This is a genomic window from Mycobacterium szulgai, assembly GCF_002116635.1.
Lineage (GTDB): Bacteria > Actinomycetota > Actinomycetes > Mycobacteriales > Mycobacteriaceae > Mycobacterium > Mycobacterium szulgai.
The window spans coordinates 1-57671 of sequence record NZ_LQPW01000145.1; the positions used below are offsets into that span (position 1 = coordinate 1).

Annotated in this window: 37 protein-coding genes (1 of these 37 running past the window's edge); 16 read left to right on the forward strand and 21 right to left on the reverse strand. The window is 66.3% G+C overall.

Translation table 11 applies throughout. The features are described 5' to 3' along the window. Positions 1–1469, reverse strand: a 1469-nt coding sequence (locus AWC27_RS20975) for a PE family protein (RefSeq protein WP_085672256.1), incomplete at its 3' end; no start/stop codon positions are given. A gap of 246 nt (positions 1470–1715) precedes the next feature. Between AWC27_RS20975 and AWC27_RS20980 the strand changes: the two genes are divergently transcribed. Continuing rightward, positions 1716–3383: a PE family protein gene (locus tag AWC27_RS20980; protein WP_085672257.1), complete on the forward strand. Its 1668-nt coding sequence runs from the start codon at positions 1716–1718 to the stop codon at positions 3381–3383. Here the strand turns inward: AWC27_RS20980 and AWC27_RS20985 are convergent. The 9 genes from AWC27_RS20985 to AWC27_RS21025 all read right to left on the reverse strand — a co-directional run bounded on the left by AWC27_RS20985 (position 3336) and on the right by AWC27_RS21025 (position 13177). Continuing rightward, complete coding sequence (locus tag AWC27_RS20985) at positions 3336–4664, reverse strand: adenylate/guanylate cyclase domain-containing protein (RefSeq protein WP_085672258.1); 1329 nt, start codon at positions 4662–4664, stop codon at positions 3336–3338. The genes AWC27_RS20980 and AWC27_RS20985 overlap by 48 nt on opposite strands. 49 nt (positions 4665–4713) lie before the next feature. Beyond that, positions 4714–5916 (reverse strand): vWA domain-containing protein, encoded by a 1203-nt coding sequence (locus AWC27_RS20990; protein WP_085672300.1) that lies wholly within the window; start codon positions 5914–5916, stop codon positions 4714–4716. Further along, complete coding sequence (locus tag AWC27_RS20995; protein WP_085672259.1) at positions 5913–6542, reverse strand: SRPBCC family protein; 630 nt, start codon at positions 6540–6542, stop codon at positions 5913–5915. Before AWC27_RS20995 ends, AWC27_RS20990 begins: the two co-directional genes overlap by 4 nt. A 13-nt stretch (positions 6543–6555) precedes the next feature. After that, positions 6556–7431, reverse strand: coding sequence for an AAA family ATPase (locus AWC27_RS21000; RefSeq protein ID WP_085672260.1), 876 nt, complete (start codon positions 7429–7431; stop codon positions 6556–6558). Further along, on the reverse strand, positions 7428–8168 hold the full coding sequence (locus AWC27_RS21005; protein ID WP_085672301.1) for an XdhC family protein: 741 nt from the start codon (positions 8166–8168) through the stop codon (positions 7428–7430). The genes AWC27_RS21000 and AWC27_RS21005 overlap by 4 nt, the downstream gene beginning before the upstream one ends. Before the next feature lie 32 nt (positions 8169–8200). Next, positions 8201–10600, reverse strand: a complete 2400-nt coding sequence (locus AWC27_RS21010; protein ID WP_085672302.1) for an aerobic carbon-monoxide dehydrogenase large subunit — start codon at positions 10598–10600, stop codon at positions 8201–8203. Then, positions 10597–11079, reverse strand: a complete 483-nt coding sequence (locus tag AWC27_RS21015; protein WP_085672261.1) for a (2Fe-2S)-binding protein — start codon at positions 11077–11079, stop codon at positions 10597–10599. Before AWC27_RS21015 ends, AWC27_RS21010 begins: the two co-directional genes overlap by 4 nt. Before the next feature lie 2 nt (positions 11080–11081). Then, positions 11082–11972, reverse strand: coding sequence for an FAD binding domain-containing protein (locus AWC27_RS21020; RefSeq protein ID WP_085672262.1), 891 nt, complete (start codon positions 11970–11972; stop codon positions 11082–11084). A 71-nt stretch (positions 11973–12043) separates the two neighbouring features. Next, positions 12044–13177 (reverse strand): XdhC family protein, encoded by a 1134-nt coding sequence (locus AWC27_RS21025; protein ID WP_169726827.1) that lies wholly within the window; start codon positions 13175–13177, stop codon positions 12044–12046. Between the two features lie 34 nt (positions 13178–13211). Between AWC27_RS21025 and AWC27_RS21030 the strand changes: the two genes are divergently transcribed. Together AWC27_RS21030 and AWC27_RS21035 are read left to right on the forward strand one after the other, a co-directional pair. After that, positions 13212–14177 (forward strand): LysR family transcriptional regulator, encoded by a 966-nt coding sequence (locus AWC27_RS21030; RefSeq protein WP_085672263.1) that lies wholly within the window; start codon positions 13212–13214, stop codon positions 14175–14177. A 17-nt stretch (positions 14178–14194) separates the two neighbouring features. Further along, complete coding sequence (locus AWC27_RS21035) at positions 14195–14413, forward strand: dodecin family protein (protein ID WP_085672264.1); 219 nt, start codon at positions 14195–14197, stop codon at positions 14411–14413. Between the two features lie 177 nt (positions 14414–14590). Here AWC27_RS21035 and AWC27_RS21040 read toward each other — a convergent pair whose 3' ends face one another. The 5 genes from AWC27_RS21040 to ttfA form a co-directional block, all read right to left on the reverse strand. Next, complete coding sequence (locus AWC27_RS21040) at positions 14591–15244, reverse strand: TrmH family RNA methyltransferase (protein WP_085672265.1); 654 nt, start codon at positions 15242–15244, stop codon at positions 14591–14593. After that, entirely contained in the window at positions 15241–16137 is an 897-nt protein-coding gene (locus tag AWC27_RS21045; RefSeq protein WP_085672266.1) for a hypothetical protein, read from the reverse strand. Before AWC27_RS21045 ends, AWC27_RS21040 begins: the two co-directional genes overlap by 4 nt. 5 nt (positions 16138–16142) lie before the next feature. Continuing rightward, on the reverse strand, positions 16143–16682 hold the full coding sequence (gene pyrE, locus AWC27_RS21050) for an orotate phosphoribosyltransferase (RefSeq protein WP_083113633.1): 540 nt from the start codon (positions 16680–16682) through the stop codon (positions 16143–16145). Beyond that, positions 16669–17442, reverse strand: a complete 774-nt coding sequence (locus AWC27_RS21055) for an SDR family NAD(P)-dependent oxidoreductase (RefSeq protein WP_085672267.1) — start codon at positions 17440–17442, stop codon at positions 16669–16671. The genes pyrE and AWC27_RS21055 overlap by 14 nt, the downstream gene beginning before the upstream one ends. Before the next feature lie 64 nt (positions 17443–17506). After that, a complete protein-coding gene (gene ttfA, locus AWC27_RS21060; RefSeq protein ID WP_083113601.1) occupies positions 17507–18370 on the reverse strand; it encodes a trehalose monomycolate transport factor TtfA in 864 nt (287 codons plus the stop codon). Positions 18371–18595: 225 nt separating this feature from the next. Between ttfA and AWC27_RS31285 the strand changes: the two genes are divergently transcribed. The 3 genes from AWC27_RS31285 to AWC27_RS21075 are packed head-to-tail and all read left to right on the forward strand — an operon-like array spanning position 18596 to position 22802. Next, a complete protein-coding gene (locus tag AWC27_RS31285; protein WP_211281679.1) occupies positions 18596–21505 on the forward strand; it encodes a PE family protein in 2910 nt (969 codons plus the stop codon). A gap of 35 nt (positions 21506–21540) precedes the next feature. Next, complete coding sequence (locus tag AWC27_RS21070) at positions 21541–21978, forward strand: DsrE family protein (protein ID WP_211281270.1); 438 nt, start codon at positions 21541–21543, stop codon at positions 21976–21978. A 35-nt stretch (positions 21979–22013) separates the two neighbouring features. Then, positions 22014–22802 carry an enoyl-CoA hydratase/isomerase family protein gene (locus tag AWC27_RS21075; RefSeq protein WP_245847364.1) on the forward strand — a complete coding sequence of 263 codons (789 nt, stop codon included), beginning with the start codon at positions 22014–22016 and terminating at the stop codon, positions 22800–22802. Here the strand turns inward: AWC27_RS21075 and clpB are convergent. Then, positions 22768–25326, reverse strand: a complete 2559-nt coding sequence (gene clpB / locus AWC27_RS21080; RefSeq protein ID WP_083113598.1) for an ATP-dependent chaperone ClpB — start codon at positions 25324–25326, stop codon at positions 22768–22770. The genes AWC27_RS21075 and clpB overlap by 35 nt on opposite strands. A 272-nt stretch (positions 25327–25598) precedes the next feature. Here clpB and AWC27_RS21085 point away from each other — a divergent pair, with 272 nt between their 5' ends. The 3 genes from AWC27_RS21085 to AWC27_RS21095 are packed head-to-tail and all read left to right on the forward strand — an operon-like array spanning position 25599 to position 30710. After that, positions 25599–26246, forward strand: coding sequence for a GAP family protein (locus AWC27_RS21085; RefSeq protein ID WP_245847365.1), 648 nt, complete (start codon positions 25599–25601; stop codon positions 26244–26246). A 9-nt stretch (positions 26247–26255) separates the two neighbouring features. Beyond that, positions 26256–27416, forward strand: a complete 1161-nt coding sequence (locus tag AWC27_RS21090; RefSeq protein ID WP_083113597.1) for an FAD-binding oxidoreductase — start codon at positions 26256–26258, stop codon at positions 27414–27416. Between the two features lie 24 nt (positions 27417–27440). Continuing rightward, complete coding sequence (locus AWC27_RS21095) at positions 27441–30710, forward strand: helix-turn-helix transcriptional regulator (protein ID WP_085672305.1); 3270 nt, start codon at positions 27441–27443, stop codon at positions 30708–30710. A 3-nt stretch (positions 30711–30713) separates the two neighbouring features. On the opposite strand, the gene AWC27_RS31290 is transcribed toward AWC27_RS21095, so the two are convergent. Beyond that, positions 30714–30881: a hypothetical protein gene (locus AWC27_RS31290; RefSeq protein ID WP_169726828.1), complete on the reverse strand. Its 168-nt coding sequence runs from the start codon at positions 30879–30881 to the stop codon at positions 30714–30716. A gap of 182 nt (positions 30882–31063) precedes the next feature. Here AWC27_RS31290 and AWC27_RS21105 point away from each other — a divergent pair, with 182 nt between their 5' ends. The 3 genes from AWC27_RS21105 (at position 31064) to AWC27_RS21115 (ending at position 50052) form a co-directional block, all read left to right on the forward strand. Then, positions 31064–31957: an aldose 1-epimerase gene (locus AWC27_RS21105; RefSeq protein WP_085672270.1), complete on the forward strand. Its 894-nt coding sequence runs from the start codon at positions 31064–31066 to the stop codon at positions 31955–31957. 105 nt (positions 31958–32062) lie between these two features. Next, entirely contained in the window at positions 32063–39361 is a 7299-nt protein-coding gene (locus AWC27_RS21110; protein WP_085672271.1) for a PPE family protein, read from the forward strand. A gap of 134 nt (positions 39362–39495) precedes the next feature. After that, complete coding sequence (locus AWC27_RS21115; RefSeq protein ID WP_085672272.1) at positions 39496–50052, forward strand: PPE family protein; 10557 nt, start codon at positions 39496–39498, stop codon at positions 50050–50052. 122 nt (positions 50053–50174) lie between these two features. On the opposite strand, the gene AWC27_RS21120 is transcribed toward AWC27_RS21115, so the two are convergent. Genes AWC27_RS21120 through dnaK form a run of 4 tightly spaced genes read right to left on the reverse strand, consistent with a single transcriptional unit; the run spans position 50175 to position 54302 of the window. Further along, the gene (locus tag AWC27_RS21120) at positions 50175–50555 is read right to left on the reverse strand and encodes a heat shock protein transcriptional repressor HspR (RefSeq protein ID WP_085672273.1); all 381 of its coding nucleotides are present in this window, start codon (positions 50553–50555) and stop codon (positions 50175–50177) included. Further along, a complete protein-coding gene (dnaJ, locus tag AWC27_RS21125; protein WP_085672274.1) occupies positions 50555–51727 on the reverse strand; it encodes a molecular chaperone DnaJ in 1173 nt (390 codons plus the stop codon). The genes AWC27_RS21120 and dnaJ overlap by 1 nt, the downstream gene beginning before the upstream one ends. Positions 51728–51780: 53 nt before the next feature. Beyond that, positions 51781–52437: a nucleotide exchange factor GrpE gene (gene grpE / locus AWC27_RS21130; RefSeq protein WP_085672275.1), complete on the reverse strand. Its 657-nt coding sequence runs from the start codon at positions 52435–52437 to the stop codon at positions 51781–51783. Continuing rightward, positions 52434–54302, reverse strand: coding sequence for a molecular chaperone DnaK (dnaK, locus tag AWC27_RS21135; RefSeq protein ID WP_085672276.1), 1869 nt, complete (start codon positions 54300–54302; stop codon positions 52434–52436). Before dnaK ends, grpE begins: the two co-directional genes overlap by 4 nt. Positions 54303–54509: 207 nt before the next feature. Here dnaK and AWC27_RS21140 point away from each other — a divergent pair, with 207 nt between their 5' ends. The 4 genes from AWC27_RS21140 to AWC27_RS21155 form a co-directional block, all read left to right on the forward strand. Next, positions 54510–55127 (forward strand): TetR/AcrR family transcriptional regulator, encoded by a 618-nt coding sequence (locus AWC27_RS21140; protein ID WP_085672277.1) that lies wholly within the window; start codon positions 54510–54512, stop codon positions 55125–55127. Continuing rightward, positions 55124–55786, forward strand: coding sequence for an enoyl-CoA hydratase-related protein (locus AWC27_RS21145; RefSeq protein WP_085672278.1), 663 nt, complete (start codon positions 55124–55126; stop codon positions 55784–55786). The genes AWC27_RS21140 and AWC27_RS21145 overlap by 4 nt, the downstream gene beginning before the upstream one ends. A 46-nt stretch (positions 55787–55832) precedes the next feature. Next, positions 55833–57287 carry an amino acid permease gene (locus AWC27_RS21150; RefSeq protein ID WP_085672279.1) on the forward strand — a complete coding sequence of 485 codons (1455 nt, stop codon included), beginning with the start codon at positions 55833–55835 and terminating at the stop codon, positions 57285–57287. An 85-nt stretch (positions 57288–57372) separates the two neighbouring features. Then, positions 57373–57671: the 5' portion of a PadR family transcriptional regulator gene (locus AWC27_RS21155; protein WP_085672280.1), read on the forward strand. Its footprint extends 241 nt past the window's final position; the window shows 299 of its 540 coding nt (coding positions 1–299); its start codon is at positions 57373–57375; the stop codon falls past the right edge of the window.

Sequence of the window (57671 nt, forward strand, 5' to 3'; positions counted from 1 at the left end):
GCCCCACCGGTCCCGCCGGCACCGCCGGCTCCCCCGCCGCCGCCGAGGCCACCCGCCAAACCGGCAGTGCCCGTGCCGCCGGCGCCGCCCGCGCCCCCTGCGCCGCCGGCGCCGCCATTCATGAACAGCCCACCTGCGCCGCCGATACCGCCATTGCCGCCTGGGCCCGCGGCGCCGCCGCCCGCGCTTCCGGCGGCACCGACGCCGCCGGCACCGCCCACGCCTCCGGTGCCCACCAGCCATCCGGCGTCGCCGCCGTTTCCGCCGGCACCACCGCCGATGCCGCCCGCCCCGCCGCTACCGCCAGTCCCCCACAGCAACCCTGCATCGGCACCGTTTCCGCCATGGCCGCCGACGCCGCCGCCGATGGAGCCGCCGCCGGCGCCACCGGCAGCCCCGGCTCCGAACAAGAAGCCACTGTTGCCGCCGCCACCACCATTGCCCCCGCTGGCGCCGTTGCTATCGGCGTACCCGCCAGCACCGCCGGTACCGCCGGGTCCGCCCAGCCACCCGCCGTTACCCCCGGCCGCGCCGTTGCCACCGTCGCCGCCGTTGCCTATTCCGCCCGCACCGCCGGTACCACCGGCGCCGAGGAAAAACCCGCTGTTGCCTCCCACGCCACCACTGCCGGCGTTGCCGCCGTTGAGCCCGCTGCCGCCCGCCCCGCCGGTGCCGCCGTTGCCGGACAGCCAGCCGGCGTGACCGCCGGCGCCGCCGGTGCCGTTGTTAGCGCCGCCGTTCCCGCCGGTACCGCCGTCGCCGACGAGCAGCGCCGCGGTACCGCCGACGCCGCCGTGGCCGGCGCCCGAGCCCCCCACCCCGCCGGCGCCACCGGAGCCGAACACCAGCCCGCCGTTGCCGCCGGCACCGCCGTTGGATGCGCTGCCGCCGGCGCCCCCGCCGCCGCCGTTGCCGTAGAGCCAGCCGCCGTTACCGCCGAAGCCGCCGACGGTTCCGGCACCACCGGCACCTCCGCGGCCGCCGTTGCCGATCAGACCGGCACTTCCACCATTGCCGCCGGGCTGTCCCGCAGCACCGGCCGCGCCGTTGCCGCCGTTGCCGTACAGCAGGCCACCATCGCCGCCGTTGTCACCGGGACCAGCCCCATTGGCTCCGTTACCGATCAGCGGCCGCCCCACCAGAAACTCGGTGGGCGCATTGATGAGGTTCAGCAGGTTCTGCTCGGCGTTGGTCGACTCGGCCGCAAGATAGGAGCCCGCGCCGGCGTTCAGGGTGAGCACGAACTGCCGATGAAGCGCCGCCACCTGCGTGCTCATCGCCTGATACTGCTGGCCGTGGACCCCGAACAACGCCGCGATCTGCCCTGACACTTCATCTCCGGCCGCGGCCACAAGCTGCGTGGTCGAGGCCGCCGCCGCCGCATTGGCCGCACTAAGACTCGAGCCGATCCCGGCCAAGTCGCCAGCGGCGGCCATCACCCACTCCGGCGAGATCAGCACAAATGACATGAGGCAGCTCCCGCCATCGAACGACTGCGCAAATCACCGGCACCAAGTAGTCGGTAGGCCGGAATCCTATTGCCGAAATACCCGCCGCGTCCGGCGAATCGCCAGTCCCGCAGTCTTATTGGCAATTCCCGAGCCAGGCCCGGACACGCTCGCACAAATCCCGGACAACCTGATGTATGTCCCTCTACGCTGACCACCACCGTTGTCGGGCCGTCGGCACTCTGGCCGCCGGGAAGGATGGGGTCAATGGCGTATGTGATCGCCGAGCCGCAGCTTTTGTGGTCGGCAGCGGCCGAAATCGAGGGAATAGGCTCGGCAATCAGCGCCGCCAACGCCGCCGCGACCGGTCCGACCTCGGGCCTTTTGGCGGCCGCCGGTGACGAGGTTTCGGCGGCTATCGCAAATCTATTCGGGGCATACGGCCGGCAGTACCAGGCCGTCGTCGCGCAATTCGAGGCGTTTCACACTCAGTTCCAGCAGACGCTGGCCGCGGCGGGAAACGCCTATGTGCAAACTGAGGCCGCAATTTCCACCGGCCTGCAAGATTTGCCAGGAGCGCCCAGCGCATCCGGCGCGGCACCGAACGCGGCCTCTATTCCGCCGTTCTCGGCAAACCTGACCAGTTTGTTCGTCGGCCCCACCGGCGTGCCGATACCGTCATTGGGATACGTGCTGTCGGCTAACAAGCTATTCGTCCGCTCGCTCGATTTACTGTCCCTGCACAGTCTTTACACGCCGGAAGAGTTATATCCACTCACCGGAGTCAAGAGTTTGGTTCTCAACAGGTCACTGGACGAGGGCCTGACCATTCTTGACAATGCGATCAGAGACCAATTGCGGATCCCGGGCAATACCGTCACGGTTTTCGGCTACTCGCAGAGCGCCATGATCGCGTCGCTGGAAATGCGCCATCTCGCGAGCCTGGGTCCGAGCGCACCGACCGCGGACCAACTCAACTTCGTGCTGGTCGGCAACGAAATGAACCCCAACGGCGGCATGCTCGCACGTTTCCCGGGCCTGAACATCGCCAGCCTGGGGCTGACCTTCTTGGGCGCCACACCGTCAGACACGATCTACCCGACCGCCATTTATACGCAGGAATACGATGGGTTCGCCGATTTCCCGCGCTATCCGCTCAATGTCATTTCCGACCTCAACGCACTCATGGGCATCCCCTTCGTGCACACGAAATACTTGGACCTCACCGTCGAACAAGTCAATAACGCCATTCCACTGCATACTTCTCGGGGTTATTCCGGCGTCACCAATTACTACGTCATTCACACGGACAACCTGCCACTACTGGCACCACTGCGCGCACTACCCGTGATCGGCGAACCGCTGGCCGATCTAATCCAGCCGAACCTGAGGGTAATCGTCAATCTGGGCTACGGCGACCCCAACTTCGGTTATTCGACCAGCCCCGCAGATGTGCCCACGCCATTCGGGTTGTTCCCGGACGTCAGGGCGGACACCGTGTTGAACGCTTTGGGCGCCGGCACCCAACAGGGAATTCACGACTTCACGGCCGACCTGCCGACAGTATTCTCCAAGCCGATCGTCTTCCCGCCGTTCGAGATACCGTCGATTGTTCCCGGCCCGGTACCCCCGCCGCCGCCCCCGCTCAGCCTTACACCGACGCATATTGCGAACACCATCGCCTCGATTGTCTCGACCAATTACGCGGTGCTTCTCCCGACCGCGGACATAGGTCTTTCCCTACTCACCACTATGCCCGCCTATAACGCGGACCTGTTCGTGGGCCAACTCATGCAGGGCAATCTCATCAATGCGATCGGTTATCCCATTGCCGCCGACGTCGGTTTGCTCACGATCGGCGCCACGGTCGAATTCCTCACCCTGGCATCAGCGGCCAGCGACACCATCCAGGACATTCAGCGACTCATTCCCTGACGTTCGCTCGCCGACCAGGAACCAGGTGTGCAGCACACCTTTGCCCTTCACCTCGATGTCGCCGCGTTCCTCGAAAACGAAATCGCCGCGCAGCCGCTCGTACACCTCAGGGGGAACCTGGATGCGGCCCGGCACGCTCGTCGACTCCATGCGGGAGGCGACGTTGACGGCGTCACCCCACACGTCGTAGAAGAACCGCGATGTGCCGACCACACCGGCCACCACCGGGCCGACGCCCACCCCGATGCGGATCGGCACCCCTTTGCCGCTCTGATCGGTGAGGCGGGCGGCCGCCTCACCGAGGTCCAGTGCGAAGCGCGCGAGCGCCTTGAGATGGCCGGCCCGGGGCTGGGGCACACCGCTGACCACCATGTAGGAGTCGCCGGTGGTCTTCACCTTTTCCATGCCGTGGTGTTCGACCAGCAGATCGAATTCGCTGTAGACGCGGTTGAGGAACACCACCAGATCGGCGGGCGTGGTTTGACTCGCCCGTTCGGTGTATCCGGCGATGTCGGCGAACAGGACCGAAGCGTCGTCGTATTTGTCGGCGATGATCGTCGACGAGGGGTTCTTGAGCCGGGCCGCGACGGACGTGGGCAAGATATTGCCGAGCAGCGACTCCGAGCGCTCGTACTCCAGCTCGATGGCCTCCTTGGCCCCTTGAATCTCGCGCAGGGCATACCAGACGGTCGTCACGATCATCAAGCTTGCGCACATCGCCGAGATCGCGAAGCCGACGTTGGTGGCCCATTCCGGCTGCTCGGCGGTACTCACCGGTTCGATGACGTTGATCGTGATGACCAGCCCGGCGGCGACGACCACCACCGCACAGGCCAGCACGATGTGCTCGGTGCCCAGCACCAGCACGGCCACCAGCGCCGACATCAGGAAGAAGAACGCGATCCCGGTGTGCGTCCCGATCCACGCGCCCACCACCGCCATCAGCGCCAGCGCGGTACCCACCAGCGTCACCGGAGCCACCAGCTCGCCGAACCGGTGCAGCAGCGGAATCAGCGCGAATATCACCGCCGCCAGCCCATTGAGCAGCGCAACCGGCAGCAAGTGGGTGGTAATCAGCTCGATCGTGCCGAAGCTGGCGCTGACGAAGGCCGCGGTCCAGGTGGCGATGTTGAGGACCCGACGGCGCCGGCTGAGGCTGCACGCATGCTGGCGGTCGCGGTCGAAGATCGCCGACTTCAAGCGCAGCAGTGGGCCACTGAACGTCCGGCTGATCCACTCTTCTGCCAGCTCCGAGGATGCGGCATCGGCGTCGGCTGCCACACGGGAAGCCTATCGGACAAGAAGGCGGCAGTAGCAAACTTTCATCGGCCTAGTCGCGGTGGGCCAGCGCCAGCAGCAGCTGGTGCAGGCCGGCCAGCGAGTGGGCGGGCAGGAACAGATCGCAATAGGGCAACGCGGCTGCCATGGAACCGGCCAGCGGCTGGAAGTCGCGGTGCGCCGCACGGGGGTTGAGCCAGATCAGCATTTCGGCGCGGCGACGCAGCCTGGCCAGCGCGCGGTCGAGCACTTCGGGCGGATCGCTGTCCCAGCCGTCGGAGGCAACGATCACCACCGCGCCACGCACTGCGCTGCCGTGTCCCGACGAGGTGGGCGCCAGCAGCGCCGCGATGCTGCGGCCGATGAACGTGCCGCCGTACCGGTCGGTCACCTTGGCGTTGGCCCGCTCCAGGGCCACCTCGGCGGACCGGTGCGACAGTACCGGCGTGAGCCTGGTCAGCGACGTTGAAAATGCGAAGACCTCCGGACGCATGCCGGCCTGGCGCAGCGCCGCCGCGCGCATCAGATGCAGGTAGATCGCCGCATATGGCTGCATCGAGCGGCTGACGTCGCAGACCAAAACCACACGCCGGGGCCGGCGGCGCCGCCGGGTTCGCGCCAGCACCACCGCTTCCCACGCGGTGGAACGCGACGCGTTCATGGTTTTGCGCAGGTCGATGCGCTTGCCGTGCGGGCTGGACTCCATGCGCAGGCTGCGCCGTTGCGGCCAGTGCTGTATAGAGGCCTCGAGCCAGGTGCCGAGCAGCCGCAAATCGTCGGGATCGAATTGGTCGAACGGTTCGTCGGCAAGGGCGGCGATGCGGCTGGGCAGGAAATCGGGCAGCTGGATGGCCGCGTGGGAGATGCTCTCGGACGCGGTAACGGTTCGGGTGGCCCAGGGCACGGTCTGGGCGCCGGCGCCGGACGACGTACTGGATTCGCGGTGCACGGTGCCGGTCGCGGGAGTCTTCGGGCCGGGTAATGGCAGTGCCGTCGTCGGGTCGTGTTCCAGGCTGCCGAACACCGCGCCGAACACCGCATCGAAGGCGCCGAGGTCCTCCATCCGGTTGACCAACGTCAACCGGGCCGCCCAGTACAGCGCCGATCGGGTCTGCGGTACCAGACGCCCCAGCGCCTGCACGAAAAGCCCCGCGCCACTTGCCGATACCAACACCCCAGCGCCGCGCAGCCGCACCACCAGCGCGGCGGCGAACGCCGCCAGATCGACACCCCGCAGCAGCGCCGGCGTGCTCACGAGCGCCGGCGCGCGATCCAAATCAGCACTAAGAGGACAAGCACCGCCGCCGCCACGGCCCCGTACTTCTTGAGCTGATCGCCACCGGCGAGTTCCAGCAAATCGATAGGCTCCGGCTGCGCCGCCGAGGCGGCCACTGCCGCGGCGTCCGGGCTCGGTTGCCCCTCCGCAGGCGCCGCGCTCTGGGCCTTGAGTTCGGCTTCCAGCGACTCCACGAACTGGCCCAGCAACTTCTCCGACACCTGCTGCAGCATGCCGCTGCCGAATTGGGCGAGCTTGCCGACGATTTTGAGATCGGTGTCGACGGTAACGCGGGTGCTGTCGCCGGCCGCGTGCAACTGCGCGGTGACCGTCGCCGCCGCATTGCCGGTACCCCGCGCCTCCTTGCCCTTGCCGTCGATGACCGCGCGATGCTGCTCGCGATCCTGCTCCACGAACCGCACCTTGCCGCTGAACTCGCTGGTGACCGGGCCGACCTTGACCTTGACCTTGCCCAGGTACTCGTCACCCTCGTGGCCGGTCAGCTGCGCGCCGGGCATCAAGGGAATCACCTGCTCCAGGTCGCACAGCACGTCCCAGGCCTGCTCGATCGGCGCGCTGACGGTGAACTGGTTGGCGATCTTCATCCTTGAAGTCCTCTCATGTGCTGTATGCGACGAAGGCGTCGCGAATCAGATTACGGTCGTCGGGTGTCTTGGCCAGCGCCCCCAGGGTGGCTAATGCGGCCGGGGCCGACTCGTCCACGAGGTCCGCGACGCCAAGCGACACCAGCGCAGCGACCCAGTCGATGGTCTCGGCCACGCCGGGCGGCTTGTCCAGATCCAATTGGCGTGCGCTGGCTACGAATTGGGTGGCGTGCTCGATCAACGGCGCGGACGCGCCGGGCACCGTGCGCCGGACGACCGCGGCCGCCCGCACCGGCTCCGGGTAGTCGATCCAGTGGTAGAGGCAGCGTCGGCGCAGTGCGTCGTGCAGGTCACGGCTGCGGTTGGACGTCAGCACCGCGATCGGGGGGCGCTCGGCCACGAAGGTGCCCAGTTCGGGGACGGTGACCGCGGATTCGCCGAGGAACTCCAGCAGCAATGCCTCGAATTCGTCGTCGGCCCGGTCTATTTCGTCGATCAATAACACCGGCGGCACCGCGCCGCGGTAGCGCACGCATTGCAGGATGGGCCGGTCGACCAGGTATTTCTCGGTGTAGAGATCGGCTTCGTCAATGGCGGCTCCCTGTGCCTCCGCCAACCGGATCGACAGCAGCTGACGCTGGTAGTTCCAGTCATAAAGCGCCTCGTTGGCGGTCAGCCCTTCATAACACTGCAACCGCACCAGCGTGGTATTCAGCACTGCGGCAAGGGTTTTCGCTGCCGTTGTCTTACCCACGCCGGGCTCGCCCTCCAGCAGCAGCGGCCGGCCGAGCGTCGTCGCCAGATAAATGGCCGACGCGGTCCCGGTGTCGAGCAGATAATCCCGGGCATCGAATCGGGCGGCGACGTCGTCGGGATTGGTGAACGTCATCTGCCGCCATTGCAGCGCAGGGCGGCTATCAGTTCCGCAGCGATCGACACCGCGATCTCGGCCGGCGTCTTGGCGCCGATGTCCAATCCGACCGGTGTGTGGATACGGGCCCGCTCGGCGTCGGTGAGCTCGAGCCCGCTCAGAATCGACGCGCCGCGAACCTTGCTGGCCACCAGACCGATGTAGCCCACGCCGTTGTCCAGCGCGGCGCGGATGAGTTCGGCCTCTGGGCCACCGTGACTGGCGATCACCGCGGCCGTCGGCGAGCCGTCAGCCGGATCGCTGTCCCGGCTGACGTCATAACCCAGCACGTCGCACAGTTGCGCCAACGCGTCGGCGATCGGTGTGCTCCCGTAGATCCGGACCAAGGGCGCCGGCAGCTGCGGGGTCAAGAAGATCTCCAGCGATCCGCCCGACAGGCAGGGGTTGACCACCACACACGCGCCGGGCGCTTCCGGAAAGTGCACGTCACCGTCGGGAAGCACGCGCAGCAGCACACTCTCGCCGGCCTGCAGCGCGCCCAGTGCTGCCTTGCGGACCGAGTTCTGTGCGCAGTGGCCACCGACGAAGCCCTCAATGGTGCCGTCCGGCAACAGAATTGCCTCATCGCCGGGACGGGACGAGGTGGGCTGTTGGGCGCGTACCACCGTCGCGTGCACAAACGGTGTGCGCGCGGCCAGGAGCTGCTGTGCCCGTTCACCTATCGTGCTCGCCTTGATGGCGCCACTCCTCCTCATCGCTCGTTCCTCGCTCTGCATTGTCGCGGCGCCTAAATCGGCGGCCTCGCTCTACCCTGCATGGCCTCCCACACCCGCGACGGCGTCAGCGGCATATCGGCGTGCCGAACCCCGTACGGCGCCAACGCATCCACCACCGCGTTCACCACCGCGGGCGGCGAACCCACCGTGGCCGATTCGCCGATGCCCTTGGCCCCGATGGGATGATGCGGCGACGGCGTCACGGTGTGCCCAGTCTCCAGGTGCGGCACCTCGAGTGCGGTGGGGATCAGGTAATCCATCAGCGAGCCGCCCAGGCAGTTGCCCTCTTCGTCGAAGGCGATCATCTCCATCAACGCCATGCCGATGCCGTCGACGATGCCGCCGTGCACCTGGCCCTCGATGATCATCGGATTGATCCGGGTGCCGCAGTCGTCGACGGCAAGAAAGCGCCGCACCTTGACCACCCCGGTGCCCGGATCCACGTCCACCACACAGAAATACGCGCCGTACGGGTAGGTGAGATTCGACGGGTTGTAACAGATCTGGGCGTCCAGCCCACCCTCGATGCCTTCGGGCAGATCACCGGCGCCGTGCGCGCGCATCGCGATGTCCTGAATCGTCACCGACGCCGACGGGTCACCCTTGACGTGGAAAGATCCCTTCTCCCACTCCAAGTCGGCGACCGACACTTCCAGCATGCCCGACGCGATGATCCTGGCCTTGTCGCGGATCTTGCGCGCCACCAGCGCCGCGGCCGCACCCGACACCGGCGTGGACCGGCTGCCGTAGGTACCCAACCCGAACGGCGTCTGGTCGGTGTCGCCGTGCACCACGTCGATATCGTCGGGCGGGATGCCCAGCTCTTCGGCGACGATCTGGGCGAACGTCGTCTCGTGGCCCTGGCCCTGCGTCTGAACCGAAAGCCGCACCACGGCTTTGCCCGTCGGGTGCACCCGCAGCTCGCAGCCGTCAGCCATGCCAAGACCAAGGATGTCCATGTCCTTGCGTGGACCTGCGCCCACGGCCTCGGTGAAGAACGCCATCCCGATGCCCATCAACTCGCCGCGCTCCCGCTTGGCGGCCTGCTCGGCACGCAACGCGTCATAGCCGATCATGCCCATCGCCTTGCGCATGGTGGTCTCGTAGTCACCCGAGTCGTACGTCCAGCCGGTCTTGCTCTGGTAGGGGAATTGCTCGGGCCTCAACAGGTTTCGCAGCCGCAGCTCGGCTGGGTCCATCTTCAGGTCGAAGGCCAGGCAATCCACCAGGCGCTCAACGAGATACACGGCCTCGGTGATCCGGAACGAGCACGCATACGCCACACCGCCGGGCGCCTTGTTGGTGTAGACGGCGGTCATGTGGCAGTAGGCGGCCTCGATGTCGTAGCTGCCGGTGAACACCCCGAAGAAACCGGCCGGGTACTTGACCGGCGCCGCGGTGCCGTTGAACGCGCCGTGGTCGGCCAGCACGTTGGTCCGGATCGCCAGGATCTTGCCCTCGTTCGTGGCGGCGATCTCGCCGACCATGATGTAGTCGCGGGCAAACCCCGTTGAGGTCAGGTTCTCGCTGCGGTCCTCCATCCATTTCACCGGCTTGCCCAGCAGCAGCGAGCCGACGATGGCGCACACATAGCCGGGGTAGATCGGCACCTTGTTGCCGAAACCGCCGCCGATGTCGGGCGAGATCACCTGAATCTTGTGCTCGGGCAGGCCCGCCACCAACGCGTACAGCGTGCGGTGTGCGTGCGGCGCCTGAGAGGTGGACCACAGCGTCAGCTTTCCGGTGACCGGGTCCAAATCGGCTACTGCACCACAGGTTTCCATCGGCGCCGGGTGCACGCGGGGGTAGACGATCTCCTGCTTGACGACGACGTCGGCCTTCGCGAACGCCGCCTCGGTGGCGGCCGCGTCGCCCGTCTGCCAGTCGAAACAATGGTTGTCGGTCTTACCGTCCAGGTCGGTACGGATGACCGGAGCCGACGGGTCCAGCGCCCTGCGCACATCGATGACGGGATCCAGCGGGTCGTACTCGACGTCGATCAACTCCAGGGCGTCGCGCGCCGAATAGCGGTCCTCGGCAACGACGAACGCCACCTCCTGGCCCTGGAAGCGCACCTTGTCGGTGGCCAGCACGGCCTGTACGTCGTTGGACAGCGTCGGCATCCAGGCCAGGCCCTTCTCGGCCAGCGCGGCACCGGTCACCACCAGCTTGACCTTCGGATGTGCTTGCGCGGCAGTAACATCGACGCTGACGATGCGGGCGTGCGCGTACGGCGAACGCAGGATCGCCAAATGCAGCATGCCGGGCAGTGTCACATCGTCGACGTAGCGGCCGCGGCCACGGATGAATCGGGGGTCCTCCTTGCGCAACATCCGGCCATAGCCACACGGCTTCTGGTCGTTGTCGGCGGTGTCCTCGGGTGAGGGGGGTTTTGACTCGATGGTCGTCATGAGGTGGCCGCCTCCGTCTCGGCGTGCTGCGCGGCCCATTGGATGGACCGAACGATGGTGGTGTATCCGGTACACCGGCAGATCTGACCGGAGATGGCCTCCCGGATGGTCTCCTCGTCGGGATCGGGGTCGCGGTCCAGCAGGGCGCGCGCGGTGATCATCATTCCCGGTGTGCAGAAACCACATTGCAGCCCGTGGCAACGCATGAACCCCTCCTGCACCGGATCCAGGGTCCCGTCCGGCGCGGCGAGCCCTTCGACGGTGCGCACGCTGTGGCCGGACGCCATCACGGCCAGCATGGTGCACGACTTCACCGGCACCCCGTCCACGTCGACCACGCATGTTCCGCAGTTGCTGGTGTCGCATCCCCAGTGAGTTCCAGTGAGCCGCAACTGATCCCGCAAGAAGTGCACCAACAGCATCCGCGGTTCGACTTCGGCGCTCACCTGTTCGCCGTTTACGGTCATGTTGATTTCCACAGTTAGTTCCCTTCCGGCTCAGGGATATTGCGCACTCGCTCCACCGCGGCGCGCAGCGTGCGGATGGTCAGCTCACACGCCAGATGGCGCTTGTATTCGGCAGTGCCGCGAATGTCGGCCGCCGGATCGCAGGCTTCCGCCGCAAGGCGGCCCGCTTCGGCGAAGGTTTCCTCGGTAACGGGCCGGCCGACCAGCCATGCGGACAGCTCGGCCAGCGCGCCCGCATCGGGATTCACCGCGGTCAGCCCGACACGGCCGGCGGCTATCGAACCGTTGTCCAGCGTGACGCATGACCCCGCCGCCGTCACCGCCCAGTCCCCCACCCGGCGTTCCACCTTGGCATATGCGCTGGAAGTCTTGTGCCGCAATGGAATTCGCACTTCGATCAGCATTTCGTTGGGCGACACCGCGGTCTCGTACGGGCCGACCAGGAAGTCGTCGATGCCGACTTCCCGCTCGCCGGACGGACCCCGCACCAGGCACGTCGCCCCCAACACCAGGCACACCGTCGACAGGTCCTCGGCCGGGTCGGCCTGGCACAGCGAGCCGCCCAGAGTGCCGCGGTTACGCACCACCGGGTCGGCGATCACCCGTTCGGCATCGCGGAAGATCGGGCACACCGCGGCCAGCGTGTCCGACTCGAGAATCTCGCGGTGCCGCGTCATGGCGCCTATTCGCACCAGCGTCGGATCGGTGATCACGTATCCCAGTTCCGGGGCCAGGTCGTTGATATCGACGAGGTACTCGGGGTTGGCGATACGCAGCTTCATCATCGGCAGCAGGCTGTGTCCGCCGGCGACGATGCGTGCCGTCTCGCCCAATCGATCCAGCAGTCCGATGGCGTGGTCGACGCTGGTTGCGCGTTCGTACTCGAAGGGGCCAGGTACTTGCATGCGGCTCAGTGTCTGCCGCTATCCGACACGGGTCAATATCGAGTTAAGTGATCCTTTAACTCGTCTGACCACTAGGCCTCTACCTGCGCGTCATGGTGGATGCGGCCGCCGATTTCGGCCAGCGGCCGGCCGCGGCCACCCCACCGCCGGGCGATGATGTCGGCGGCGATCGACACCGCCGTCTCCTCTGGGGTGCGGGCGCCGAGGTCCAGTCCGATCGGGCTGGACAGCCGGCTCAACTCGGCCTCGGTGAGGCCCACCGCCCGTAGCCGGTCCATCCGGTCATCGTGGGTTTGACGCGATCCCATCGCACCCACGTAGCCGACCCGCGGCAGCCGCAACGCCACCTCGAGCAGCGGCACGTCGAACTTCGGATCGTGGGTCAGCACGCAGATCACCGTGCGCTCGTCGATGGCGCCCGCCGCCGCCTGCGCCGCCAGGTAGCGGTGCGGCCACTCGACGACAACCTCGTCGGCGGTCGGGAAGCGCACCGAGGTCGCGAACACCGCCCGCGCATCGCACACCGTCACCCGGTAACCGAGGAAAGAGCCCTGCCGGGTAATCGCAGCGGCGAAGTCGATGGCACCGAACACCAGCATCCGCGGGCGCGGCGCGTGACTGGACACGAAGACCTCCATGCCGTCGCCGCGGCGCTGCCCGTCGGGACCGTACTCGAGGATCTCGTTGCGCCCCAGCGCCAGCAGACCCCGCGCGTCGTCGATGACCGCCGCGTCGGCGCGCGCCGACCCCAGAGACCCGACCGCGCTGTCCGGCCGCACCACCAGCCGGCGGCCAATCCACTGTGCATCGGGGTGGGCGATCACGGTCGCGACGGCCACCGGCCGGTGGGCCTCGATGTCGGCGGCCACCTCGCCCAATTCGGGAAACGTTGCCCGGGAGATGGACTCGACGAACACATCGATGATGCCGCCGCAGGTCAGGCCGACGGCAAACGCGTCGTCGTCGCTGACGCCATACCGTTCCAACTGCGGCGCCCCGGCCCGAGCCACCTCCATGGCGAGCTCGTAGACGGCACCCTCGACGCACCCGCCGGACACCGATCCGCTCACCGAGCCGTCCGGTGCCACCACCATCGAGGCGCCCGGCGGCCGTGGCGCCGACCGCATCGTCCGCACCACCGTGCCCACGCCCGCGGTGGCACCGGTGCGCCAGATCGACATCAGCTCGGCAAGCACGTCGCGCACCCTCCCAAATTAGGCCGCGAAGTAGGCTCAGACCATGACTCCGGCTCAACTTCGGGCCTATTCAGCGGTGGTGCGGTTGGGCTCGGTCCGGGCCGCCGCCGCGGAACTGGGCGTTTCCGACGCCGGAGTCTCGATGCATGTGGCGGCGTTACGCAAGGAACTCGACGACCAATTGTTCACCAGGACCGGTGCCGGCCTGGCGTTCACGCCTGGCGGGCTGCGGCTGGCCAGCCGTGCGGTGGAAATCCTGGGGCTGCAACAGCAAACCGCGATCGAGGTGACCGAGGCCGCGCACGGGCGCCGGTTGTTGCGGATCGCGGCGTCCAGCACCTTCGCCGAGCACGCCGCGCCCGGCTTGATCGAGCTGTTCTCGTCGCGGGCCGACGACCTGTCCGTCGAGTTGAGCGTGCATCCGACCAGCCAATTCCGTGAGCTGATCTGCTCGCGTGCCGTCGACATCGCCATCGGCCCGGCCAGCGAGAGTTCCTCGGGGGCCGACGGCTCCATCTTCGTGCGGCCCTTTCTGAAGTATCAGATCATCACCGTGGTTGCGCCCAATAGCCCACTGGCCGTGGGCATTCCGACGCCGGGACTTTTGCGGCAGCAACAGTGGATGCTAGGCCCGTCGGCCGGCAGCGTGGACGGCGAGATCGCAACCATGTTGCGCGACTTGGCAATTCCGGAGGCACAGCAGCGGATCTTCCAAAGCGACGCCGCCGCCCTGGAGGAGGTCATGCGGGTTGGCGGCGCCACGCTGACGATCGGCTTCGCCGTCGCCAAGGACCTGGCCGCCCGGCGGCTGATCCACGTGACCGGTTCGGGACTGGACAAGGCCGGCGAGTGGTGTGCGGTGACGTTGGCGCCATCGGCGCGTCAGCCCGCCGTCTCCGAGCTGGTCCGCTTCATCACCACACCCAGGTGCATCCAGGCGATGATCCGCGGCAGTGGGGTCGGCGTGACCAGGTTCCGCCCAAAGGTTCACGTCACGCTGTGGAGTTAGCTATACGCTTTACCCCCATGAGCGTCTACAAGGTGATCGACATCATCGGGACCAGCCCCACCTCGTGGGAGGCGGCCGCGGCCGAAGCCGTAATGCGGGCGCGCGACAGCGTCGACGACATCCGGGTGGCCCGAGTCATCGAGCAGGACATGGCCGTGGACAACGAGGGCAAGATCACCTACCGCATCAAGCTGGAGGTCTCCTTCAAGATGCGCCCGGTCAAACCGCGCGACTAGTTCGCTGTACGGGAGTCGGCCAAACGCCTCCGGGCGGTCATGCTGAGCCCGTTGAGTGTGCGCTCAGGGCTTCGAGCGTGAACCCTGGGCTTTCATCGTGAAACCCGGGTGGTGGTTTCGCCTTCTGGCCGCCCTGCGTGCACACGCGAAGCCACAGGCGCACACTCGGCTAGAGATTCACCACGCCCGAGACAGATCCGCGTGCTGCCGGATCCAGGCATGCATCGCGATCCCGGCCGCAACGCCGGCATTGATGCTGCGCGTCGAGCCGAACTGGGCGATCGACACCGTCAGCGCCGCGCCCGCGCGGGTGTCATCGGTGATGCCGGGCCCCTCCTGACCGAACACCAGCAAGCAGTCGCGCGGTAACGCCGTCTCCTCCAGCCGTGCGGCACCGGGCACATTGTCCACCGCGACCACCGTCAAACCCGCCCGCGCCGCGAAGTCCAGTAGCTCGGCGGTGTTGTCGTGGTGGCACAGCCGCTGATAGCGATCGGTCACCATGGCGCCGCGCCGGTTCCAGCGTCGCCGCCCCACTATGTGCACGGTGTCCACGGCGAAGGCGTTGGCGGTGCGCACCACCGAGCCGATGTTGGCGTCGTGGCCGAAGTTCTCGATCGCCACGTGCAGGGCATGGCGGCGCCCGTCGATATCGGCGACGATCGCCTCTCGCGTCCAGTATCGATAGGCGTCCACGACATTGCGAGTATCCCCGTCGCGCAACAGGATTGGGTCATACCGCGGGTCGTCCGGCGGCTTCCCCGGCCACGGTCCGACACCGCCGGCCGGTGCACCCCACTCGGTGGGGCCGGGCTCACCGCTCGAACTCATTGGGTGGTCCACACCGCGGCGTGGGTGCCCACGATCGCCACCGTCGCATACAGCAGCGCCTCGTTGATCTCGCCCTGCGTGCACAGCGAGGCGTTGAACTGCACCGCATCTCGCGACGCCTCGGGCAGCACCAGCACCGAGGATCCGTAGGCGGAGCAGGCCGGGTTCAGCCCGCGGCCGGGCAGCGTCGGCGCGGCCAGCAGCATCATCGGCCCGCCGCGCTTGGCGGAATCGTCGCGATACCGCCCGGCCAACGCGTCGGCCTCCAGCCCCAGCAGCATGTAGCCGCTGCCGGTGAACGCCACCGGATCGCCCAGTTGCGCCTTGGTCAGCGGTGTTCCATCGGCCCGCCACGCCGAAATGCTGGTGGTCTTGACCACCAGTCCGGTGTCGTTCTGGTTGGTGGGCAGCAGCCCCACCGGGAAAGCGGCCGGGTAGGCGGCGGCGGTGTCGGCGATCCGGTCCCGCGGCGAATAGGTGTACACGCCGCGGACCGCGCTGCGGTCTTTGAGCGGGCCCATGCAGACGCTGCCGGTGAGCCGGTCGGGCGGCGCCGACAGCGGCTTGTCGACCTTGACCACGTGCGTCATCGCATCGCCGCAACTGCCGAGCCCGTCGGACTCCAGCGGGTGCGCCAGCGCGCCGTACAGGCCATAGCGAATGTCCTCGGCCTTGGCGTGCGGCGCGCGCGGATCGGTGGGCGACGCGTCGATGTCGATCAGCACATAGTCGCCATCCCAGCGCAGGTTCGATACCGACATGTTCCAGCCCAGCACCGCCACCGATTCGCCGACCCGGACATTCGCGGCGCCGTAAACAGAGCCGGGACGATTCGAACCAGAGCAGCCCGCCAGGCAGACCGCCACCAGCGCCAGCGCCAGCAGCACACGCACGCGGCCTAGCCCAACCCCAGCTCGGCCAGGCCCAGCACGCTGCGGTAGGGCAGGCCTTCGGCCTCGATGGCCTCGGCGGCGCCGGTCGCACGGTCCACCACGGTGGCCACCCCGACGACCTCACCACCGGCCTCGCGCACGGCGTGTACCGCCGTCAGCGCCGAACCGCCCGTCGTGCTGGTGTCCTCGACCACCAGCACGCGCCGGCCGGAAACGTCGCTGCCCTCGATAAGTCGTTGCATACCATGGGTTTTCACCGACTTGCGCACCACGAACGCGTCGATCGGCCGTCCCGGAGCGTGCATGATCGCGGTGGCCACCGGATCGGCGCCCAGCGTCAGCCCGCCGACGAGCGCGTAGTCCCAGTCTTCGGTGAGTTCGCGCATCAGCCGCCCGATCAGCGCGGCCGCCCGGTGGTGCAGGGTGGCCCGGCGCAGGTCGACGTAATAGTCGGCCTCCTTGCCCGACGACAGCGTGACGCGGCCGTGCACCACCGAGAGCCGGCGCACCAGCTCAGCGAGCTCGTCGAGTTCAGGTCCGGCCACGGCCACCGCCGACTCGCTTTATCACCGTCCGGGCCAGGCCACGCGGAATCATCCGGCCGGCGGTCACCAGCGCCTTGTACTGAATACTCGGGACGCTGATCACCTTGCCCGCGGCGACGTCGGCCAGGCTTTCGCTGACCACGTCGTCGACCTCGAGCCACAGAAACGACGGCAGCTTGCCCATGTTGATACCCGCCCTGGCGTGGAATTCGGTGTGCACGAATCCAGGGCAGATGGCATGGATGCTGACGCCGGTCCCCTGCAATCCGCCGGCCAGGCCCTCGGTGAACGAAACCACCCACGCCTTTGACGCCGAATAGGTCGATCCGCGCCCGGACAGCAGCCCGGCCACGCTGGCGACGTTGATGACGGTGCCCGCGCCGGCCTCAAGCATGGGCGGCAGCGCGGCCCGGGTGAAATGCATGACCGCGGTCACGTTGACGTCGAGCTGGGCCTGCAGCAGTGCCGGATCGGCCGTCCAGAACTCCCCGGAGGTGCCGAAACCGGCGTTGTTCACCAGCACCCGAACCCCGTCGGCCAGCCGCTGCACCACCTTGTCGCGACCGGCCGCATCGGCCAGGTCAGCGGGCAGAATCTCGATGTTGCCGGCCTCACCGGCGAGCTCGTCGGCGAGTTGTTCCAAGCGGCCGACGTCACGCGCGACCAGCACCAGGTCGTAGCCATCGCGCGCATATCGTCGCGCATAGCCGGCGCCGATTCCTGCGGTGGGCCCGGTGATCAGGGCGACGGGGCGAGGCATGAGCGACAGCGTAGCGAAGCGACGTTGGGCGGGCTTTACCCCGGCACAGCCCAGCTTTGGGCTTTCAGCGCTGGTAGTGGGTGGCCTGAGTGCCGTTGCGTCCCGGTGGTGGACGCCGGCCCGGCTCGGAGCGACCCTCCTCGCGGCGCACCGGCTCGGGTTCGCGGGCCGCGCTGCGGCGACCGGCCTCGCCCAGTAGCCCGGCTATGTCCTGGTCAGCGCGGCGGGGCGGCAATTCGGCGCGGCCCGCAGGCGCCAGCGGACGGCTGGGTGCGGTGCTGCGCGGCGCGGGCTCACCCGTTTCCTGTGCGGCCTCGGCGGGCAGCGGCGGCAAGACCCGCAGCAGGTCGTTGAACTGGCGCACGGTACGCAGACCCTCGTCCCATTGGGCGCGGGTGCTGGCGATCGGCATGCTGACCAGCGTCCAGTTCTGCTCGTTCCACATGATCTCGGCGCAGTCCGGCGCGGTGTGCGCGAAGGTGACCATCCGCCGGTCGCAGGCCCGGCGGGCGGCGTCCAGGTTGGTCGAGTACACCATCCGCGGCCCGATCGCGCCCAACAGCCAAATGTCGCTCTCGCGTGGCTCTTTGAGACCTTTGAGCCGCAGATCGACCACGACGTTGGTGCCTACCTTGCGGTGCAGCGCGATTACCGTGGCCACTTCGTCGATGTCGAAGATGTAGACCGCCTCGCCACGGATCTGTCCCAGCACGACGTTTTGGGCGGCGACATCGCCGACCGTCGACATGACACCGCGCTTCCACCGCTTGAGAATGTCGGTCGATTCGCGCTCATAGTCGAATCCGTGCGAGCGGGCCCAGGACCTGCGGCGCCTGCTGCGGCCGCGGCGCCGATCGATGTCGACGTACAGCAATACCGCCGCACCGACAAAGCACAGTGCGGACAGCGTGAACCAAAGCGGGACCATCCCGAACAGCCTATCTGCTGTTGCCGCCGAACAAACAATCCGAGCAGGTCACAACCCAATCACGAGACGTATTACCCGGCCGTGTCGAGGGCGGCGCCCTCGTATTAATTGCAGGTTCTATGTGTTTACCGAAAAAGCCGACGCCCGCAGCGGTGTTGTGAGTAGCCTCACTGGTTCAGATTTCCCGATCCTTTTGTCCGCGATACGAATTCGAGGGGATTTCCCATGTCGTTGGCGGCGGTACCGGATGCATTGATTGGAGCGGCCGGCGATCTGGCCCGGCTTCAGACGGCATGGGTCCAGGCCAGTGCGGCCGCGCCGCTTACCGGACTGGCCGCAGCCGCCGGTGACGAGGTGTCGGCCGCGATCGCCGGGCTGTTCGGTGCCTACGGCCGCCAGTACCAGGCCCTGAGCGTGCAGGCGGCGCGGTACCACGACCAGTTCGTCCGCACCCTGAACGGCTCAGCCATGGCCTATGCCGGCGCCGAGGCGGCTAACGCCTCGCCATTGCAACTCCTCGAACAGCAGATGCTGGGCGTCATCAACGCCCCCACCCAGGCGGTGCTGGGCCGTCCGCTGATTGGCAACGGCGCCAACGGAACCGCGGCAAACCCCAACGGCGGGGCCGGCGGCCTGCTGTACGGCAACGGCGGCAACGGCTACAACCAGACCGCGGCCGGGATGGCCGGTGGTGCCGGCGGGGCGGCCGGGTTGATCGGTAACGGCGGGCTGGGCGGCGTCGGCGGTCCGGGCGCCAACGGCGGGGCCGGCGGCGCAGGGGGCTGGTGGTCGGGCAATGGCGGCGGCGGTGGAGCCGGCGGGACGGCCACCCTGGCCGGCGCGGCCGGCGGCGACGGCGGTGCCGGCGGCCGGGCCGGACTGTTCGGTGCCGGCGGGGTCGGCGGGGCCGGTGGCATGGGCGCGGCCGGAGCCGCGGGGGCACCGAGCACGGCAGCCGCTCCCGTCGGCGGTGCCGGCGGCGCGGGCGGCGCCGGGGGTAACGGCGGTGTCGGCGGGGCCGGCGGATACCTGCTCGGCGATGGCGGCGTCGGCGGAGCCGGCGGCGCTGGCGGGGCCGGCGGAGCCGGCGGCATCGGCCATGACGGGGCCCCCGGGCCGGTGCGCGGTGCCGATGGCGGCGACGGCGGCACCGGTGGGGCCGGCGGCGGCGGCGGGGCCGGCGGCCACGGCGGCGCGGGCGGCACCAACTCCTTCGGCCAGGCCGCCGGCCAAGGCGTCGGCGGAGCCGGCGGCAACGGCGGTGACGGCGGCGCCCCAGGCAACGGCGGTGCCGGAGCTACCGGCACCTCGACGGTGAACTCCGGCATCGGCGGCAAGGGCGGACACGGCGGCAACCCCGGACTCGGCGGACAGGGCGGCTCGGGCGGAGCCGGTTCCCTGCACGGCGGCGACGGCACGGCCGGCCTCACCCCCAACACGGGTGGTAACGGCGGCGCCGGCGGAACCGGCGCCGACGGCACCACGCCGGGCGCCGACGGTGCCCGGGGCGGCGCCGGCGGCGATGGCGGCAAGTACGGCAACGGCGGCGTCGGCGGCATCGGCGGCAACGGCGCAGCCGGGTTGGCCGGCACCACCGGGCCGGACGGCAACGGGACCAACGGCGGCGGCGGGGGCAATGGCGGCGCCGGCGGCAGCGGCGGCAACGGCGGCGCGAACGGCGGCACCGGCGGGATCGGCGGTAATGGTGGCGCAGCCGGCAACGGCGGCGCCGGCGGTAGCGGCATCACCGGCGCCAACGGCACCAATGGCACCGGCGCCAACGGCGGTGACGGCGGAAACGCCGGCAACGGCGGCAACGGCGGCAAGGGCGGTGACGGCGGCGCCGGCGGAACGGGCGTCGGCGGTCAAGCCGCCAATGGCGTCGGCGGCGCCGGCGGCAACGGCGCCAATGCTGGCACCCCGGGCAACGGCGGCAACGGCGGCAGCGGCGCTCCCGCCACACCGACCACACCCATCGGCGGCAACGGCGGTGACGGTGGCCGAGGGGGCAACTCCGGGATCGCGGGGGCCCGTGGGACCGGTGGCACCGGCTCGACGGACGGCGCCAACGGCAGCAACGGCACCACGCAGACCGCAGGCCGCGGCGGCAACGGCGGAGCCGGCGGCAACGTGCAGGCCAGCACCGGGTCCGGCGGTGACGGCGGCAACGGCGGCGCCGGCGGCAATGGCGGCGCCAACGCGGCCGGCGGTGCCGGTGGCAACGGCGGCCGGGGCGGCAACCCGCCGCCATCCGGCCTGTCGAACGGGGCCGGTGGGGACGGCGGCAACGGCGGAGCCGGCGGGACGGGCACCACCGGCGGTAACGGCGGCAACGGCGGCGACGGCAGCGGTGCCACCGGTAGCGGTAACAACATCACCGGCGGTTCCGGCGGCGACGGCGGCGCCGGCGGGCTCGGCATTGGCGGGGCCGGCGGCAACGGCGGTGACGGCGGCCTGGGCGCCGCCGGCCGCGGCACCGCCGCCGGCGACGGAGGCAGCGGCGGTGACGGCGGTGACAGCGTGGGCGGTAACGGCGGAAAGGGCGGCACCGGCGGCAACGCCGGCACCGCGTTGACGTCGACCACCGTGCGCGGCGTCGGCGGAACCGGCGGCGACGGCGGCAACAGCCTCGGCGGGGCAGGCGGCACCGGCGGCGCGGGCGGCACCGGCGGCAACACGATCACCGGCCCCGGCGGTACGGGCGGCGCGGGCGGCACCGGCGGCGCGGGCGACACCGGCGGCGGCACCGGCGGCAACGGCGGGATGGGCGGCACCGTCAATGCCGGTGGCGCGCAGGGTGGCACCGGGGGCGTCGGCGGCGTCGGCGGCCACGGAAACGGCACCAGCACCGGCGGCACCGGCGGGCGGGGCGGCATGGGCGGCACCGGCGGCACGGGGACCAGCGTCGATGTGGGCGGTAACGGCGGTTCGGGCGGCATCGGAGGTGCCGGCGGTAGCTCCGACTTCGGCAGCGGCGGCAAGGGCGGCGACGGCGGCACCGGCGGCACCGGCGGTTTCGGAGCGAATCAGCCGGGCGGCACCGGCGGCCCGGGCGGTCCCGGCAAGAACCCGGTCGGTACCGTCGGCGGTCTCGGTGGTACCGCCGGCACCCCCGGCAAAGGCGGCGGTCTCTAGCACCTCACGGCCGGCCAAGCAAAGGAGCGATCCAAGTGCCACAAGACCACGCCCTGCAGATCGACGTTCCGGTCCAACTCGACGACGTGAAGGTCGTTTTCAGCGTGGCGTCGCTGACCTTCGAGGGCGACATGCCGGCCGCGCTCTTCCACACCGGAATCGTGCTCAAGGACGCCGAGGAGTGGCGGGTGAAGCCGGACGTGGTGATCGTGTTCCACACCAACGCCGGACACGTGGCGCTCGACGATGCGACCTACAACGCGAACCGGCACGTCGCGATCGGCAATCCGTACAAGGCCGTCGTCGCCGACCTGATGAAAAAGGGTGTGCAGGTTGAACTTTGCGGCGCCACCGCCGTGGCCAATGGCTGGGGCAACGCCGATGTGATCCCCGGCGTCAAGGTCAACCGAAACGCCATGGCCCGGCTGACGCAGCTGGTCCAGCAGGGGTACGTGAAGATTTCGGAAACCTAGCCTTGTACCAGGGCTACCGGCTCATCCACATCGCCGTGGCCGACGGTATTTGCCGGGCCACGATCGACCATCCGCCCGTCAACCTGTTGGACCTGCCGCTGCTGGACGAGATCAACCGGCTGACAACGGAAGTCAGCGACGACGAGCAGGTCCGGGTGCTCATCGTCGACTCGGCCGATCCGGAGATCTTCATCGCCCATGCCGACGTCGGGCTGATTCTGGACCTGCCTGCTTACCAAACCGGCGACGACACCGGACTGCACGAGGAGCTCTCGCCCTTCCACGCCACGATGGAGCGGTTCCGGACCATTCCGAAGGCCACCATCGCCGTCATCGAGGGCGCCTGCCGCGGGGGCGGCTGCGAGTTCGCCATGGCGTTCGACATGCGCTATGGCGCGCTCGGCGTCACGGTCCTGGGGCATCCGGAGGTGTCGGTGGGGATCATCCCCGGCGGCGGCGGCACCCAGCGACTGCCCCGGCTGGTCGGTCGCGGCCGCGCCCTCGAGGTCATCCTCGGCGGCATGGACGTCGACGCCGCGACCGCCGAAGCCTGGGGATACCTGGACCGCGCGTTGCCACCTGAGCAGCTGCGACGTTTCGTCGACAAGCTGGCCAGGCGCATCGCGTCGAGTCCGGCGCAGGCCGTCGCGGCCGTCAAACGGGCGGTCGATGCGGCGGCCGGAGACCTCAGCACCGGCCTGCGCATCGAGGATCAGCTGCTACGCGAAACTCTTGCGCAGCCGGCCGCCCGGCAACGGCTGCAGGCCGCTCTCGGCGCCGGGTCGCGGTCTAACCCAAGACCAGGTGCTCGCCGTCCGCGCTGACGTTGACGGGAACCACGTCGCCGTCGTGCACCTCGCCGGCCAGCAGCATCTTGGCCAACTGATCGCCGATCGCCTGCTGCACCAGGCGCCGTAGCGGCCGGGCCCCGTATACCGGGTCGAAGCCGCGGTGCGCCAGCCACTTCTTGGCCGGCAACGACACCTCGAGTTGCAGCCGCCGCTGCGCCAGACGCTTGTCCAGCTGGATGAGCTGGATGTCGACGATCTGCACCAACTCCTCGGGGTCGAGCGCGTCGAAGATCAGCACGTCGTCGAGCCGGTTGATGAACTCCGGCTTGAACGCCGCACGCACCGCCGCCATCACCTGCTCCGCGGTACCGCCCGACCCCAGGTTGGAGGTCAAGATGAGGATGGTGTTGCGGAAGTCGACCGTACGGCCCTGCCCGTCGGTCAACCGGCCCTCGTCGAGTACCTGCAACAGCACGTCGAACACGTCCGGGTGAGCCTTTTCCACCTCGTCGAACAGCACGACGGTGTAGGGACGGCGGCGTACCGCCTCGGTCAGCTGACCGCCCTGGTCGTAGCCGATGTAGCCGGGGGGCGCACCGACCAGCCGGGCCACCGAGTGCTTCTCGCCGTACTCGCTCATGTCGATGCGGACCATGGCCCGGTCGTCGTCGAACAGGAAGTCCGCCAACGCTTTTGCCAGCTCGGTCTTGCCGACGCCGGTGGGTCCCAGGAACATGAACGAGCCGGTGGGCCGGTTGGGGTCGGCGACCCCGGCCCGGCTGCGGCGCACCGCGTCGGACACGGCCTGCACGGCCTTCTTCTGCCCGACGACGCGTTTGCCCAGCTCGTCTTCCATCCGCAGCAGCTTGGCGGTTTCGCCTTCCAGCAGCCGGCCGGCCGGGATGCCGGTCCACGCCGACACAACGTCGGCGATGTCGTCGGGACCGACCTCCTCCTTGAGCATCACGTCCTCGCGGGCTGTGCCCCTGCCGGGGGCCAATAGCCCTGCCGCGTCCAGCTTCTTCTCCACTTCGGGGATGCGCCCGTACCGCAGCTCGGCGGCCTTGGCCAGGTCGCCGTCGCGCTCGGCGCGCTCGGACTCACCGCGCAGCGCCTCGAGCTGTTCCTTGAGATCGCGAACGACGTCGATCGCGTTCTTCTCGTTCTGCCACTTGGCGGTGAGTTCAGCAAGCCGTTCCTTTTGGTCTGCCAGCTCGGCGCGCAGCTTCTCCAGCCGCTCCTTGGAAGCCTCGTCCTCCTCCTTGGCCAGCGCCATCTCTTCGATCTCCAGCCGGCGCACCAGGCGCTCGACCTCGTCGATCTCGACGGGCCGCGAGTCGATCTCCATCCTGAGCCGCGACGCGGCCTCATCGACCAGGTCGATGGCCTTGTCCGGCAGGAACCGGGCGGTGATGTAGCGGTCGGACAGCGACGCCGCCGCGACCAGCGCTGAGTCGGTGATGCGCACGCCGTGGTGCACCTCGTAGCGGTCTTTGAGCCCGCGCAGGATGCCCACGGTGTCCTCCACCGACGGCTCACCGACGAACACCTGCTGGAAGCGCCGCTCCAGTGCGGCGTCCTTCTCTATGTACTTGCGGTACTCGTCGAGCGTGGTGGCGCCGACCAGCCGCAGTTCGCCGCGGGCCAGCATGGGTTTGATCATGTTGCCGGCGTCCATGGCGGATTCGCCGGTCGCACCGGCGCCGACGATGGTGTGCAACTCGTCGATGAACGTAATGATCTGTCCCGCAGAGTTTTTGATGTCGTCAAGGACGGCCTTGAGCCGTTCCTCGAACTCGCCGCGGTACTTCGCGCCGGCCACCATCGACCCCAGGTCCAGCGCGATGACGGTCTTGTCGCGCAGACTTTCGGGGACGTCGCCGGCGACGATGCGCTGGGCCAGGCCCTCCACGATCGCGGTCTTGCCGACGCCGGGCTCGCCGATCAGCACCGGGTTGTTCTTGGTACGGCGCGACAGCACCTGCACGACGCGGCGAATCTCGTTGTCGCGGCCGATAACCGGGTCGAGTTTGCCTTCCCTGGCGCGGCCGGTCAGGTCGGTGGAGTACTTCTCCAGCGCCTGATACGTGGCCTCGGGATCCGCGCTGGTAACCCGCGCGCTGCCGCGCACCTTGACGAACGCCTCGCGCAAGGCCTGCGGCGAGGCGCCGTGGCCGGTGAGCAACTTGGCGACGTCGGAGTCACCGGTGGCCAGCCCGACCAGCAGGTGCTCGGTGGAGACGTATTCGTCGTCCATCTCGGTGGCCAGGTGCTGGGCGTTGGTGATAGCGGCCAAGGAGTCTCGGGACAGCTGCGGCTGTGAGCTGGAGCCGCTGGCCTGCGGCAGCCGATCGAGCAGACGCTGCGCTTCGGTGCGAATGGCAGCGGGCTCGACACCAACCGCCTCCAGCAGCGGTGCGGCGATTCCGTCGTTCTGGGTCAGCAAAGCCAGAAGTAGATGAGCTGGCCGGATCTCGGGATTGCCGGCAGCCGAGGCCGCCTGCAGAGCCGACGTCAGGGCCGCCTGCGTCTTGGTGGTCGGATTGAAAGAGTCCACGACGATCTCCGTTCGAGGCCAAAATGGCGGGTCAGAAAATGCTTGTCGGGTTGTTCAACGCGATCAAGGTTGAGTCTGTTCCGCTCAACTCTAAGTTCTTTCGCCGGGGCACCGCAAGGTCGATCCAACAGTTGCCCAGTATTCCCGTTAAACGCTGTCGCCGAGCGTGTACTCACTGTCAGTTCAAGCGCGATTTCTCGCGCTCAGTACACGCTCGGCGACCCGAGCCACGGCCCGGCAGCCTGCCCTATAACGTCGGCTACCGTTCTCGCGTGATAGAAGTACTGCCGCTGGCGCTGGTGATCACGGTTTCGCCGCTGTCGATCATCCCCGGGGTACTGGTCTTGCATGCGCCACATCCCCGCGAGAGCGGCTTGGCCTATCTGGCCGGTTGGGTGTTCGGCATAGCCGCACTGACCGCGATCGCCATCGGTATCTCCAACATGCTCGGCGGCCTGCGCGAGCAGCCACCGCAGTGGGCGTCCTGGCTGCGGATCGTCGTCGGCATCACGCTCATCGTGTTCGGCGTCCTCCGCTGGCTGACGCGGCGCGGACACGACCACATCCCGGCCTGGATGCGAACGCTCACCTCGGTCACCCCGCCCCGCGCCGCGATGACGGGAGCCGCGCTTGCGGTGCTGAATGTCAAGGTGCTATTCGTCTGTGCCGCAGCCGGTTTGGCGATCGGGACCGATGCGCTGGGTGTCGCCGGCACAGTGCTCACCGCCGCCGTATTCGTTGCGGTCGCCACGTCGTCGGTGGTGATCCCGATCCTGGCCTACACGGCCGCCGGCGGCCGTCTCGACGACCCGCTGGAGCGACTCAAGAACTGGATGGAGAAGCACAATGCCGCTGTGGTTGCGGTCATCCTGGTGTTGATCGGACTCGCGGTGCTGTACAAGGGAATTCACGCCCTATAATCGGAGCCCGTGGGCCTCGATGACCGAGCTGCGTTGCAGGTGCTGCGCGACGCCTTCGATCCCGCCAGCCCAGACCTCGTCCGCCGGTTCTACACCCACTGGTTTGCCCTCGACAGTTCGGTGCGTGAGCTGTTCCCGCCCGAAATGGACAGCCAGCGAGCAGCTTTCGCACACGCGCTGCACTGGGTGTACGGCGAGCTGGTCGCCCAGCGCGCTGACGAACCCGTGGCCTTTCTGGCCCAGCTCGGCCGCGACCACCGCAAGTACGGTGTGCTGCCGGCCCAATACGAGACGTTGCGCCGAGCTCTGTACGCCACGATGCGCGGCCATGTCGGTGATGCCTGGACCGACGCCGTCAGCCGGGCGGCCGAGCAGTCACTGAACCTGATCACCGGGGTGATGAGCGGCGCCGCGGACTCCGAAGAGGGGCCGGCGTGGTGGGACGGCACCGTCGTCGAGCACGCGCGGGTGTCAAGGGATCTCGCGGTGGTGCGGCTGCGGCTGGACCGCCCGCTGCAGTACCACGCCGGCCAGTACGTCAACGTCCACGTCCCCCAATGCCCGCACCGCTGGCGATACCTGAGCCCGGCCATTCCGCCCGACCCCGACGGCCGGATCGAGTTTCACGTCCGCGTGGTGCCCGGCGGTCTGGTCAGCAACGCCATTGTCAGCGAAACCCGGCCCGGCGACCGCTGGCGATTGGCCGGTCCGCACGGCGCCTTGCGGGTCGACCGCGATGGTGGGGACGTGCTCATGGTCGCCGGCAGCACCGGCCTGGCGCCGCTGCGGGCGCTGATCCTGGACCTGAGCCGTTACGCCCAAAACCCGCGGGTGCATCTGTTCTTCGGCGCACGCTACTTCTGCGAGCTCTACGACCTGCGCACGTTATGGCAGGTGGCGGCGCAGAATCCGTGGCTGTCCGTCTCACCGGTGACGGAGTACAACCGGGATCCGCCCTGGGCGGCCGACTATCCCGACGTCTCGCCACCGCGTGGCTTGCATGTGCGCCAGAGCGGGCGCTTGCCGGAGGTGGTCACCAACTACGGCGGCTGGGGCGACCGACAAATCCTCATCTGCGGCGGCCCGGCGATGGTGCGCGCTACCAAAGCCGCACTGATCGCCAAGGGCGCGCCGCCGGAACGCATCCGGCACGACCCACTGTCGCGTTAGAGTGCGTCCGAGGAGCGAGTGGGCGTGGGCGATTTGCTACCGCAGGGCACGGTGACGTTGCTGCTGGCTGACGTCGAGGGTTCCACGCGCCTGTGGGACAGCCGGCCCGACGAGATGAGCGCCGCCGTCGCGCGACTGGATGACGCGCTGGCCGAAGTGGTGGCGGCCCACGACGGAGTACGGCCGGTCGAACAGGGCGAGGGCGACAGTTTCGTGATCGCCTTCCCGCTCGCGTCCCATGCGGTGGCCGCGGCGCTGGATCTGCAGCGGGCACCGCTGGCACCCATCCGGTTGCGCATCGGCCTGCACACCGGCGAGGTGCGGCTGCGCGACGAGGGCAACTATGCCGGACCGACCATCAACCGGACCGCGCGGCTGCGCGACCTGGCACACGGCGGCCAGACAGTACTGTCCAGCGCCACCGAAAGCATCGTCATCGACCGGCTGCCGGAAGCGGCGTGGCTGCTCGATCTGGGCACTCATCAGCTGCGTGATCTGCCGCGCCCCGAGCGGGTGCTGCAGCTGTGCCATCCCGATCTACCGGTCGAGTTCCCACCGCTTCGCGTTGCCAATGACGCCGTGTCCCATGGCTTCCCGGTGAATCTGACCCAGTTCGTCGGCCGCGGCACGCAACTCGGCGAGGTACACCGATTACTTGCCGAAAACCGGCTGGTTACCCTGACCGGCGCGGGCGGAGTGGGCAAGACCCGGCTGGCGGTGCAGCTGGTGGATCAGGTTGCCGGCGAGTTCGGCAGCGCTTGGTATGTGGATTTGGCACCGGTCGCAGATCCCGATCTGGTACCGCTGACGGTCGCGCGTGCGCTCGACCTGCACCACCTGCCGGGCCGGCAACCGGTGGACACCGTGCTGAAATCGCTCGGCACTCGTCAGATCCTGGTGGTGCTGGACAACTGTGAACATCTGCTCGACGCGGTGGCCGCCTTCGTCTTGGCAGTGGCCGAAGCCTGTCCGGACGTGAGGTTCTTGGCGACTAGTCGCGAACCGATCCGGGTCCCGGGTGAGGTGAGTTACCGGGTGTTGCCGCTGTCGCTCAACGACGAAGCCGTACAGATGTTTGCCCACCGCGCCCGCCTGGTGCGGCCCGACTTCGAACTGACCGACGACAATCGCGCCCTGGTAACCGAGATCTGTTGTCGCCTGGAAAGTTTGCCGCTGGCCATCGAACTGGCGGCGGCGCGGGTGCGGTCGTTGTCGCTGGACGAGATTCTCGATGGTTTGCAGCACCGGTTCCAGCTGCTCACGGGTGGCGCCCGTACCACAGTGCGACGTCAGCAAACACTGTGGGCGTCGGTGGATTGGTCACACGAGCTTCTCACCGAGCAGGAGCGGATCCTTTTCCGCCGGCTGGCGGTGCTGGCCGGTTACTTCTTGCTCGAGGACGCACAGGCCGTGGCCTGCGACGGTCCCCCCACTGCTTCGGTGCAGCGCTATCAAGTCCTCGACGAGCTCACGCTGCTGGTGGACAGATCGCTGTTGATGACCGACCAACGACGCGGCCGGACCTGCTACCGCGTCTGCGAGACGATCCGCGACTACGCGCTGGAAAAGCTTTGCGAGGCCGGCGAGGCCGACGTCATCCGCACTCGTCATCGTGACCACTACGCCGCGTTGGCCAGTCTGCTCGACAACCCGGGCAGCCCTGATTACCCGCACCACCTCGACCACGCCGAAACCCAGATCGACAACCTGCGGGCCGCGTTCGGGTGGAGCCTCGACAATGCCGAAACCGAAGTCGCCCTGAGTCTGGCTTCCTCACTGCTACCGGTGTGGATGACGCGGGGGTGCATCCACGAGGGCAGATCCTGGTTCGACACGATTCTTGGCGACACCGACTTCGACCACCTCGAGGTGTCGCCCGCGGTGCGTGCCCGGGCGCTTGCCGACAAGTCGGTACTGGACATCTTCGTCGACGCCGCCGCAGGCATGGACGAGGCCCAGCGCGCGCTGACGGTGGCGCGCGAGCTCGACGATCCGGGCGTGCTGGCCAGGGCGCTCACCGCCTGCGGCTTGACCGCCGTCGTGGCGGCCGGCCCGGCGGCGGCTGCCCCGTACTTCGCCGAAGCGGTCGGGCTGGCCCGCGATTTGAACGATCGGTGGCGACTGGCCCAGATCCTCACCTTTCAGGCGGCCGATGCGCTCGTGGCGGGTTACCCGCTGGCGGCGCGCACCGCCGCCGAAGAGGGGCGCGAGCTGGCGAATGCGATTGGCAGCCAAGCTGATTCGCGGTGGTGCCGTTGTTGCCTCGGGTTCGCTCATCTCATGCGCGGCGACCTGACCGACGCCGCGGCCCAGTTCCTTGAGGTCTGCCTGGAGGCCGAGGCCGCACAGGACATGGTGCACAAGGCCAATTGCCTGCAGGGATTGGCCTTCGCGCGGGCATTTCGCGGCGAGCTGGACGCGGCCCAGACGGCCGCCGACGCAGCGCTCGAGTCCGCCGGGCTGGGCGAGTATTTCGCGGGTATGGGCTACTCGGCCCTGACGACGACGGCGCTGGCCGCCGGCGACATCGCGACGGCAAAAGCCGCGGGCGAGGTGGCCTGGCAGAACTTGAGTCTGTCCATACCGCAGTCGGCGTCGGCACAGCGTACGGTCAATGCCCAGGTTGCGTTTGCGTCCGGAGACTTGGTCTTGGCTCGCCGCTGGTGCGACGAAGCCGTGCAGTCAATGACCGGTCGGCACCTGATGTCGGCGCTGGCCACCCGCGCCCGGATCGCGATCGCCGAGGGCAAACACGACGAAGCCGAACGCGACGCGCACCAGGCAATCTCGTGCGCGGCCGACAGTGGCGCACAGGTTGATCTTGCCGACCTGTTGGAGATTCTGGCCGCGGTGGCCGCCCAGACCGGCGCCCACCGGGAAGCTACGCGGCTTTTCGGGGCGGCCGATGCTATTCGGCGGCGAATCGGATTGGTACGCTTCGTGATTCACCAGCCAGAGTACGATACGACGGTGGCGGCACTGCGAGATGTCCTGGACCGCAAGGACTTCGACGCCGCATGGGCCGAGGGGGCGGCGCTGTCGACCGACGACGCGATCGCCTACGCGCAACGCGGTCACGGCTGGCGGAAACGACCCGCCACCGGTTGGGAGGCGCTGACGCCGACCGAGATCGACGTGGTACGGCTGGTCAGCGAGGGACTGGCGAATAAGGACATCGCGACGCGGCTGTTCGTCTCACCGCGGACGGTGCAAACCCACCTGACCCACATCTACAACAAACTCGGCTTCACCTCCCGCGTCCAACTCGCCCAGGCCGCGGCCGGCCGCACCTGACGGTCAAAGCCGCTCGGCAGCGCGGGCCATGCCGGCCTGCTCGAGGTAGGCGTAGCGTCGCGGGCAGTCCTTGGCCCGTCCCTCACGCGCCGAGACGTCGTCGGACGACAGTTTCAGCAGCGAGCGAATCCGGGACACGCGGCCGTTGCCCTTCGGTGCGACTCTTTTCACGGGAGACATTCCTTCCATCAACTTTCACGTGCTTTCCACTGTGCGATCCGGCGATCCGAAACCCATCGGCAAAGACGCGTAGATTTGCCCGGCGAGGGGACGTATGACGCCCGTCACATTTCGCGGCGGTCTACGCGGTTGCATTCGGCGCCACCCGCTCGGACTGGTCCTAGGCTGGCCGTGTGCACGTCGTCATGCTGCGCGATCAGTCGTCGTCGATGACGGCGCAATTCGTGCCCCAAGCAGGCATGATCGGCACCTCGCTGGCCGACTCAGGGGTGGAGCTACTCGGGCAGCGACGCGGCCTGGATGCCTACCTGAACGCCGGCAAGACGATGGGGATCCCGATCCTGTATCCGTGGGCCAATCGGCTGGGCGGGAATACGTATACCGCCGAAAACGTCACGACCACCCTGGTTGCCGGTCATAACGGGGTTCGTCCCGACCCCGCCGGGTTGCCCATCCACGGTGTGCTGGCCGCCTATCCGGGCTGGCGGGTGACGTCTGAAACGGCCGACGAGCTGGCCGCCGAGCTGGATTTCGGCGCCGACCCCGGATTGCTGGCCAGTTTCCCCTTCCCACATGTGCTCGGGGTGACGATCCGGCTGCACGAACGGACGCTGACGATGCACACCACGGTGACCGCGACCGGCGACGCGGCCGTGCCACTGTGTTTCGGGTTCCACCCGTATCTGCACCTGCCGGAGGTGGCGCGCGACAAGTGGGTCATCGAGACACCGCACCTGCGCCACCTGTCCCTGGACCAGCGGGGACTGCCCACCGGCGAGACGTCGGCCTGGCCGCCGCGTTCAGAACACTTGGCAGACAAGGCTTTCGACGACGCGTACGACGAAGTCGAGGACGGCGCGATATTCGCCGTGACCGGCGGCGGCCGGCGCCTCGAGGTTCATTTCGAACGCGGATATCCGGCCGCCCAGATCTTCGCACCCCCCGGCGAGGACGTGATCTGCTTCGAGCCGATGGCCGCACCGACCGACGCATTGCGTCGCGGCGGCTATCGGAGGGCACGCCCGGGTGCGCCGGCCACGGCAGTGTTCTGCATCCGCGCCTGCTGAAAGGGTATGGGTCGGAGCGATTGCTCCGGTACTATCCGGAGCAATAGCTCCGCGCTTTGCAGAGGCGCGTCATTGGACATATGAAGGCAAGGCTGGGCGCAGCGCATGAGTTTCGTGACACTGCCACCCGAAATCAACTCCCGGCGGATGTATACCGGTTTGGGTTCGGGGCCGATGGCGGCTGCCGCGACGACGTGGGAAGAGTTGGCCGCCGAGTTGGAGACGGCAGCGGCGTCGTTCGGGTCGGCCGCCTCAGGCCTGGCCGGTGACTTATGGCGCGGAGCAGCGTCGATTGCCATGACGGCTGCGGCGGCGCCTTATCTCGACTGGCTGGTCGTCGCCGCGGCACAAGCTGGGCACGCGGCCATCCAGGCAAAAGCCGCTGTGGACGCCTACGAGGCGGCCGTCGCCGCCACGGTGCACCCGGCGACCGTCGCCGCCAACCGCACGCTGCTGTCGGTGCTGGCCCAGTCGAATTGGCTGGGACTCAACGCCCCGGCGATCGCGGCCATCGAAGCCCAGTACGAGCAGATCTGGGCCCAGGACCTGGCGGCGCTGTTCGCCTACAACAGCACCGCCGAGCAGATCGTTTCGGCGCTGACCATTCCGTGGAACGCCCTGGTCGACGTCGTCGAGCGGATTCCCGGCCTGGCATCGGTGGTACCGGCACTCGTCGGCGGCAGCTTCGCGAATACCGGCGTGCAGAACTTCGGCGTCGGCAACTTCGGCAGCTTCAACCTGGGTTCGGCCAACCTGGGCAGCTTCAACGTCGGACCGGCCAACCTGGGCACCTTCAACCAGGGCATCGGGAACTCGGGCAACTTCAACGTCGGCATCGCCAACAACGGCAACCACAACATCGGCATCGCGAACTTCGGCAGCAACAACATCGGCATCGGGCTCACCGGCGACAACCAGATCGGCATCAATCTCGCAGGCGGGTTCAACTCGGGGCACAACAACATCGGCTTGTTCAACTCCGGCAACAACAACGTCGGATTCTTCAACTCGGGCAGCGGGAACTGGGGTATCGGCAACCCCGGCAACTTCAACGCCGGCTGGCTCAACAGCGGCAGCTTCAACACCGGCTTTCTCAACGCCGGCAGTGCCAACACCGGCTTTTTCAACGCCGGCAGTTTCAACACCGGCTTCCAGAACAGCGGCGACGGCAATACCGGTTTCTACAACGCGGGCAGGTACAACACCGGCTTTTCCAACTTCGGCGATTTCAACACCGGCTTCTACAACATCGGTAATTACGACACCGGCGTTTACGTCGTGGGGAATTACAGCAACGGCTTCTTGACGTTCGGCGATTATAAAAACCTAATCGGACTGGACGTCTCGATCACGATTCCCGCGATGCCGTTGACAAAGGCGATCAATATACTGCTCAACTCGCCATATACCTTCGGCGGATCAGAGTTTCAAATTCCCGGTTTCTACTTCCCGAGACAATCCGTCAGCGGGGGCGGAATCGAGTTCTTCTTCTTCGGACCACTGGACATCCCGGCGTCGACGATCAGCATTCCGGTATGGACGATCACCCTGGGAACGCCCGCGATTAATGTCAACGCGACCGGTCAGGTCGACCCGCTGACCATCCATTTCATCGACATCCCAAGGGCGCCAGGCTTTTTCAATTCCACCACCGGTCCTTCGTCGGGCTTCTTCAACAGCGGCACGGGCAGCGCATCGGGCTTCGGCAACTTCGGCGGCCTGGGCAGCAAGGCGTCGGGCTTCCTCAACATCGCCGCCGGGCAATCGGGGGTGTCCGGCCTGCAAAACGTCGGCGCGGCGGTATCGGGCATAGCGAACATCGGCAACAGCGTGTCCGGTATCTACCACACGACCAGCCAGAGCCTGCCGGTCTCGTTGAACCTGGGGTTCGGCAACGCCGGCAGCTTCAACCTCGGCACCGCTAACCTAGGCAACTTCAACCTCGGCCCGGCCAACCTGGGGGACTTCAATCAGGGCTTCGGCAACGCGGGCAGTTTCAATCTCGGCTTCGCCAACACCGGCGACCACAACATCGGTTTCGCCAACACCGGCAGCAACAACGTCGGCATCGGCCTGTCCGGCGACGGCCGGTTCGGGATTGGCGGACTGAACTCCGGCGAAGGCAACTTCGGCCTGTTCAACTCGGGCAGCGGCAACGTCGGCTTCTTCAACTCCGGATCGGGAAACATCGGTATCGCAAACTCCGGCGTCGGCAATCTCGGCATCGGCAACCCGGGCAATTTCAACACCGGCATCAGCAACGCGGGCAATGCCAATACCGGCTGGTTCAACATCGGCAACGCCAACTCGGGCGTCGGCAACACCGGCAGCGGGAACACCGGCAGCTTCAACGCCGGCAACCACAACACCGGCTACTTCAACTCCGGAAACCTGAATACCGGCGTCGGCAACTCGGGCAATATAAACACCGGCGCCTTCAACTCGGGCAACATGAACAACGGATTCTTCTGGCGCGGCGATTTGCAGGGAGCAAGCGGCGCCGAATTCTCCATTTACATCCCGGAATACACCGCCCACGTCAACGTCAGCATTCCCATCAACATTCCAATAGGCGTGGTCGATTCCGGCAATGTCGTGTTCCACGGGATCTCCATGAACAGCGTGCCCTACGGGATTCTCGGCCTGACCGCCGGCACCATCACGTCGCTCAACGTCCCGCCCATCAACCTCATGTTCTCCACTCCGCTGCCCACCATCGTCGTCGGCGGACCCGACACCTCGATCGACATCACCGTCAAGGCCGGCATCGGACCTGCCAGGCTGAGCCTCTTCGGGATTCCGCCGGGAACGGGTTTCGGAAACTCGACCACCGCACCGTCATCGGGTTTCTTCAACACCGGACCCGGCAGCGCCTCGGGCTTCGGAAACATCGGTGCCAACGCTTCGGGGCTGTTCAATACCGCCGCCGGGCTGGGCGTATCGGGCTTCAACAACGCCGGGAACACGCTTTCGGGCCTGGCCAACTTCGGCAGCCATGCCGCAGAGCTCTTCCACGGCGGCGCGCCCAGCACCAATATCGGCGGCCTGAACACCGGTGTTTTCAACCTCGGCCTCGCCAATGCCGGCCGCTTCAACCTCGGCGTCGCAGACATCGGCGACTTCAACCAGGGTTTCTCCAACGCTGGCAGCTACAACTTCGGCTTCGCCAACACCGGAAGCCACAACATCGGCTTCGCCAACACCGGCGACTACAACATCGGCATCGGGCTCACCGGCAACACCCAGTTCGGCTGGGGCGGCCTCAACTCGGGCAGCAACAACATCGGCCTGTTCAATTCGGGCAGCAACAACATCGGGTTCTTCAACTCGGGCGCAGGCAATTTAGGCATCGGCAACCCGGGCAACCACAACTTCGGAATCGGCAATATCGGCCAGGCCAACACCGGGATCTTCAACACCGGCAGCTTCAACTTCGGCAACTTCAATTCGGGCAGCTTCAACACCGGCGGTTTCAACCGCGGCGATTACAACACCGGATACTTCAACACCGGCAGCTACAACACCGGGCTGGCCAACTCCGGCAACGTCAACACCGGCGCGTTCATCGCCGGCAACTACGACAACGGCTTCTTCTGGCGGGGCGATCACCAGGGCTTGATCGGTGTGGACGTGGGGATCAACCTGCCCGATGCGGGCATCCCGTGGCACTTCGACGTCAACGTGCCCATCGATATACCGGTTACCGCGGTATTGGGTTCGGTGACACTGCAGGGCTTCACGATCCCCCCAGTCTCCCTCGACATCATCAACCAGGATCTGGTCACCGTCGGTCCGGTGAGCCTGTCGGACCTCACCATCACCTTGCCCTCGATAACGATCCAATTGGGCAGTCCGGACACCGCAATCGACATCGCGGGCAGCGGCGTCGTGGGCCCCGTCCGGTTGTCACTGCTGCATCTGCCGGCGGTCCCCGGCTTCGGCAACACGACCGCGGGCCCGTCGTCGGGCTTCTTCAACGCCGGTCCTGGCAGCAAGTCCGGCTTCGGCAACGTCGACGCCAACGTGTCGGGCCTGTTGACCCATGCGCTGACGGGTGCCGCAATCCCGGCCGGACCGGCGAACTTCAGCAGCTGGGGCCCGCTGGCCGTCAATCTGGCACCGGCCAACCTCGGCAACTACAACATCGGCCTGGCGAACTTGGGCGACTTCAACCAGGGCTTGGCCAACGCGGGCAGCTACAACCTCGGTTTCGCCAACACCGGCAGCCACAACGTCGGTTTCGGCAACACCGGCAGCTACAACTCCGGCATCGGGCTCACCGGAGACCACCAGACCGGATTCGGTGGGTTCAACTCGGGCTCGGGAAACATCGGCCTGTTCAACTCCGGCACCGGAAACATCGGGTTGTTCAATTCCGGCACCGGAAACATCGGTGTCGGCAATTCCGGCAGCGGGAACTTCGGCATCGACAACCCGGGCAGGTACAACACGGGCATCGGCAACACCGGCATCGCCAATACCGGCTTCTTCAACGCCGGCAACATCAACATGGGCATCGGCAATACCGGCAACTACAACACCGGAAATTTCAACGCGGGCAGCACCAATACCGGCAGCTTCAATGCCGGCGACTTGAATACCGGCTACTTCAACTCCGGCGACCTGAACACCGGCATGTGGAACAGCGGGAACATCAATACCGGCGCCTTCAATGCCGGCAGCATGGACAACGGTTTCTTCTGGAAGGAAGACAGCCGTGGCCTATTGGGCGGCGGCTACGCCATTCACATCCCCGAAATCGGGTTCGGGTTCGACATCGGTATCCCATTGAACATCCCCATCAGCGTCGAACTGGGATCGTTGATAATCTCCCCGTTCCACCTTGCGCCGCTGGGGGTGCACTTCGCGACCGACTTCCTGCCGGACATACACGTCGGCAGCATCAGCATCCCGCAAATCCAAACCGACCTGCCCACGGTGCAATTGCTGATCGGCGGGCCGGACACCTCGTTCGAGGTGATCACCCACGCGGGCATCGGACCCGTCGACATCCCGCTGCTCGACATCCGGCCCACGGCGGGCTTCGCAAACTCCACCACCGGCCCATCGTCGGGCTTCTTCAACAGCGGCAGCGGCAGCTCGTCGGGCTTCGGGAACATCGGCATCAATTCGGGCTTCTTCAATCTGGCCACCCACGGCCTGGGCAATTCGGGTTTCCAGAACGCCGGCACGCTGCAGTCGGGCTTCGCCAACTGGGGCAGCACCATGTCGGGTGTGCTGGGCACCGGACCGGCGGACTTCGCCCCGGCCTTCGCCTCGGGCTTCGCCACCCCGGAATTCCGGCTCAACGTAGGCAGCTTCAACCTCGGCCCGGTCAACCTCGGCAGCTTCAACTTCGGCCCCGCCAACTCGGGCAGCTACAACGTCGGCTTCATCAACATCGGCAACCACAATTACGGCTTCACCAACACGGGCAGCTACAACATCGGCTTCGCCAACACCGGCAGCCACAACTTCGGCATCGGGCTGACGGGCGACAACCAAGTCGGTATCGGTGGCCTCAACACCGGCGGCAACAACATCGGTCTGTTCAATTCCGGCAACAACAACATCGGCTTCTTCAACTCCGGCAGCGGCAATTTCGGCATCTTGAATTCCGGCAGTCAGAATGCCGGCCTGGCCAACACCGGGACCGCCAACACCGGATTCTTCAACGTCGGCAACGTCAACACCGGCGTCGGCAACACCGGCAACTACAACACCGGCAACTTCAATGCGGGCAGCGCAAACACCGGGTCGCTGAACACCGGCGACTACAACACCGGCTACCTCAATAGCGGCAACTACAACACCGGCCTGGCGAACTCCGGCGACATCAACACCGGCGCTTTCATATCCGGCAACATGAACGACGGCCTCTTCTGGCGCGGCGACCGCGAGGGCCTCTTCAGTTTCTCCTACGCGATCAACATTCCAGAAATACCGGCGCACCTCGACGTCAAGATCCCGCTGAATATACCGATTACGGGCGACATGACCCCGTTGACGGTGCATTCGATTTTCATCGGTGCGCCCAGCGTGGAGATGAACGTCCTGCATCTCGGCGTCGAAGTCGGCGCCTCGGGCTACTTCGGACCGATAGCGATCCCCGACATCGTGCTGAGCCTGGACGGGCCGCTGCAACTGGTGGTGGGCGGGCCGGACTACGTCCTGGAAATAACCGGCACTGCCGGCGTCGGGCCCATTTCCCTTCCGCTGCTTAATATTCCGGCGGCTCCGGGCTTCGGCAACTCCACCACCGGACCGGCTTCCGGCTTCTTCAACAGCGGAACGGGCAGCGCGTCGGGCTTCGGCAACTTCGGCGGCAACGTCTCCGGGCTCTTCAATTCGCTGGCAGCCAATTCACAAGCGGCCGGGCACATCTCGGGCTTCCTCAACGCCGGGGCCCTGCAGTCCGGCGTGCTGAATCTGGGCAATACCGTCTCCGGGTTGCTCAACACCAGCACGCTGGACCTCTCCACACCGGCGCTGATCTCGGGTCTGGGCTTCACCGACATCGGTCACCTGCTGGGCCACTTCAATCTGGGCTCCGGCAACGCGGGAAGTTTCAATCTGGGGCCGGACAACTCGGGCAGCTTCAACCTGGGCTTCTGGAATTCGGGCAGCTACAACTTCGGCTTCGTCAACGCGGGCAGCCACAACTTCGGCATCGGGAATTCCGGCAGCGGCAACATCGGTATCGGCCTCACCGGCAACAACCAATTCGGCATCGGCGGGTTCAACTCGGGCGCGGCAAACTTCGGCCTGTTCAATTCGGGCGTCGCGAACATCGGCTTCGGAAACTCCGGCACCGGAAATATCGGTTTCTTCAACTCCGGCACGGGAAACTTCGGCATCGGAAACTCCGGCAACTTCAACTTGGGCATCAGCAATACCGGCAGTTCGAACACGGGCTTCTTCAACGCCGGCAACCACAACCTCGGTTTCAACAATGCCGGAAGCTTCAACAAGGGCGCATTCAACCCGGGCGACCATAACCTCGGCCTGGGCAACACCGGCGACGACAACATGGGCGCCTTCATATCCGGCGACGGAAACAACGGCCTGCTGTGGCGGGGCGCGGGCCGGGGTCAAATCTCCTTGTCCTACAACGCCGTTCTTCCCACCATCCCGTACACCTGGGAATTGGATACTCCGCCCTATATCCCGATCCTGGGCACCGTGGGCCCGCTGACTCTGCACGCTGTCGACATCTTCATTCCCATACACATCGTCATCTCGCAGAATCTGGGCCTGCCCGATATTCCGGTGTACGACACGTACGCGTCCGTCACCATCCCGGACACCAGCCTGTTCCCGGCGACTCCACTGGACTTCAGCTACCTACTGCCTTATCACCTGCAGGGAACCGGCGCCTTGGGCCCGTTCAAGTTCGGCTTCTGAGCCTGCACGCGCCGGCCACCGACGCGACACGCGCTCGTAATCTTTGACGTCCCAAAGCCGATCCTGGATCCGACATCTGTTGAATAATCGTCACTGCTGAGCCATTCCGGCGCTCAACAGTAGGGACAGGTGATGTGAGCTTCGCGGTCCTTCCTCCCGAAATCAATTCGGCGCGACTGCTTCTTGGCGCGGGGCTGGAGCCGATGTTGAGTGCGGCGGCGGCCTGGGACGGACTCTCCAGCGAGCTGGGTGCGGCGGCAAACCAGTTCTCGTCGGTGACCGCGAACCTGGTGGGTTTCTCGTGGCAGGGGCCGGCGTCAATGGCGATGGCCGGCGCGGCGGCCCCGTATCTGGGCTGGTTGTCGGCGGCGGCGGCACAAGCCGACGAGGCGGCCACCCAGGTCCGGCTGGCGGCGGCCGCGTTCGAGGCGGCGCTGACCGCGACGGTCCACCCGGCCGTGATCTCGGCCAACCGCACACAGTTTGTCTCGCTGGTGATCTCGAACCTACTGGGGCAGAACGCCCCGGCGATCGCCGCGGCCGAATCCCAGTACGAGCAGATGTGGGCCCAGGATGTGGCCGCGATGTTCGGCTACTACTCCGGCGCCTCGGCCGCCGTCTCCGGGCTGACCCCCTTCGCGGCGGCTGCGCCCAGTGCGATCGGCGTTCTGGCGCAACGACTGGCCCGCAATCTGGGCCTGGCGAACGTCGGCCAGGGCAACGTCGGCAACGGCAACATCGGAAACTTCAACATCGGTTCGGGCAACATCGGCTCGAACAACATCGGCAGCGGCAACAACGGCAGCGGGAACTTCGGGTTCGGCAACGTGGGTCCGGGGCTGACAGCGGCGCTGAACAACATCGGCTTCGGCAACACCGGCAGCGGAAACATCGGCTTCGGCAACACCGGCGACAACAACATCGGCTTCGGCAACACCGGCAACGGCAACCGCGGCATCGGGCTCACCGGCAACGGTGCGCAAGGGTTCGGCGGCCCGAACTCGGGCACCGGCAACATCGGTCTGTTCAACTCCGGCACCAACAACATCGGAATCGGCAACTCGGGCACCGGAAACTGGGGCATCGGGAACTCCGGCAACAGCTACAACACCGGCATCGGAAACTCCGGCGACGCCAACACGGGCTTCTTCAACGCGGGTCTGGCCAACACCGGCATCGGCAACGCGGGCAATTTCAACACCGGTAGCTACAACCCGGGCTCCAGCAACACCGGCGGCTTCAACATCGGCAGCTACAACAGCGGCTATTTCAACACCGGTAATTACAACACCGGCCTCGCGAACAGCGGAAACGTCGACACTGGACTTTTGATTTCCGGCAACAACAGTAATGGTTTCCTGTGGCGGGCCGACAATCAAGGCTGGTTCTACGGACAAAACGGCCCGGGCCTGGGGAACACGACCACCCTGTTCTCGTCCGGATTCTTCAACAGCGGGCAGGGCAGCGCATCCGGAATCCTCAACTCCGGCGCCAACAATTCCGGCATCCTCAATTCCTCACTGGGCGCGATAGGCAATTCCGGTTTCGCCAATACGGGTATCCAGGAATCGGGTCTGTTCAACTCCGGCAACACCATTTCGGGTTTGCTCAACTCGAGCCTGACGGCGGTCACGATACCGGCGTACACCTCGGGTGTCCTCAACACCGGCAGCAACCTGTCCGGGTTCTTCCGCGGGCCCACGACCTTCAATATCGGCTTTGCCAACGTGGGAATCGGGAACATTCTCAGCAATGCCAACGTGGGCAATTACAACATCCTCGCGAATGCGAACGTCGGCAGTGTCAACATCCTGGGCAGTGGCAACCTCGGCGATTACAACATAGTGGGCAGCGGCAACTGGGGCAGCTACAACTTTTTCGGCAGCGGCAATATCGGCAACCAAAACCTGGGCAGCGCAAATATCGGCAATCAGAACTTCGGCGCCGCCAACATCGGCATATCGAACATCGGTTTCGGCAACCTGGGGAACGGCAATGTCGGCCGCGGCAACGTCGGAGACAACAACAACGGATTCGCCAATGCCGGCAACTTGAACCGCGGCTTCGCCAATACCGGCAACAGCAATACCGGCTTCGGCAATACCGGCAACAACAGCTTCGGTATCGGGCTCACCGGGGACAACCAGGTCGGCATCGGCGCCCTGAATTCGGGCATCGGTAACAACGGCTTCTTCAATTCGGGCACCAACAATGTCGGCCTGTTCAACGCGGGCACCGGAAACTGGGGCATCGGCAACTCCGGCACCGGCAACGTCGGCGTGCTGAACGCCGGCACCGGCAACTGGGGATTCGAGAACCCCGGCACCGGCAACACCGGCTGGTCCAACGCGGGCAGTTACAACTCGGGCCTGATGAACGCCGGCCTGCTGAACTCGGGCTGGCTCAACGCCGGCAGCTACAACACCGGCGGGTTCAACGTCGGCCAAACCAACACCGGCAGCTACAACGTCGGCAACGTCAACACCGGCTTCTTCAACCCCGGCGACACCAACACCGGCTTCTTCAACCCCGGCGACGTCAACACCGGCGCCTTCGACACCGGCAGCTTCAACAACGGCATTTTCGTCGCCGGCAACAACCAGGGCCAGATATCCCTGCACCTGTCGTACACCACTCCGTACGTCCCGATAAACGAACAGATGATCATCCCGGTCGATAGCGTGATGAACCTTGGCGGCCAAGTCATTCCGGTCACGGTGGCCGGTACGGTCTTCCCCAAAACCTATTACCTGGGCGGCTTCTTCTACTTCGGTCCGGTCATCCTCGGCGGGTCCGCCATCACCATTCCCAACGTGACGGTGGGCATCGGCGGCCCGAACATCAACGTTCCCATCACTTTCGTGGGCGCCATCGAAAGCCGCACCATCACGTTCATCGACATCGAGCCCGCCCCCGGATTCGGAAACAAGACCACCAACCCCTCGTCCGGTTTCTTCAACTCCGGCGCCGGCGGCACCTCTGGCTGGGGCAACTTCGGTGCCACCACTTCGGGCTGGTTGAACAGCGGTTTGAGTGGCGCACTGGGCAATTCGGGTTTTCAGAACTTCGGCTCGCTGCAGTCGGGCTGGGCGAACCTGGGTAACAGCGTCTCGGGTTTCTACAACACCAGCACGGCGAATCTCACTACGCCGGGCAACGTTTCGGGCTTTTCGAACATCGGCACCGACCTGTCGGGTCTGGTGCGCGACAACAATGGCACCTTCTTCAATCTGGGCCTCGGCGACCTGGGCCGGCTGAATGTGGGCAGCGGCAACATCGGCGATTTCAATTTCGGCGGCGGCAACATCGGCAGCCTGAACATCGGCAGCGGCAACATCGGCAGCCTGAACTTCGGCAGCGGCAACATCGGCAGCGGCAACATCGGGTTCGGCAACGCCGGTCCCACACTGACCGCGGCGCTCAACGACATCGGCTTCGGCAACACCGGCAGCAACAACTACGGCTGGGGCAACACCGGTGACAACAACATCGGCTTCGGCAACACCGGCGACAACAACATCGGCATCGGACTCACCGGCAGCGGCCAGGTGGGCATCAACTTCGCCGGCGGGTTCAACTCCGGTACCGGCAATATCGGCTTGTTCAACTCCGGCAGCAACAACATCGGTATCGGCAACTCCGGCAGCGGAAACTTCGGCTTCGGCAACTCCGGCAGCCTCAACACCGGCATCGGCAACAGCGGCAGCACCAACACCGGCCTGTTCAACGTCGGCATCGCCAACACCGGCTTCTCCAACGCCGGCAATTACAACAGCGGTTGGTACAACGCGGGTGATGCCAACACCGGCATCGCCAACCGCGGCAGCTACAACACCGGCCTGTACAACGCCGGCAACTACAGCACCGGCTTGGCCAACCAGGGCGCCATCGACACCGGCGCGTTCATCACCGGCGACATGGGCAACGGCATCATGTGGCGCGGCGATTCCGAAGGCCTCTGGGGCTCGAGCTACGTCATCCATATCCCCGAAATCCCCGGCCACGTCGACATCACCGCACCCATCAACATTCCCATCACGGCCGGTTTCACCAACACCCTGTACAGCGGAATCACGTTGGAGGACGTCCACTTCGGGTTCACCCCGGCCGTCGGTGGCGTCCCAATCCTGGCCGGGGTGATCAACTCGGTCACCGTTCCGCCGGTGACGGGCACCGGCCCCCAGGTGGTGTTCAACATCGGCGCGCTGGACGGTTCGACCAAGATCTTCGTCCCGGCCACGGCGACCCTCGGCCCCGCCGACTGGACGGTCTTCAACATCCCGGCGCAGACCGGCTACTTCAACTCGACGGCCAACCCGTCCTCGGGCCTGTTCAACCTCGGCAGCGGAACCGTATCGGGCTTCGGCAATCTCGGCTCCAACGTCTCGGGTTTCCAGAACTATGCCAACGGCGCAACGTCGGGCTTCAAGAACTACGGCGGCCTGCAATCGGGCATCGCCAACTTCGGCACCGCCGTCTCGGGCCTGTTCAACACCGGAGTCGGAACACCGGCCAACGTCTCGGGTGTGCTCAACCACGGCGCCAACATCGCGGGCTTCTTCCGCGATCAGGTGGCCGGGGTGACGACGTTCAATTTGGGGTTGGCCAACCTCGGCGCCAACAACGTCGGCTTCGGAAACGTCGGCGACTTCAACATCGGCCTGGGGAACCTGGGAACGGCCAACCTCGGCAGCGCAAACCTGGGCAGCTACAACATCTTCGACGGCAACCGCGGCTCATACAATTTCGGCCCCGGCAACTTCGGCGACTACAACATCGGCCTGGCCAACCTGGGCAACTACAACTTCGGCTTCGGCAACGCCGGCAGCTCCAACCAGGGCTTCGCCAACACCGGCAGCAACAACATCGGGTTCGCCAACACCGGCAGCAACAACATCGGTATCGGGCTCACCGGCAACAACCAGCAAGGCTTCGGTGCCTGGAACTCCGGCACCGGCAACAGTGGCTTCTTCAACTCCGGCACCAACAACGTCGGCTTGTTCAACTCCGGCAGCGGCAACATCGGGATCGCCAACTCCGGCACCGGGAACTGGGGCATCGGCAACACCGGCGACACCAACACCGGCATCCTCAACGCCGGCAACGTCAACACCGGATTCCTGAACCCGGGCAACGTCAATACCGGCGTCGGCAATGTCGGCGGCTACAACTCCGGCAGCTTCAACGTGGGCAGCTTCAACACCTTCGGCCTGAACCCCGGCTCCTACAACACGGGTCATCTGAACCTCGGCGACTACAACACCGGCTTGGGCAACTCCGGCAACGTCGACACCGGATTCTTCAACTCCGGCAACTACAGCAACGGTTATCTGTGGCGCGGCGATTACCAGGGTCTGTGGGGCATCGACTGGACCGTCTCGGTTCCCGACACCGCCATCCCGCTGCACATGCACGTCCCGATCTACCTCAACGTCCCCATCAACGGCACCCTGGGCGTCTTCACCATGTTCGGCTTCGTCATTCCGCCGGTGACCGTCGACGTGAGTTTCTTCGGCATCAGCACCAAGGTGGTCGAAGTCAATGCGATCTTCATTCCGAACATTGCGATCAGCCTGCCGCCGATAGGCATGAACATCGGCGCCGGCCCGGACCCGCTGATCGACATCGGCGGCAACGGCGGCCTGCTGCCCATCAAGATCCCGACCCTCAATATCCCAGCGACACCGGGCTTTTCGAACTCCACCACCGCGCCGTCGTCGGGTTTCTTCAACTCCGGCTCCGGTACCGTGTCCGGCTTCGGCAATACCGGCCGCAACAGTTCCGGATTCCTCAACCTCACCTCCGGCACTTCGGGAATCTCCGGATTCAAGAACTTCGGCGACCTGCTCTCCGGGATGTCCAACTTCGGCAACAACGTCTCCGGCTTCCTCAACACCAGCACGCTGGGTCTGGCGATGCCCGGCAATATCTCCGGCGTCGAGAACATCGGCAACAACATCGCCGGCTTCTTCAACAACAACCCGATCGCCAATGTCGGCTTCGCCAACATCGGCAGCGGCAACGTCGGCGGCGGAAACCTCGGCAGCAACAACTTCGGCTTTGGAAACGTCGGCAGCGGCAACTTCGGCAGCGGCAATATCGGCGACTTCAACTTCCTGTCCGGAAACCGGGGCAGCTACAACATCGGCCCCGCAAACCTGGGCGACTACAACGTCGGTCTGGGCAACTTCGGCAACTACAACTTCGGCCTCGGCAACCTGGGCAGCAACAACCAGGGCTTTGCCAACAACGGCAGCAACAACATCGGGTTCGCCAACACCGGCAGCAACAACATCGGGATCGGCCTGTCCGGCAACGGACAGTTCGGCTTCGGCGGCCTCAACTCGGGCAGCGGCAACACCGGCCTGTTCAACTCCGGCACGAACAACGTCGGCTTCTTCAACTCGGGCACCGGCAACGTCGGCATCGGCAACTCGGGTACCGGCAACTTCGGCATCGGCAACGCCGGCGTGGCCAGCACGGGTATCGGCAACGTGGGCCCGGGGAACTGGGGCCTATGGAATGCCGGAAGCGGCAATACGGGCATCGCCGATGCGGGTACCTACAACACCGGTCTCTACAACGTCGGCACCACCAACACCGGCTTCGCCAACCCGGGCGACTACAACACCGGTAGCTACAACACCGGCAGCTTCAACACCGGCGGTTTCAACTCGGGCGACTACAACACCGGCCATTTCAACAGCGGCGACTACAACACCGGTCTGGCGAACCCCGGAAACGTCAACACCGGCGCCTTCAACGCCGGCAATTACAACAACGGCATGTTCTGGCGCGCCGACTACCAGGGCCTGATCGGCGTTCACTACGCGTTCTACGTGCCGCAATTCCCGGTGCTGACCTTCGACATCAACATCCCGATCAACATTCCAATCCACGCCGATTTCAACACCCTGGCCGTCAACGGCTTCACCATCCCGCCGATCACCATCAACGCCCTGCAGATCACCAACTTCAGCATCGGGCCCATCACCATCCCGACCATCACCGGAACCCTGCCGGTCATCGACGTCACCATCGGCGGACCCGACAACGGGATTCCCATCGCCATTCGCAGTGGCGCCGGCCCCGTCAACATCACGCTGCTCGACATCCAGCCCGCTCCCGGCATCGGCAACACCACCAGCAGCCCTTCGTCGGGCTTCTACAACAACGGCACCGGAACCGTGTCCGGGTTCGGAAACCTCGGCGCCAACCTCTCCGGCTTCCGCAACACCAACATCGGCACCCTGGGCAGCTCGGGCTGGCAGAACTTCGGCTCGCTGCAGTCGGGCTGGGCCAACCTGGGCAACACCGTGTCGGGCTTTTACAACACCAGCACCGCCGACCTCGCCACCGCGGGCCACCTCTCGGGCCTGGCGAACTTCGGTACCGACCTGTCCGGCCTGTTCCGCGGCCCGGCTGGAACACCCGTCATCAACCTCGGTCTGGCCGACCTGGGCCACGGAAACCTCGGCAGCGGAAACGTCGGCGACTTCAACATCGGCAGCGGCAACCTGGGCAACGCCAACTTCGGCTTCGGAAACGTCGGCGACGCCAACTTCGGCAACGGCAACATCGGCAGCGGAAACTTCGGCTTCGGCAACGCCGGCCCGGGGCTGACGGCCGCACTGCACAACATCGGCTTCGGCAACACCGGCAGCGGCAACGTCGGCTGGGGCAACACCGGCGACGGCAACTTCGGGTTCGGCAACACCGGCACCGGCAACATCGGCATCGGCCTGACCGGTAACAACCAGGTCGGGTTCGGCCCGCTGAACTTCGGCACCAACAACATGGGCCTGTTCAACCTGGGCGACAACAACGTCGGAATTGCCAACGCCGGCAACGGAAACCAGGGTTGGGCCAACGCCGGCAACGGCAATATCGGCCTGTTCAACACCGGCAACAACAACGTCGGCATCGGGCTCACCGGCGACAACCAGTCCGGGTTCAGCTCGCTGAACTCCGGCTTCGCCAACACCGGATTCTTCAACGCGGGCACCAGCAACACCGGATTGTTCAACTCCGGCACCGCCAATTTCGGCCTGTTCAACTCCGGCACCGGCAACATCGGCATCGGCAACATGGGCACCGGCGGAATCGGCATCGGCCTGTCCGGAAACAACCAGATTGGAATCGGCGGCACCAACTCCGGCAGCTTCAACATCGGCCTGTTCAACTCGGGCACCGGCAACGTCGGTTTCGGCAACTCGGGCACCGGAAACTGGGGCATCGGCAACACCGGCACCGGCAACACCGGTATCGGCAACACCGGCACCGGCAACTCCGGCCTGTTCAACACCGGCAACTTCAACACCGGCATCGCCAATCCCGGCGACTACAACACCGGGGCCTTCAACATCGGCAACCTCAACACCGGATTTTCCAACCGGGGCGACTTCAACACCGGTTCTTACAACACCGGCAACTACAACACCGGTTGGTCCAACGCCGGCAACTACGACACCGGCGCCTTTATCACCGGCAGCTCGGACAACGGCTTCTTCTGGCGGGCGGACCGCCAGGGCCTGCTGTCCTACAACTACACGATCGTCATGGATCGGATCCCGGCCTACCTCACCGTCGACGCCCCGGTCAACATCCCGATCGTCGGCACCATCACCAACATCTCCATCCCCGCGGTCACCATTCCGCAGATCCCCGCCAGCGGAACCGTGGATCTGGCCATCATCTCGGGCACGGTCTTCGCCCCGATCGGCCCGATCAACATCCACGGCGGCGACCCCTCGGCCCCGTCGAACACACCGATCGTGATCGACTTCGGCACCCAGCCCGCGATCAAGATGAACATCGGCGCCCCGGACGGCTCGACCATCATCCACATCGGTGGAACCGGCGGGTTCGGCCCCGCCTACGTCCCGCTCATCGACCTCAAGCCCACCCCCGGCTTCTTCAACTCCACGACCGCGCTGTCGTCGGGCTTCGTCAACTGGGGTACCGGCAGCGCGTCGGGCTTCTTCAACTTCGGCAACAACTCGGGACTGGCCAACGTGGCCATCGGGGCCATCGGCAACTCCGGCATCCAGAACTACGGTTCGCTGCAGTCGGGCTTCGCCAACCTCGGCAACACCATCTCGGGCTGGTTCAACACCGGGACCGCCAACCCGTCCAGCGTGTCGGGCTGGCAGAACATCGGCACCGACCTGGCCGGCTGGTTCCGCAACGGGCCGGATGCGACGACGTTCAGCTTCGGTCTGGCCGACCACGGGTTCTTCAACCTCGGCAGCGCCAACATCGGCAACTACAACCTCGGCAACGGCAACATCGGCAGCTTCAACCTGGGCAACGCCAACATCGGCGACCTCAACCTGGGCGGCGCCAACATCGGCAGCGGCAACTGGGGTCTCAGCAACGTCGGCAGCGGCAACATCGGCTTCGGCAACGCCGGCCCCGGCGTGACGGCGGCCCTGCAGAACTTCGGGTTCGGCAACACCGGCAGCTTCAACATCGGCTTGGGCAACACCGGCAACGGCAACATCGGCTTCGGCAACACCGGCGACGGCAACATCGGTATCGGCCTCACCGGCAACGCGCTCACCGGCTTCGGCAACTGGAACTCGGGCAGCGGCAACATCGGCTTGTTCAACTCCGGCACCAACAACATCGGCATCGGCAACTCGGGCACCGGAAACTGGGGCATCGGCAACACCGGCAACTACAACACCGGTATCGGCAACAACGGCAACACCAACACCGGCTTCTTCAACAGCGGCATGGTCAACACCGGCTTGGGCAACTCGGGAAACTACAACACCGGCTTCTTCAACGCGGGCAGCACCAACACCGGCAGCTTCAACCCGGGCAACTACAACACCGGCGGCTTCAACCCGGGCAACTACAACACCGGCTACTTCAACACCGGCAACTCCAACACCGGCTTTGCCAACTCCGGCAATGTCGACACCGGCGCATTCATCGCCGGCAACTACAGCAACGGCTTCTTCTGGCGCGGCGACTACCAGGGCCTAGGGGCGTTGAGCTACCAGGTCACCATTCCGTCGATCCCGTGGAATTACGACATCCAGGGCGACATCGAAATACCGATCACCGGCACCATCAACGCGATCACTCAAGAGGCGTTCACGCTCGCCGAGTTCGCGATACCCATCAGTCTGGAAACCACCATCTGCATCCTCTACATCCCCTTCGTGGGATGTGTGCTGCACGTCTCGTTCACCATCCCGATCACCACCGAGCACCTCGGCCCGTACACCATCGATCCGAGCGTCCTCAACCCCGAAACGCCGCTGAGCTTCAACATCTCCAACCCGCTGAGCTTCATGGGCAACGGCTCGGTGGGCCCGACCACCTTCGGTTTCAACTGGCAGCAGTCGCCCGGATTCTTCAACTCGAGCACCGCCCCGTCGTCGGGCTTCTTCAACGACGGGGCGGGGGGCGCGTCGGGCTTCTTCAACGCCGTGGACGGCGCGGTGTCGGGGCTGGGCAACATCTACACCGAGACGTCGGGCTTCTTCAACTCCGGCGGCGTCGGAAACTCTGGTCTGCAGAACCACGGCACCCTGGAATCCGGCTGGGCGAACCTGGGCAACACCCTGTCGGGTATCTACAACACCAGCATCCTGGACGCGATGACGCAGGCCTTCATCTCCGGGGTCGGGAATTTCGGCAGCAACCTGTCCGGCTTCCTCAACGACAATGTGCCTTAGTTAACGCCCGGGCTCCGCTAATTGCGCCGTTCGCTCGCCCGCTGCCGCGGGCTCCGCTAATTGCGCCGTTCGCTCGCCCGCTGCCGCGGGCTCCGCTCACCGGCGCGGCTCACCGGCGCGGCTCACCGGCGCGGCTGCCAGACCACCAGGGCCGTGCTCTTGGGTACCACCGCGACCTCGCGGCGCTGGTTGGCCCGCAAAACGGCCAACTCGTCGGCCATCTCCCGCAGCCGGGACTGCAGCGCGTCAACCTGATTGGTCAGCTCGATGATGCGTTTGATCCCGGCGAGGTTGACGCCCTCGTCCTGCGAAAGCCGCTGCACCTCACGCAGCAAGTCAACGTCATGCTGCGAATACCGGCGGCCGCCGCCCGAGGTGCGCTCGGGCCGGACCAGGCCGAGCCGATCGTAGGTGCGCAAGGTCTGCGCGTGCATGCCGGCCAGCTCGGCGGCCACCGAGATCAGAAACGTCCGGGACTCTTCGCGCTTGGAGTTCTTGGCCATCAGCGGTTACCCGCCCATCCGGCCCGTGGGTTGAACCCGCTGGACCGCTCGGCGGCCGCATAGGCCTCCAGCGCCTCTTGGGCGGCGCCTTCCACGTTGGGCGGAACGGCCACCTTGACGGTGACGAGCAGGTCTCCGTTGCCACCGCTGCGCTTGGGAACGCCGCGACCGCGCACCCGCAGGATTCGGCCGTCGGCGGTGCCCTTGGGCACCCGCACGCCAACGGTTCCATCCAGCGTGGGCACCGAAAGCGTTGAGCCCAAAGCCAATTCGGTAAAGCTGACCGGAACGGTGACGGTCAGGTCGTCACCGTCGCGGCCGAAGACCTTGTCCGGGCGCACGTGCACCGTCACGTACAGATCGCCCGACGGGGCACCACGCAGGCCGGCTTCGCCCTGCCCGGCCAGCCGGATCCGTTGTCCGTCTTCGACACCGGGTGGAATCCGCACATTGATGGTGCGGGTGCGGGTGGTGACGCCGGTGCCTTTGCACTCGTCGCAGGGGTGCTCGATGATCGACCCGCTGCCGCGGCAATCGGTGCACGGTTCGGAGAAGCCGAACGCGCCCTGGTTGCGGTTGACCACACCCGAGCCGTTGCAGTTGGGACACACCTTGGGGCTGGTGCCCGGCCGGGCACCGCTGCCGTGGCAGTTGGTACACGGCGCCGGGCTGGTCAGCCGCAGCGGCATCGCTACGCCCTTCGCGGCCTCGAGGAAGTCCAGCTCGGTCTCGGTCTCCAAGTCGTTGCCACGCCGCGGCCGGCTCGGACGCGGACTGCCGCCGCGCCCGAACAAGCCGCCGAACAGGTCGCCGATGTTGGCGCCGCCCGAGCGGCCCGCCGCCTCGAACAGGTCGTTGAGGTTGAACTCAGCGCCGTCACCGCCGCCGCTGAAGCCACCGAAGCCACCGCCATCGAACCGGCGGCCGCCTCCGAAGCCCCCGCCGGAGAACAGCCGGCGGGTTTCGTCGTACTCCTTGCGCTTGGCCTCGTCGGACAAGACGCTGTAGGCCTCGGAGACCGCCTTGAACCGCTCGGCTCCCCCGGGGTTCTTGTCCGGATGCAGATCGGAAGCCAGCTTGCGGTAAGCCGTCTTGATGTCTTTCTGGCTGGCGTCAGAGGAGACGCCCAGCTCCTTGTAGAAGTCCTTTTCGACCCATTCACGCTGGGCCATATCGCGTCACCCCCTCTCAACCTCTCTTTTTCCGCGTCCTTAGATTCTGTGCCCTATTCACCCGCGGTGTCGCCGTTATCGCCCGTGTCGGCTCGCTCGGATGCAGCCGGTTCCGATTCCGGGTCCGGCGTAGTGCCCTGGTCTTGCGGGTCGTCGGCAACGGTGTCGACGACAGCGACCAGTGCGTTGCGCAGCACGTGCTCACCCAGCTGGTAGCCCTGCCGCATGACGTTGCCGATCACCGGCTTCGAGTCCTGGCCGCCGCCGCCCTCGTGTTGCACGGCTTCGTGCAGGACGGGGTCGAAATCCTCACCCTCGGTGCCGAACGGCTTGAGTCCGAGATCCGACAACGCGCTCATCAGCTTGTCCGCCACCGCCTTCAACGGGCCGGAGTCCAAATCGCCGTGTTTACGGGCACGTTCGATGTCGTCCACCGCGTGCAGCAATTGGCTGACGACGGCCGCCTTGGCCCGATCCGCGGCTGCCTGCTGGTCGCGCAACGCCCGCTTGCGGTAGTTGGCGAAGTCGGCTTGCACCCGTTGCAGATCGGCGGTCAGCTCGGCGACTTTGGCGGCCGCCCCGGTTTCCGCCGGGCCTTGGGTCCCTCCCGGCGTACTGCCGGGAGGGACCTGTCGCACTTCACCCGTCTCGGGATCGATGCGCCGTTTGTCGGTGACCGTTACCTGTTCCTGTGGAATGTCTTCGGTCACTTGGACTCCCGGTCGTCGTCGACCACCTCCGCGTCCACGACGTCGTCAGCCGAGCCGGGCCCAGCGCCGGGGGCGCCGCCGCCGGGCTGGCCCGCGGCCGCCTCGGCCTGAGTGGCCTCGTAGATGGCCTGGCCGAGCGCCTGCGATTCCTGGCCCAGCTTCTCCATGGCCGTCTTGATCGCGGCGATGTCGCTGCCTTCCAGCGCCGACTTCGCCTCGGTAACAGCGGCATCCACCTTGTTCAGCGTGTCTTCGGGAACCTTGGATCCACCCTCGGCCTCGCGCTGCTCTTTGACGAACTTCTCCGTCTGGTAGACCAGCGTCTCGGCCTGGTTGCGAACGTCGGCCTCTTCGCGACGCTTGCGGTCCTCCTCGGCGTGCGCCTCGGCGTCCTTGATCATCCGGTCGATCTCTTCCTTGGACAGGCCAGAGCCCTCCTGGATCCGGATGGTGTTCTCCTTGCCGGTGCCCTTGTCCTTGGCGGTGACGTGCACGATGCCGTTGGCGTCGATGTCGAAGGTGACCTCGATCTGCGGGACACCGCGCGGCGCCGGCGGGATACCGGTCAGCTCGAACGAGCCGAGCAGCTTGTTGTGCGAGGCGATTTCGCGCTCACCCTGATAGACCTGGATCTGCACCGACGGCTGGTTGTCGTCGGCGGTGGTGAAGGTCTCCGACCGCTTGGTCGGGATCGTGGTGTTGCGCTCGATGAGCTTGGTCATCACGCCGCCCTTGGTCTCGATACCCAGGCTCAGCGGCGTAACATCAAGCAGCAGAACGTCTTTCACCTCACCCTTGAGGACGCCGGCCTGAAGAGCCGCGCCCACCGCTACAACCTCATCGGGGTTCACGCCCTTGTTGGGCTCCTTGCCGCCGGTGAGCTCCTTGACCAGATCGGTCACCGCGGGCATGCGGGTGGAACCACCCACCAGCACCACGTGGTCGATGTCGGACACCGAGATGCCGGCGTCGGCGATCACCGACTGGAACGGCTTACGGGTGCGGTCCAGCAGGTCCTGCGTGATCTTCTGGAACTCCGAGCGCGTGAGCTGCTCGTCGAGGAACAACGGGTTCTTGTCCGCGTCGACGGTGATGTAGGGCAGGTTGATCGAGGTGCTGCCCGAACTCGAGAGCTCGATCTTGGCCTTCTCGGCCGCTTCCCGCAGCCGCTGCATCGCCATCTTGTCCTTGGTCAGGTCGATACCGCTGGTGCCCTTGAACTTGTCGACCAGCCACTGCACCACGCGCTCGTCCCAGTCGTCACCACCGAGGTGGTTGTCACCACTGGTGGCGCGCACCTCGACCACGCCCTCGCCGATTTCCAGCAGGGAGACGTCGAAGGTGCCACCACCGAGGTCGAAGACCAGGATGGTCTGTTCCTTCTCGCCCTTGTCCAGCCCGTAGGCCAGCGCCGCGGCGGTCGGTTCGTTGACGATGCGCAGCACGTTGAGGCCGGCGATCTGGCCGGCGTCCTTGGTGGCCTGACGCTGGGCGTCATTGAAGTAGGCGGGCACGGTGATCACCGCGTCGGTGATGTCCTCACCGAGGTAGGCCTCGGCGTCGCGCTTCAGCTTCTGCAGCACCCGGGCACTGATTTCGGGGGCGGTGTACTTCTTGTCGTCGATGTCGACGGCCCAGTCACTGCCCATGTGCCGCTTGACCGACCGAATGGTTCGGTCGACGTTGGTCACCGCCTGGTTCTTGGCGGGCTGACCGACCAGCACTTCGCCGTTGCGGGCAAACGCAACGACAGACGGTGTGGTCCTGGAGCCCTCGGAGTTCGCGACGACGACCGGGTCGCCACCTTCCAGAACCGCGACGACGGAGTTGGTGGTCCCGAGGTCGATCCCGACCGCACGAGCCATAGTGAATCCTCCTGATTGATGTAGAGCTTCTTTACTGCACTATGCTGAGTGAACCCCGCTCAAGACTGCCTGCGACGACGTCGCCGTGTCAACCCATCCTTGAGTGTGGTCCGCTCAACTTGCTGATCATCCTAACGGCAGCCAATCCCGTCTTGTTCCCGGGTGGAGTAATTAGTAACAGAGCAATCGCTCTGTTATCGTCCAGGCATGCCACGCCCCCGCGTGTACGACACCGATCGCGTCCTGGACGCCGTCGAGTCCTTGGCCGTCAGCTCAGGACCGGCCGCGGTGACCATTCGTGCGATCAGTGCAGCAGCCGGCCTGTCCAACGGCGCGCTCTATCACACCTTCGGATCGCGGGCCGGCCTGATCGGCCGGGCGTGGCTGCGGGCGGGACGCCGGTTTCTCAACGTGCAAACCTCGCTGGTCGACCGGGCCAGCGGAACCGACGCAGTGGTGGCCGCCGCCGACGCACCGGCGGTGTTCGCCGAGCGGTATCCGGATTCCTCGCTACTGCTGCTGACCGTGCAGCGCGAGCAACTGCTGCAGCCCGACCTGCCCGGTGCGGTCGCCACCGAGCTCACCGATCTCGATACGGCGCTGGTCGAACTGATGATTCGGCTCGCCAAGCACGTCTGGAACCGTAAGGACGCCGCCGCCGTCGACACGATCACCACCTGCATCGTCGACCTGCCGACCGCGATCCTGCTGCGCCGCAACCGACTGGGCAGCACCACCGCGCGCGAGCAACTGCGTGCCGCGGTTACCGCCGTACTTGACATCGGGCCTCCACCGGACGGGGCACCAGAAAGGGCAACAGCATGACCATCAGCCTGCGCTACGACGAAAAGATCGCCATCCTGGATCTCGGCGACGACGAAAACCGTTTCTCGCCAAGCTTTCTCGATGACATCAACGCACACCTCGACGAGATCGTGGCCGGCAACGCACACGGCCTGGTCACCACCGCCGTCGGCAAGTTCTACTCCAATGGACTGGATCTGGACTGGCTCGGCGCCAACGGCGACCAGACCCAGTGGTACGTCGGGCGCGTCCACGCGTTGCTGGCCCGGATGCTCACCCTGCCCATTCCCACGGCGGCGGCCGTCGTCGGCCATGCCTTCGGAGCCGGGGCGATGCTGGCCACGGCGCACGATTTCCGGGTCATGCGAGCCGACCGCGGCTACTTCTGCTTTCCCGAGGTTGACATTCACATCCCCTTCACCGACGGCATGGCCGCACTCATCCAGGCCAAACTCTCGCCGCAGACCGCGGTGGCGTCCATGACGACGGGTCGCCGGTTCGGCGGCGAAGACGCCGCGCGCGTAGGGATCGTCGACGCCACCGCGGCCGAGGGTGACGTGACCGCCGCGGCGGTCGAGATGCTGCGTCCGCTCGGCGGCAAGGACCCCGGCACGCTGGGCGCGATCAAGCAAACCATGTTTGCCCCTGCTATCGCGGCGCTAAGCCCGGCGGTGAGTTAGCCTGACGCCATTGTCTCTCTCGGGCGAAGGGCTCCAGGATTCCGAAATGCCACCGCTAGACGTCGCCGCCGAGAGACTCACCCGCGAAGACGCGGGCTACCACAAAGCCCTCAAAAACCGCCAGCTGCAGATGATCGCCCTCGGTGGCGCGATCGGGACCGGGCTGTTCCTCGGCGCCGGCGGCCGGCTCGCGTCCGCGGGGCCGGGGTTGTTTCTGGTCTACGGCGTCTGCGGCATCTTCGTCTTCCTGATTCTGCGGGCCCTCGGCGAACTCGTGTTGCACCGGCCGTCATCGGGGTCGTTCGTGTCCTACGCCCGCGAATTCTTCGGCGAGAAGGTGGCTTTCGCCGCGGGCTGGATGTATTTCGTGAACTGGGCCATGACCGGGATCGTGGACACCACCGCGATCGCGCACTACTGCCACTACTGGAAGGCGTTCCAGGTCGTACCGCAATGGACGCTGGCGTTTGTCGCACTCATCGTGGTGCTCTCGATGAACCTGATCTCGGTCAAGCTGTTCGGCGAGCTGGAGTTCTGGGCCGCGCTCATCAAGGTGCTGGCGCTGGTGACATTCCTGGTCGTCGGGACGGTATTTCTGGCCGGGCGCTTCAAGGTCGACGGTCAACAGACCGGATGGTCGCTGTGGAGTAGCCATGGCGGCTTGCTGCCGGCCGGCCTGCTGCCGCTGGTCCTGGTCACCTCCGGAGTGGTGTTCGCCTACGCCGCAATCGAATTGGTCGGTATCGCGGCCGGCGAAACGGCCGACCCGGAACGCATCATGCCGCGCGCGATCAACTCGGTGGTGTTTCGCATCGCGGTGTTCTACATCGGCTCGACGGTGCTGCTGGCGCTGCTGTTGCCCTACACCGCCTACCGCGACCACGAGAGCCCGTTCGTGACCTTCTTCGCCAAGGTCGGTTTCGCCGGGGGCGGCAGCCTGATGAACCTCGTGGTACTCACCGCCGCGCTCTCCAGCCTGAACGCCGGGCTGTATTCCACCGGCCGGATCCTGCGGTCGATGGCGATCAACGGCAGTGGCCCGAAGTTCACCGCGCCGATGTCCAAGAACGGCGTGCCCTACGGCGGGATCCTGCTCACCGCTGGGATCGGGCTGTTCGGCATCGTGCTCAACGCCGTCAAGCCGAGCCAGGCCTTCGAGATCGTGCTGCACATCGCCGCGACCGGAGTGATCGTGGCCTGGGCCACGATCGTGGCGTGCCAGCTGCGGTTCTACCAACTGGCCAAGGCCGGACGGCTGGAGCGACCGAAGTTCCGGATGCCACTGTCGCCCTACAGCGGCTATGTCACGCTGGCGTTTTTGGGGGGCGTGCTGGTGCTGATGTTCTTCGATAAGGAGCACGGCCCCTGGATGCTCGGCGCGTTGCTGCTCGGAGTGCCCGCGATGATCGGCGGCTGGTATCTGGTCCGCAATAGGGTGCTGACGGCGGCTCAAGACACCCGCAGCAGCGCTGTCACCCCGGCCGGCGAAGCAGTCGACTGACCCCGTACCGCTCCATCCACTATTGACATGTCGTCGTTGTCATATCGTCGGTGACATGTCAAGCCTGACTTGTTAGAGTCGTCATATGAGCTTGCGACATGCCGCCTTAGGACTGCTCTCGCAAGAGCCCGCCAGCGGGTACGACCTGCTGAAGAAATTCAAGCTGTCGATGGACAACATGTGGCCGGCCACCCAGAGCCAGCTCTACGGCGAGCTCAACAAGCTGGCCGATACCGGCCTGATCAAGGTGTCTGACGTGGGCCCGCGCGGGCGCAAGGAGTACGCGATCACCGACGCCGGACGCGCCGAGCTGTATCGATGGATGACCTCTCCGCAGGAAGACCCGCCGATACGCAACGCCTCTATGCTGCGCGTTTTCCTCCT

Coding starts and splice junctions, on each gene's coding strand:
- AWC27_RS21030 (WP_085672263.1), top strand. CDS start 13,212: ATGACTCCGGCTCAACTTCGGGCCTATTCAGCGGTGGTGCGGTTGGGC.
- AWC27_RS21145 (WP_085672278.1), top strand. CDS start 55,124: ATGACCATCAGCCTGCGCTACGACGAAAAGATCGCCATCCTGGATCTC.
- AWC27_RS31285 (WP_211281679.1), top strand. CDS start 18,596: ATGTCGTTGGCGGCGGTACCGGATGCATTGATTGGAGCGGCCGGCGAT.
- AWC27_RS21000 (WP_085672260.1), bottom strand. CDS start 7,431: ATGACGTTCACCAATCCCGACGACGTCGCCGCCCGATTCGATGCCCGG.
- dnaJ (WP_085672274.1), bottom strand. CDS start 51,727: ATGGCCCAGCGTGAATGGGTCGAAAAGGACTTCTACAAGGAGCTGGGC.
- AWC27_RS21120 (WP_085672273.1), bottom strand. CDS start 50,555: ATGGCCAAGAACTCCAAGCGCGAAGAGTCCCGGACGTTTCTGATCTCG.
- AWC27_RS21035 (WP_085672264.1), top strand. CDS start 14,195: ATGAGCGTCTACAAGGTGATCGACATCATCGGGACCAGCCCCACCTCG.
- AWC27_RS21140 (WP_085672277.1), top strand. CDS start 54,510: ATGCCACGCCCCCGCGTGTACGACACCGATCGCGTCCTGGACGCCGTC.
- AWC27_RS21055 (WP_085672267.1), bottom strand. CDS start 17,442: ATGCCTCGCCCCGTCGCCCTGATCACCGGGCCCACCGCAGGAATCGGC.
- AWC27_RS21010 (WP_085672302.1), bottom strand. CDS start 10,600: ATGACGACCATCGAGTCAAAACCCCCCTCACCCGAGGACACCGCCGAC.
- ttfA (WP_083113601.1), bottom strand. CDS start 18,370: ATGGTCCCGCTTTGGTTCACGCTGTCCGCACTGTGCTTTGTCGGTGCG.
- AWC27_RS21150 (WP_085672279.1), top strand. CDS start 55,833: ATGCCACCGCTAGACGTCGCCGCCGAGAGACTCACCCGCGAAGACGCG.
- AWC27_RS20995 (WP_085672259.1), bottom strand. CDS start 6,542: ATGAAGATCGCCAACCAGTTCACCGTCAGCGCGCCGATCGAGCAGGCC.
- AWC27_RS21040 (WP_085672265.1), bottom strand. CDS start 15,244: ATGAGTTCGAGCGGTGAGCCCGGCCCCACCGAGTGGGGTGCACCGGCC.
- AWC27_RS21110 (WP_085672271.1), top strand. CDS start 32,063: ATGAGTTTCGTGACACTGCCACCCGAAATCAACTCCCGGCGGATGTAT.
- dnaK (WP_085672276.1), bottom strand. CDS start 54,302: ATGGCTCGTGCGGTCGGGATCGACCTCGGGACCACCAACTCCGTCGTC.
- AWC27_RS21005 (WP_085672301.1), bottom strand. CDS start 8,168: ATGAGGAGGAGTGGCGCCATCAAGGCGAGCACGATAGGTGAACGGGCA.
- AWC27_RS21020 (WP_085672262.1), bottom strand. CDS start 11,972: ATGCAAGTACCTGGCCCCTTCGAGTACGAACGCGCAACCAGCGTCGAC.
- AWC27_RS20980 (WP_085672257.1), top strand. CDS start 1,716: ATGGCGTATGTGATCGCCGAGCCGCAGCTTTTGTGGTCGGCAGCGGCC.